This is a genomic window from Alloiococcus otitis ATCC 51267 (assembly GCF_000315445.1).
Classification (GTDB): Bacteria; Bacillota; Bacilli; order Lactobacillales; family Carnobacteriaceae_A; genus Alloiococcus; species Alloiococcus otitis.
In genome coordinates this window covers 381675-439345 of record NZ_JH992957.1, presented here as the reverse complement: position 1 = coordinate 439345, position 57671 = coordinate 381675, and the positions used below count along the sequence as shown (strand labels likewise).

The following is a 57671-nucleotide window of genomic DNA, read 5'->3' as shown; positions in this document are numbered from 1 at the left end:
CTTGTTTGTACTGGTTAAGGACCGGCCGAAAAGCCGTCTTTCCCCTCTCTTCATGGCAATAGCCAGGTTTTCAGCGATAGTCATCCTTGGGGCAGTCCCCAAACTTGGGTTTTGAAAGACCCGGGCAATGTCTTTGGCCCGGTTAACCTCCCCCGTCCGAGTGATATCTTTTCCCTCCATTTGAATCTGGCCTGAATCAGGCTTAGTAGCTCCCGAAATAACATTGAGTAAGGTAGACTTGCCTGCCCCATTGCCCCCAATGACACTGATGAAATCCCCCTTGTGAATGGTTAAGTTTAAGCCTTTCAGGACTTGTTTTTCATCAAGGGTACCAGGGTTAAAGGTCTTTTTAATATTGGATAAGTGGAGTAATCGCTCAGTCATTGTCTCCCTCCTTCATGGCTTTTAAATTGGATTGGTAATGCTTGAAAAAATGTGGCAAGGCGATGACAAGTGCCAATAAGATTGCCGAGACCAGTTTTAAGTCGTTGGGCTGGAGCCCCAAGGATAGGGCCAGGGAAATGAGGAGCCGGTAGATAATCGACCCCACGGCCAAGGAAGTGAGCCGGACCCCTAGCGAGACATTGGCATAAATCACTTCAGCCAGCATCAAGGAGGCCAGTCCAATGACAATGGTCCCAATCCCCATGCTGATATCAGCGTAACCGTTATTTTGGGCAATTAAGGACCCAGACAAGGCCACAAAGCCATTGGACAACATAAGGGCTAAAATTTTCATTTGTTGGATCTTGACCCCCATGGAAGCCGCCATACGCTCATTATCCCCTGTAGCAATTAAGGCTTGTCCGAGGTCAGTTTTAAAAAAGAGGTGTAAGCCAGCAACAATGACAGTCAAAATCAAGCTGGCTAGGAGGATTAGGTTGGTTTGGCTAGGAAGGTTAAAGACCTTGTCTAAGATTTGGGTAAACCGGTCTTGGTTGAGTAAACTGATATTGGCCTGGCCCATAATCCGTAAGTTTATGGAGTAAAGGCCCGTCATGGTCAAGATACCGGCTAGGAGGGTTGGAATGTTTAACTTATTAATTAAAAGACCAGTCACCAAACCAGCCAGCATACCAGCTACAAATCCCATAAGGGTAGCTAGGAGTGGGTTAAACCCGCTTGCAATCATGGCAGCAGAAACAGCTGCCCCTAAGGGAAAGGCTCCTTCAATGGTCAAGTCGGCTATTTGTAGGATACGGAAAGAAAGGAAAATCCCGATAGCCATGACGGCCCATAATAACCCTTCCGCTATGGAAACAATGATTAAGTTCATTCTTGACCTCCCTCTATTAGGATGTCTGCTTCTTCTAGGATTTCAGACGGGATGGTCAAGCCTAAGCGATCGGCCTGGTCAGGGTTAACCACGAGTTCTGTCTCTGTAGGATCTTGGACAGGAAGATTAGCAATGTCTGCTCCAGCTAAAACTTCCAAGGCCATTTGCCCGCTCAACCGTCCGATTTGATACTGGCTCAGTCCCCGGGTTGCTAGTCCCCCACTTGCCACCATTTCATAAACTGCTGGGAAGATGGGAACCTGGTTGTCGTTAGCCACTTCGACCAGGCTGGGAAAGGCAGAAGCAATATTATTGTCCGTTCCCACCCAGATAGCCTCCACTTCCTGGCATAATTGGGCAGCTACTTGGATGAGGTCATTTGGCGAAGAAATAGTCGCTTCCTTGACCTCCATACCAAGGGACTGGGCATAGTCTTTTGCGGCTTGACTTTGCTTGGCTGAATTAACCTCACCACTGGAGTAAATAATCCCCAAGCTTGACAAGTCTGGTAGGATGGTTTGGATAAGGTCGATTTGGTCCTGGTAGGGGGTTAGGTCTCTCACCCCACTAATATTTCTACCCGGTTGATTTAAGTCTTTCATTAAGCCAGCTTCGATTGGATCGGTGACACCAGCCATGATAATGGGAATATCTGAGCTTGCATTAGCCAAGGCCTGGACAGCTGGGGTGGCAATTCCAATCATCAGATCTGCCTCTTGGTAAACAAATCGTTGGGACATGGTATTAAGGTTGTTTTGGTCCCCCTGGGCATTTTGCAGGTCAATTTCGACTTGGCTGCCATCTTCTTCAAAGCTATCTTGGATGCCTTGTTGGATTTCATCCAGGGATGGGTGGCTGACCAATTGTAGGATGCCAACACTCACTTCTTGGTCTAGGCTAGCCTGACCTTGTTCTGGATCCTGGTAGGAAACCGTGTAATAGGAAACAATGGCAATGAGGACCGCAATGGTGGCAAGTAATTTTTTCAATCTTTTCCCTCCTAATTAAAAATTAGTTTAAAATAAAAAACAACCGTAGTTGACTACGGTTGTGAAAAACCGCACAGACTTATCCGATCTATGCGGTTTTTGCTCTATAAACGCATAGATACAGGTCAATCGAGTTGATCAGCTGTATCTAGGCTTACTTGATTTTAGTTAAGCAGACACAGCTACTATGCGATTTTGCCACAAAAAACCTGAAACAGGATTTAAAATTTGATTCGCTTGTTGCATGGGTCTACCTCCCTAGTTTTCATCAGTTTTAAACTACTTATCTCAAGCGATTAAGTCAACTTATTCATACTCAGCCCGTTCGCCACCGATGTTTTTAGGTCGAGACCGAAGGGCAGTTAAATGGGCTTGTCCAATTTGGTCAATATCAAAACGGACAGGAACCTGGACAAATTTCACCTGCATCCCAATAAAGGTGTCCCCAATGTCCAAACCAGCATCAGCTGTGATGTGTTCCACCATAACCGGGTCGTCTAAGAGGTCATAGGCGGCAACTGTGCCTGATCCACCCGCATGAAGGGCTGGTTTGACATTAACAATTTCTAAATTGTGGCTTTTAGCGTATTCCCGGTCCACCACTAAGGCCCGGTTAATGTGCTCACAACCCTGGGTAGCCAGGTAAATCCCCTTATCATCTAAGATGGATTTGATTTTGGAGACAATTGCCTTACCGATTTCAGCATTGGAATTTTTCCCAATTTGCCCACCGACAACTTCACTGGTACTCAAGCCTAAAACGAGGGCCTGGCCAGCTTCCAGTTTTGCTTCTTCAAGCAAGTCATAGGTTACTTTCTCTACCTGGTCTAACAACTGCTTTTCATCGTAATCTTGTGCCAATCTAAACACTCCTATTATATATTTTTGTTACTCCCAATATTAGTTTTGTCAGATCGGACCTGGTAGGCAAATTGATTATAAATTAGTTAGCTTGGTTGGATTGGCTTAGGTCTAAGCCAGAAATTTGGTCTAGTTCTTGGTAAAGGGCGCGCAAGATGCGGGCACCGAAGACAAAAGTATTGATAAGGGGTCTAACGTCTTCACCTGTAATACCTAAGTTACGCATAATTAATTCGCCATCTTTGGAAATGGCAAAGTGATAGTAGCCACTTCGCACCCGGTTGAGTTCATTTAATTCTTCAAGGACAGACCCTATCTTGTTGCGGTCAGTAACGTAACCAATTCTATTGTAGGTAATTTGGTAGTTAACCCGGTCGCTAGGTGATTCTTGAATAATAACAGAGCAGGGAACAACCTTGTCTTTGTTAACTTGTAGGCCGGTTTGGAAGGCGTGTTGCTTTTGGGTCACTTCTTCCCCATCTTTGTTTTTAATCGGTTGTTCAACAACCCGGTCTTTAAACTTCACATTCTGATCATCGGCAAGTTGCTTGAATTTTTCGGTAATCAAACTCATAATATTCCTCCAAAAGTCTATGTATACATTCAGTATAACTTATTTTGACAAATAAACAAATTATTTTACTATCTTGCCCTAGCCTAGGATCTTAACGAGTCAATATGAATGATTTTTAACATAAAAAATGACCAAACCTATCGAAAGTAGGTTTGGTCATTTGTGGCCACTTAACGGCGCATTTGTTCACGGATTCGGGTTGCCTTACCAGTCCGTTTGCGTAAGTAGAATAATTTAGCTCTACGAACGCGACCACGGCGGGTAACTTCGATCTTAGCAACACGTGGGGAGTGAACTGGGAAAGTCCGTTCTACCCCAACTCCGCTAGAAATTTTACGAACAGTGTACATTTCACTGATTCCTTGTCCTCGGCGACTGATAACAACGCCTTCGAACAATTGGATACGTTCACGGCTCCCTTCGACAATGCGGGCGTGAACGCGGACAGTATCACCAGGTCTAAAGTCTGGAATATCATCTCGTAACTGCTCTTTGGTAATTTCTTCGATCAATGGGTTCATTTTTCTACTCCTCTCGCGCAACCATCTTGGGTGCTTGGTCCTAGCGGATGACTGCATGATATGGTGCTACCACCAATTAAACATACTAGCATAAAGGCTTCAAGCTTGCAAACTTTATTTGTATTTTAAGTCTAATTCTTTTAAGGTTTGCTGAAAAACTTGCGGCAAGTCGCTAGTAAAGGATAGGCGCTGGCCAGTTCTGGGATGGTCAAAGCCTAAAGTCTTAGCGTGTAAGTATTGGCCTGGTCCCTCAAGGGTCTTCTTCGGACCGTATAGGGGGTCTCCGGCTAAAGGAAAGCCAATATAGGCTAGGTGGACCCTGATTTGGTGGGTCCGGCCGGTCTCCAGTTGGCACTGGATGAGACTATAGTCTTGGCCAAAGTAGCGGATAAGGTCAAAATGGGTGATGGCCTCTTTCCCATTCTCAGTGACGGCATATTTCTTCCGGTCTTTTGAGTCGCGTCCGATTGGAGCATCGATAGTCCCTTTTGGATGAGGGACGTGGCCATGAACCAAGGCTAGGTAGTGACGGTCAACCGTCTTGTCTTTTAACTGCTTGGATAAGGACTGGTGGGCCAGGTCATTTTTAGCTACGACCAAAAGACCCGATGTGTCCTTGTCTATCCGGTGGACAATACCTGGCCGCAATTCTCCGTTGATACCAGACAAGTTGTCCAGTTGGTATAAAAGGGCATTGACCAAGGTATGGTCTGGGTGACCTAGGCTGGGGTGGACGACCATGTTTTGGGGTTTATTCACCACAGCTAGGTCTGAGTCTTGGTAGACAATAGGGACTGGAATAGCTTCAGCTTCTAAGTTAACTTCTTGAACTGGCGGGATGGTAAGGACTACCTTGTCCCCTTTGGCGACTTGGTAGTTGGCTTTTACAGCCTGGCCATTGACGGTCACCTGGTCTGTTTGAATCAAGTCTTGAATTTTAGACCGGGATAAATCATTGAGTTGATCACTTAAGACCTTGTCCAGACGCCCCTTTTCTTGGTCTATCCGGACTTCTCTTCTTTCAGTCATCCTTCCTCCCCTCCTTTCATCATGTATTCGTCGTAAAGGACTGCTACAAGCATCAAAATAACCCCAGTTGTTAGGGCTATATCAGCAATATTAAAGATTGGAAAGGACATAAAGTCAACTTGGATCATATCGATAACGTACTGGTGGAATAGGCGGTCAATAAAGTTACCCAGGGCGCCACCAATCATAAAAGCAATAGCCGTTGCCAGGAGGGCTGACTTCTTACCTTCCTTGTGGAGAAGGTAGATTAAAAAGGCCACGACTAAGATGGTGACAAGGTAAAAAAAGACCATCTGTCCTTCAAATATACTCCAAGCTGCCCCAGTGTTTTGGACATGGGTCAAAGACAAGACATTGGGAATCAAGTTTATAGTCTGGCCTAAGTCTAGATTGCTGGCTGTTAAATACTTGGTTAATTGGTCAAGAATGATAATGACCAAGCTGATAAAATAATATTGGATCATGCTTTAATAGCTCCTTTTGTGAAATTAATGGCCACAAGTGGTCAATATTAGGGGAATATGATTAACATCCTAACTTATTTACTGTAGAATGGAAATACCAATCTTACATTACGAAGGAGTTTGAACTTGAATAAATTAGTCAAGACACTGGTTAGTTCTTCCAGCCTTTTTCTACTTGCTGGATGCACTAATTATAGTATATCAAGCGTCAGTGATACAACAAGTAATCTTCAAGAAGATAGTCAGGCCATGGTAGACCAATTTAATGAGCTCTACGATACAGAGGCTGACTTAATGGATACTTTTGAAGAAGACCTTGGATCTGAAGAAGGTTTAGATCGTTTCACAAGTGAAGATGCTGAAGTTTTTGAAAATGTCAACCAACGGCGCGAACAAGTGGAAAGTATTTTGGACCTCAACCAAAGCATCACTGACCAGGCTGATTATTTAGCAGATTATGACGGTGAGGAACTGAACCAAGAAGAAGTCCAAGCCTTGGCTGACAACTTACATAATTTTACTGACCAAGTTGAAGCCTATACCGACCAATACCAAACTAGTTTAGATAACCAGGAAACTTTCTTCCAAGATATTGGCTCCGATGAAGTCTCGGGGGAAGAATTTCTCCAAGGTCTAGAAGATATTGAAGCAGAGGATGAAGACTTGAAGAACCAAGCCTCCGATTTAAATGCAGAATTTGATCAAATTTTGGACCAAATCGATGACTTTGCCCAAAGTGTTAACGAGGAAGAAAACAATCAGGAAGGTGAAAACGAATGAAAAATAAAATGAAAGGCTTCTTACCCCTCCTAGTCGCTCCCCTCATCTTGGTAGCTTGCTCAGGTGACCAAGAAGACCAAGAAAATGAAGCCCAAGAGGAAAACACTGAAGAAGTAGAAGACCAACAAGGTCAAGATGGCCAAGAAGCTAGCAATGAAAGCGACCAGGCTGAAGCGGACCAAGAAGCACAGTACACATTAAATGAAGAAAGCTTTCGGATTGAACCGATTGAAGGAAGCGGAGCGGACAGTCAGGTGGTCCTGATGACCTTTGATGATGCGCCTGACAATTATGCCTTAGAGATAGCAGAGATTTTGCATGACCACGACGTTCCTGCTATTTTCTTCGTCAATGCTATGTACTTGGATGACCAAGAAGGCCAAGACCAACTCCAAGCCATCCACGACATGGGCTTTGAAATTGGCAACCACACCTATAACCACCCCAACCTGCAAGAAATATCTGAAGAAGCCCAAAGAGCTGAGATCGTTGATACCAACGACCGAGTTGAAGAACTCATTGGGGTTAGACCTCGCTTTTTCCGCCCACCCTTTGGGGCTCAGACCGACTACTCCTACCAGGTGGCTGAAGAAGAAGGCATGCAGTCTATGAACTGGTCTTATGGCTACGACTGGGAGAGCCAGTACCAAGACCCCGATGCCCTAGCAGACATTATGGTGAATAGTGAATTCTTATCCGATGGTGCTAACTTGCTCATGCACGACCGAGAGTGGACCAAGGATGCTGTTGAAGATATTATCCTCGGTTTTGAAGAAAAAGGATATGGGTTTGTCGACCCTAGTTTAATTGAAAGTGGGAATAAAGATGCCGCATAAAAAATTAATCGGCTCGCTGGTCAGTTTCCTAATCTTGTCTTCAGCTAGCCTCCCTGCCCTAGCCCAAGAAGAAAGTGACCAAGCTGACGAAAATACAGAAGCTGTCCAAGACCAAGAAACAGACGGTCAGGAAGACCAAGAGGACCAAGCAGGTTCAGAAAATGAAGAAGATGGTGGTGAAGAAGCTGGCGATGATCAAGACCAGGAAGTGGAATTGGATGGCCCCCTCCGCATTAATGAAGATCCTATCCTAGCCATCCCCAAAAACTTCCCTCCCGAATTGTCTTACGGTCCCGATGAAGTTGTAGCCTACCCTGAAGATGGGGTTAAGGGGATTTACGTAACCGGCCCAACGACAGCAGAAGCTAACTTCCAAAACTTAATCAACATGGTGAATTCCACTGACTTGAACTCCATGGTGATCGATGTCAAGGAAGATTACGGGCAAGTCGTTTTGGATTTTGACAGCGATAGCCAGGCCATCCAAAATGCCAGCAACCCCTTTTCTGATGCTGAGGAAGTTGTTGAGACCCTTAAGGAAAATGACATCTACCCTATCGCCCGGATTGTTGTCTTTAAAGATACAGTCCTAGCTGAAGAAAGACCGGACTTATCCTTTACCCAGGCGGATGGAACGCTTTGGAAAAATGGCCGGGGCGAAGCCTTCGTTAACCCTTACGAGCAGGAAGTTTGGGACTACAACATTGAAATCGCCAAGGCAGCCGCTGAAGTTGGCTTCCGCGATATCCAATTTGACTATGTCCGCTTCCCAGAAGGTTTTGAAACTCGGGACGAAGAACTCCAATACAGTCGGGGCAAATATGATGACTCCACTACAAATTCTGAACAAAGGATTGACACCGTTAAGAGCTTTGTCGAACATGCCAGAAATGAACTCATCCCTTATAATGTGGACGTTTCCGTTGATATTTTTGGCTATGCAGCAGCTATCCAAGAAGCACCTGGTATCGGACAAAGCTTCCAAGGTATTTCTGAACATGTGGATGCCATTTCGGCCATGGTCTACCCTAGCCACTGGGGGCCAGGTAACTTTGGCATTGAAAAGCCCGACCTAGAACCTTACAGCACTGTCGATGAATACATGAAGTTAGAAAATGTCCTCCTCGATGAACTGGGCAGTGATGCACCCCAATCCAGACCTTGGATCCAAGACTTTACAGCTAGCTACCTTGGAGCAGGAAACTACAAGGAATATGGTGCGCAAGAAGTCACCGACCAAGTCAAGGCCCTCCATGATAATGGGGTTGATGAGTTCCTCCTTTGGGATGCTAGCAACAACTACTCCCAGGGTGCTACCTACTCCTTTGAGGGACAAACAGAAAATGAAAGCGAAGCAGAATAGAAATGAAAAGCCTAGCTGGAAGTTAGCTTCCAACTAGGCTTTTTGCTTACCTGCTAAATGGCTTTGCTGAAGCCAATACAGTATCATTTTTAAAACGGCCAGTCAGATGCCACCTTCTGGAGTAAATGACCTGGATTTTAAAATTCTCGTATAACTAATGTTGTTTGAGAAAAAAGTTGAGAGATTCTCGAATAACAATAGTTGTTTGAGAAAAGTCCGCCAAATTTCTCAAATAATGGTTGTTATTTTAGAAAACCGGTGAAAAATTCTCAAACTAGACCCTCAGTTTGAGAATAACAAATTTTATAATTCTATCAAAAGCAAATAACCCAAGCTGGAAGCAGAAACTTCCAACTTGAGTATTTATAATACAAGTTAAACTTCAATGGCCCGGTTCAGGTCTGTTGAGACCAGGTAGGCATGACTGACCCGACTATCAGGATAAATAGTCTCTAAGGCTCGTTTATAAAGGGCTATTTGCCCCTTGTAGCGCTCTCTTAAGACTTGGTCGGGATCTTGATAGTGGCCTAGCTGGTCGGTCTTGTAGTCAAAGAGGGTAATCTCCTTACCAACTTGAACAAAACCATCAATAACCCCGTGGATTAATACACTGTCCTCTTCCTGGGTATCCAAGTGGAAAAGGTCGCCTGCTTCCAACAAGAGAGAAAAAGGCTGTTCGCGTTTGACCTGACTGGCATGGTCTTGCAAGAAATGGCCAAATTCTCCTGCGAATAACTTAACCAGGGAGTTTTGGTCGATGTAATTCGCCAAGTTTTGGTCGATCACTTCCTGGTTAACCAGCTGGTCTATGACGGCTTGGATGGCCTGGGCTGTCACTGGCTGGCTGAGATCGCATTTTTGTAGGACTAAGTGGGTAGCTGACCCGATATCCTTGGAAGAAGGTTTAGCCTGGCTTCCCTTTTGGATAAATTGGGGGTCTGCTAAGTCTTGGCTGACATAACGGTTGGGTTTGCTCCCTTGACCGGTGAAGTCCATCTTTTCCAATCCTTCATCTACTTCAAAAAAGCGTTTAATTTCAGAAACAGATTGGTAGCTGGTGGTATTAACAGCAAGCTGGTGGGGGTAATGATAGGAAAGATAGGCCTTGGCTTGGTCCAGTTCTTGCTTAAGGTCTTCTTCATCCTGGCCCCAGTCTTGGCTAGGATTTAACTTAGCTGTTTGAGTGTTAATATCTTGACTATCCCCCTCCCCTGGTCCTTGGTCAGGGTTAGAACTAGATTTGACCAAGTCGGCTTCATTGAAGAAGTGAATTTGAAAGGAAATATCTTGGAAAGCCAGGAGCGGACTGTCCTTTTGGTCCCTTAAATCTTGGCTCAAGGGGTGGCGGATAATCCCCTTACCCAGCCAATTGAGGAAGCCGTCATCGGGCTTGAGCCTTTCTTTAATGGACAAGGTGGTATTCGTCTGACTTTGGACCGTCTTCCACTTCTTAAGGAGGTCTTCTTTAGTCTTTGTCGTACCGGTGATAAAAAGCTTCTGTTCAGCCCGGGTCAATGCAACATAGAGGACCCGCATTTGTTCTGAAATCAACTGCCGCATTCGTTTAGCTTGGATACCCTTGTTGAGCCAGGTGGGGTATTTAAGCTGTTGGTCAGTATCAATATAGTTGAGCCCCAAACCTTGGTGGCTGTCGACAGCATAGTCTCCCTGGGCATCACTGACATTAAATTTCTTAGAGCTATCGGTCAAAAAGACGATGGGAAATTCTAAGCCCTTGCTAGCATGGATGGTCATAACACGGACAGCATCCTCATCTTCCGTCACACTGACAGGTTCAGCCAGGTCCTTGTCTTTTTTCTGCATGCTTTCAATAAATTTAATGAATTGGAAAAGACCCTTGAAGGAAGAAGCTTCATAGGCCCCTGCTCGTTCATACAGGGCATGGAGGTTGTTTTGCCTTTGTTGGCCTGACTGTAAACCAGCCACATACTCTAGGTAGTTGGTGTCTTGGTAAACCTTCCAGATCAAGTCCACCAGGGAATGAAATTTAGCATAGTCCCGCCATTCTTCCAACTGGCTTAAAAAGCCTTGAACCTTGACCTGCAAGTTAGGGTCAACCTTGTTCTTCTTGGCCTTGGCATAGTCTTCTAAGGCATGGAAGTAGAGGCCCTGGCGGTTGATGAGACGGATTTTGGCTAATTCGGGTTCGGTTAAACCCAGGACCATGGACCGTAAGACGGCGACCAGGGGAATATCTTGCAAGGGGTTGTCAATAATCTTCAAGATAGACATCATGGTCTTGATCTCGGTCCGCTGGAAGTAATTTTCAGTATTGTTAATAGCCACTGGGATGCCCAATGCCTTAAATTCTTCACTAATCACCAAGTTGTTATTCTTGGTTGGGGTTAAAATAGCAATATCTCGGTATTGGAGGGGGCGGTTTCGGTCTGCTTTTTTGTCGTAAATCAAAAAGCCAGAATCCACCAGGTCCTTAATTTTTTGGGCCACCATCCGGTACTGACCTTGGTTACTTTCGCGGATCCCATCTTGGGGGGGTATCTCCCCTTCCCTATCTGAATCTTCCCCCTTGCTTTGGTAGATGAGGAATTCAGTTTGCTTGGAATCCAAGTCATCCGTCTCATTGGGAAAGTTTGGGTTACCCACATTTAACTGGGCGGCTTGATCGTAAACTACGTCGCCCAGGTCCCGGTCCATGATTTGGTGAAAGATATAGTTGATAAAGTCCAAGACTGTATTACGGGACCGGAAGTTTTCCTGTAAGATAATCCGCTCCTTGACCGGGTCGTGGCCAAAGCGGTCATACTTGTCAATAAAGAGCTTGGGTTCAGCCAGGCGGAAGCCATAAATGGACTGCTTGACATCCCCCACCATAAAGCGGTTACCCGCTCCTGGCTTAGCCAGGCTGGATAAAATAGCTTCCTGGAGGACATTGATGTCTTGGTATTCATCAATTAAGATTTCTTGGAAAAGATCTTGGTAATAAGCCTGGGCCACCCCTGATTCATGGCTTAAGATATCGAGTGTCTTGTGCTCCAGGTCATTAAAGTCTAAGGCCCGCATCTTTTCTTTTTCAGCTGAAAAAGACTGGTGGAATTCTAAAAGGAGTTCAACCAAGGACTCCACCAAGGGTCTTAACTTGTTAATCTTATCCACTTGGTCACTGGGCTTGATGGTGAAATAGTCTTCAATGAGGCTGTTAAAAGCTTTTTTACCACTATTATTTAAAGCCTTGACCTCTTCATCCAGGGCCTGGTAATGGGGGTCTTCCTTGTAGTCTTTGGGCAGTGCCGGTTTTTTAGGAAATTTCATGGCTTGACCTTGTAGGTAAAAGTCATCCAATTGGTCTTTTTGGACTAGGTCTTGAAAACTGACTAGTTTTTGGCGAACTTCCCCAAATTTGTCCTGGAATTTTTCAAGGCCAGCCTCCCCTTGGACCAGGTTTAAGATCTGGTCGTAATGGTCGATAGCCAGGTCTAAACTAGAGCGGATGTCTCCTTTAATTTCATCCTGGTAGATGGAAAGGTCCTTGAGGTCATCTACTTGGTAGGTCTGGCCCAGCTCACTCAACCATTTGATACTGTCGGGTCTGGCCAGGGCAGATTGATAGATAGACCGAACCATGTCTTTAAAAGGGTCCAAGTTACTAGGGCCAGCAAACATCTCTAGCAGGCGGTAAAAGCTAGGGTTTTGGTCTTCTAACTTCAAATTGATGCAGTCATCTAATATACGCTCTTGGACCAGGTCGATTTCGGTTTGGTCTGTCAACATGCGGAAGACTGGATCCATATCAATCAAATAGTAATATTTTTGGATAACCTTAGAACAAAAGGAGTGGATGGTGGAAATATTGGCTTGGTTGATCAAGGGTAATTGCTTAATTAGGTGGTTTTTAAGGTTACTGCCAGATGGGGCCTGGCTAATTTGGTCTTGGATCTTGGCCTGGATCCGTTCTTTCATTTCCTGGGCCGCCGCCTTGGTAAAGGTCACTACCAATAAGTCGGTAATATCGGCTCCTTGGCTGACTAAGTTAAGGATGCGTTCAACCAAGACCATGGTTTTTCCCGAACCAGCCGAGGCCGAAACTAGAATATCATGGCCAGTATGGTAGATGGCTTCTTTTTGTTCAGGTGTATAATTAGGTTTAGTGTCTTGGGTCATGGTCTCCTCCATCTTTTTGGTAGAGTTTTTGCAAATGGGCTAGATAGTCTTCCATCGAATCAAAGGTTGTTAAGTATTGGTACTGGTTTTCTGCTAGCAAAACATCAAATTGGGAAATAGCGTGGTAGGGCCCTGAAACAGTATCAATATGGTCCACTCCATAATAAGGTTTCATCACTAACTTGCCAGAGAGGATGTCTTGGCCAGCTTTAGCGATTAATTGCCGGTTGTGGTGGAGCAACAATTCCAAGTCTGCTGGTTTAATCAATTGGTTGGGTCTTCGGATTGAAAAACTACCATCTTTCTTTTTCATGTAGGGATAGTAGTCAGAATAACCATTAGTGTCTTGTAGGTTCACATCTAGTAGGTCTAATGCTTTGGGTTCATCCAGCAAGAGGCCCTGGTATTTTAATTCCTTATTGATTTTTTGGTTTAGGTCGGCTTCATTTAAAAGCTTGTCTACCATGATTTTAGGCATATGGATCTGAGAATAAAGGGCAGCCAGGGGTTTTAGGCCTGCTAAGTTTAAGTCTAGCTGGTCATAATATTTTAAGACTGTATCAAAGTAGGTCAAGAGTTGCAAGGACAGACCGGCATTTAATTCACTTGCCTTAAGGCTTTTTTTGCTGGACTTGTAGTCGACAATTTGCAAATACTTGTGGTCTTCTCCCCGATTTGGGTCAGACATCAAGTCCACCCGGTCGATTTTACCCCGCAAGTAAACAGTGGACTGGTCACTTAAAGGAATTTCATAGGCTGGCAGGCTGGTGTCAGACGAGCCCAGGCCAAAGTTTAATTCAGTCAGGTAGGGCCGCATATGGGAGGACTGAAAGTGCTTGTGGGTGGATTTAAGACGGCGGTTAACATTTTTAAGGAGTTGGTCTCTTATGAAAGCCATCTGATTGGAAGCTGATAGAACCTTGTAGCGGGGGTCTTCTAACAAGTTTCTGGCTCGGTCTTGGGCCAAGTCTTCTAGGTCGGCCGGGTCTATGTCTGCCAGATCTTGCTTGGAGGCGATAACTTCACTGATGACCTGGTCTAAGATGTCATGGTAGTAAGAACCGGACTCTGCCGGAGTCAATTCTAATTGGTCTCGGTCTTTTAATTTCAAGCCGTACTGCAAGAAGTGATTGTAGGGGTCCTTATAGTAGGTCTCAAGCTGGGAGACAGACAAGTAAAGGTCCTTACCGTACAAGTCTTGGGCCAGTTTTTCCCCTAATGGGACTGGGATATTTTTAAAGTCCAAGGATGAAAAAATCCTTCTTAATTGCCCCTGGTCTTGGGCAGCCAAGTAAGTTGCCAGCTTGGCCCATAGGGGGTGGAGAGGAATTTGCTTTTCCCTGTCTAAGCGGAAAGCCAAGAGGGTTAGGTTGGCCAATTGGTACTTGGAAGCCAGGACTTGGTCTAAATCTTTCGGATGGGGGTCCTGGATTAAGTCTCCTAACCTTCCCTGCTGGTATATCTCAAGGTCAAAGGCCTGCTGAACTTGTTTGAGATAGGGACTGAGACTATGGTCTGAAGCCCCATCTTGTTTTTGACTATAGCTAAAGAAAAGGTACTGGCTGGCTAGGTTAAAAGCCTTGTAAGCTGTATAAGCTTCGTCAGCCAACCTTTCCTCACTACTAGACCGCAAATTTTTTAAAGGATTCTCTTGGAGGTAGTCCTGGAAGACTTGCCGGTCTTGGTCGTCTAAAATACTTTGGTTGTCAATAGCTTGGGGAAAGTTACTTTCGTTCATGCCAAGGTAAAAGACGATGGGATGACGGCTGGTCCGGTCCCAGTCCAGTCGACTAGTCACCGTAACCTGGTCCAGCCTTGGTGGAACGTTAGAAAATTCCGTGCTTTCAAAGGCAAGCTCAATCATGGCAAGAAATTCTTCCCCGTCCCATGGGTAGTCCCCCATTACTTCAATATATTCATCAAAAAGGGAGATAAGACTATGCCAGGCCTGCTCGTGACGCTTAGACTGGTCTAGATCTTGGGCTTCTAAGGCCTGGTCCCGCCAGGCTAAAATTCGGTCCTTCACCTGACATTTTTCCATAAAATCATAAATAGCTAGCATTGCCTGTCGGTTGGTTATGTGGTCTTGGTTTAAGCTTTTGATCAAGGGGTCAAACAAGCGGTGGAGTTGACTTCTGACCTGGTTACTGGTTTCTTGGATTCGTTTTTCTTCTAGACTTTGCTCCTGGTCTTCCCTTCCCCTACTGATCCGGTCATAAACCCAATCCTCACCCCTGGTCCAGGCCGGTCCTTGGTAACCATAGGCTAAGAGGACGTTTTCAGTTTGGTCTACCTTGGCCCGCCAAGCCTTTGGACTGGTGGTTTTTTCTTGGTCATTTGGCAAGTATAACTCTGACCGTAAAAAACGCATGACATCTGGGTACTGGAAGTTGTAGAGGACGATTCGGATGGCAGCTAGCAAAAATTCCACGAGGGGGTGCTGGCTCATGGAATCTGTTAGGTCAAAGAAGACGGGTATCCCTTCTTGGTTAAAGATAGGAACCAAGCTATTTTTGTAATCAGAGAGATCCCGACCCACTACCAAAATATCCTTGTAACGGTAGGAAGCAGAAGCGACAAATTGCTTGATTTTATTGGCTAGGTAGTGGACTTCATCTTGGATAGTTAAAACTTCAGTAATCTGAACCCGGTCTTTCAATTGGCTGGACTGGACTGGACTACCCTTCTGGTTTTGACTATAAGTTCGATACCAATAGTCTTCCAAGTCTAAAATGCCGGGCTTAATCCCTACTTGGTAGCCGGATGGGTCAATATAGTCTGTTTGGATAGCTAGGTCTGGGATGGTCTGGGCTAGTTGAAAGACCTGCTGGTAGGTCTTGCCCGACTGGTAAAAAATATCTAGGAGGGGGGGATAGTTATTAGGGTAAGCCTTGTCCAGGTTTAAGTAGAGGTAGACGTCTTTGGCATTTTCTAAGAGGGCTTTTATCAAGTCCATCTCCTGGCTAGAAAAACTGTCGTAATGGTCAATGACAAAAACAGTTTGGGAAAAGTCATGACCTTTAATATAATCGACTAGGGTCTTTAAAATATCTTCTTGGTCTAAGTATTTTTGACTCAATTCCTCTAAAAATTTGGGGTAGATTTTTTCTAAGTCAGCCAGTTTCCGAAAGCTTTGCCCCTCTTGATCCAACTGATCCTTTATTTGGGTCAGGTCCTCAGCTTCGATCAAACCCGAACGAAATTCCAAGAGGAGGTCGGTCAACTTACTGATAAAGCCCGGATAGGCCTCTTGTCCTTGGTAAACTAGGAGGTCTACCTTGTCTTGCTTTAACTCCAGCATTATTTTTTTGACCATGACCGCTAGACCTGTTTGGGATAGGCGAGTCCGGTTAACCATGGCCGAATCCGACAGCAAGGCCCAAGCAAGCCGGGTAAAACTGTAAACCTGGACTTTGATCATGCCAGCTGCTTTGGCCTGGCTTTTCTCTTTGAAAAAGTCTAATATATTGACTTCTGATTCAAATTTGAGGTGGTCGGGGATCAGGTAATAAACCTGGTCTAAATCTTCTTGCTGAACCAGGTCAAATAGTTGCTGGGCCCTGACCTGGTCCTGGTTGAGCCGGTTCCGCCCTAGCTTGAAGTGTAGTCCCATCTTGAGCCTTCTTTCTCTTAGTTTTCATTTTTACCAGACACAGCCAACTGGGCAATTTTTAAGATGACTTGGCAGGCTTTTTCCATGCTTTCTAAGGCAACAAATTCATAACGACCGTGGAAGTTTTCTCCTCCTGCAAACAAGTTGGGACAAGGCAAACCTCTAAAGGAAAGCTTAGACCCATCTGTTCCTCCACGAATAGGCTCGATGATGGGGTCAATATCCAAGGCTTCCATGGCTTTTTGAGCTAAGTCTACTGGGGTGAGGTCTTTTTTGATAATGTCAGCCATATTGTAATACTGGTCCTCCATGTCGACAAAGACCCGGTCCTTGTCTAGTGTTTTATTCAATTCCTGGGCAACTTTTTCAATATAGGCCTTTTTCTCCTTGAAGAGTTTGTTGTCATGGTCCCGGATAATATAGACTAACTCGGCTTCTTCTACCCGGCCATTGAGATTGGTTAAGTGGTAGAAGCCTTCCCGGCCATTGGTTTTTTCAGGGACCTGGTCGTCAGGCAACTTGTTCTGGAAGGCCCGGGCTAACTCAAGAGCGTTAACCATAGAGTCTTTGGCCTTGCCGGGGTGGACATTTTTACCCTTAATAGTAATTTTAGCCTGGGCAGCATTGAAACTTTCGTATTGCAATTCACCCACTGGTCCCCCATCAACGGTGTAGGCAAAGTCACAAGGGAAGTTGGCTAAGTCAAACAAGTCAGCTCCACGCCCAATTTCTTCATCTGGGCCAAAAGCTAGCCGGATTTCCCCGTGTTTAATATCTGGGTTATCAAGCAAACGAGCCCCGGCAGTGACAATCTCCGCCACACCTGACTTGTCATCAGACCCTAAGAGGGTGGTTCCATCTGTGGTAATCAAGGTTTGGCCCACATAGTTTTTCAAGTTAGGGAATTCACTTGGGTCCAGGGTGATGTCCTCTTCTTGGTTAAGGATAATGGGGTGGCCATCGTAATTTACGTGTTTTTGCGGTTGGATGTTTTCGGACTCGAAGTCGGCCGTGTCCACATGGGAGATAAAGCCAATCGTTGGGGCTGGCTGGTCTGTATTGGCCGGAATTCTAGCAGTTAAATAAGAGTCTTTGGGGTTTAACCTGACATCGGCAAAGCCCAAGTCTTTTAGCTCAAGTTCCAAGTCTTTTAAAAAATCGGTTTGAATAGAAGTCGATGGAACACTAGTGCTGGCTTCATTTGACCGGGTATTCTTTTTAACGTAGGAAAGGAATCTTTCTTCTAATTGCTTTGACATAGTATAACCTGCTTTCTTTACTTGGTATAGAATTCGAAGGGTTCGGTATTGACCTGAGATTGGACCACCTGGATGGGCCACTTGTATGCTTGGATCCATTCTTGGACTTTTTGGGCCAGTTTGGGGATGCAGATGGCCTCGATATGGTGGCCGGGGTCAATCACGGTTAGACCGGCAGCCTGGAGGTCATGGGCTGTGTGGTAATAAACATCACCAGTGATATAGGCATCAGCTCCCGAATTGATGGCATCTTGGATAAAGGAAGACCCATCTCCACCACAGATGGCTATTTTTTGGAAGGTTTTTTGCTTGGTATTGGGAACTTGGACATATCTCAAGCCTTGGAGGTCAAAACTTTTTTTGATATGGGCCAGGAGGTCTTCCAGGGTCATAACTTGGCTTAGGTCTCCAACCCGGCCAATTCCCTGACTTTTACAATTCCCTTCCAGCTTAAAGACATCGTAAACGGGTTCTTCGTAAGGATGGGCTTCAAGTAGGGCCAAAATGACCTGGTCCAAATCGTCTTCGTCTACCAAGACTTCAAGCCGGTCTTCCTGGACTTCTTCTGCCTGATCAACCTGGCCAATAGCTGGTTTGGCACCAGCTTTAGGGGTAAAGCGACCTAAAGCAGGGATAGAAGTAGAAACATCCTGGTAGAAGTCTCCCACCTGTCCTGCTCCCTTGTCATGGCAGGCCGATAAGACTTGGTCGCTCGCTTCTTGGGGGACATAAACCACTAATTTGTACTGGTCTGCCTGGTAGGTCGGGCTTAAAATTTGGAGATTGGTCAGGTCTAAGGCGTCTGCTAGCCAATCGTTCATTCCACCAGCCACGACATCCAAATTGGTATGGGAAGCATATACCCCAATATTGTGGCGGATCAGCTGGGCGTACATATGATTTTGAGGATCATCTTCCACCAGGGTTTTGGCAGGCTTAAAGATAGGAGGGTGGTGGGCCAAGATAAAGTCGACCCCCCTAGCCACAGCTTCATCGACCACTTCAGGTCTAACATCTAAAGTAGTCATGACTTTAGTGATTTCTTGGTCAGGGTGGCCAAAGTGAAGGCCGGTTGGGTCCCCTCCCATGATTAATTTTTTAGGGGCAAATTTTTCGTAAACTGAGACAAATTCCTTAATGCTGGTCATGGTTGAGTAATTCCTCCAATTGCTTGACCTTTTCTTTGACTTCTTTCACCCGGTCTGCCTGGTCCCCTTTGCTTTGTTGGACCTGGGCCAGGATTTTTGACCACTTATCAAATTCTTTTTGCCACTTTTCTATGGCTAGTTGGGGTGGCTTAGTGTGGTCGAAGAAACCATACTCCAAGTCGATTTGGCTATAATTAAAAGCTTCCTGGGCCTTACTAGCTAAAATAATGGAGTAAATAATCCCCTTGTCTTTTACTAAAAGCTCGCAGTCAATCTCGTAGTGGTGGTCAACTAGCCATTTTCTTAAGCCAGGCTCCCCATTGTTGGCTTGAAGGATTAGCTTGGCCTGGGCCGGTAACTTGCCCAAGTCTAGTCCCTGGTCCAAAATTCGGGTGATTAAATTCCCCCCCATGCCACAGATGGTGATCAAGTCCACCGGGTCCTCATCTTGTAAAATACTTAAACCGTCCCCCATCCGGACCTCCATGACCTGGCTTAACCCAGCCTGGGCCACTTCTTTTTGGGAGTTTTGTAAGGGTCCGGGGGCCACTTCGCCAGCTATAGCCTTACCCACCCGATTATTTTGGATTAAGTAAATTGGTAGGTAGGCGTGGTCCGAACCAATATCAGCCAGGCAAGCGGTGTCTAGGGGGACCAGGTCAGCTATAACTTGCAAACGGTTTGATAATTCCATAAGGTCATCCTTTAATTTTATATTTTAATGATAGCAAAATGTCAATACAAATGACAATATCCCACCTGTCAGAGTTGGGAATTTAAGTACAAAAAAAGGAGGGGACCACCCTCCTCTTGTTCGTGTGACTTATTAGGCCATTACTCTTCTGAGTCTTCCTCTTCATCTTCTTTTTCAGTAATTACTTCAGGTTCAGGCATATCTGCTTCTGTTTCACCTTCATCACTTTGTTCAAGGTCATCAGAAACATCATCTGGTGCTGAGATGGACAAGACGGTTGCTTCTAATTCGTCTAAGATCTCAGCATCTTCAGGAACGTCGATGTCTGCAACCGTTAGGGAATCCCCAATTTCCATCCCTTTGACATCAACAGTCAATTCAGATGGGGCCTTAGCAGGGGCAATTTCCATTTCAATCTCAGAGATAGATTGGGAAACATAACCCACTTCGATTGACTCTTCACCTTCAACATAAACAGGGATAGACATAGCAACTTTTTCCCCTGAAGTAAAGGCAAGCAAGTCAATGTGACGCAATTGAGGTCTAAAGGTTTCATAAACAGCATCTTTAACAAAGACCTGTAGTTTGTCCCCGTCTAAGTCAATTTCAAAGACACCGTTTGACCCAACTTCTCTCAGAGTATCTTCTACATCTTTTAATTTTAATAAAATTGGGGTTGAATCCACTTTCGAACCGTAGACAACAGCTGGTAGGTAACCTTCTTGACGTGCTTTTTTGGAGGCACTAGTACCAGTTTGTGTACGTTTTTGTGCACTTATTTTCATACATTTCACCTTCCAAATCATCAAAATAACTGATTAGTCGTTAAATTTCAGTGTGTTTTACAAGCCAAGAGCCATTATAGCAAATTATAGCTAGCATTGTAAAGCATTTTCTGGTTTGGATCAACTATTCTAAAAAGTCTTTTAATTGTTTGGACCGGCTAGGGTGGCGGAGTTTGCGGAGGGCCTTCGCTTCAATTTGACGGATCCGCTCCCGGGTGACCCCAAAGACCTTACCGACATCTTCTAAAGTACGTTGACGGCCATCATCTAGGCCAAAACGGAGGCGCAAGACATTTTCTTCCCGGTCAGTTAGGGTGTCTAAGACTCCTTTGAGTTCCCCTTTCAACAGCTCATAAGCTGCATTATCAGATGGCGACAAGGCCCCATCATCTTCAATAAAGTCTCCCAGGTGGGAATCTTCTTCTTCCCCAATTGGGGTTTCAAGGGAGACGGGTTCTTGGGAAATTTTCAAAATATCTCTGACTTTTTCGGTTGGCAAATCCATCTCTGCCCCAATTTCTTCTGGGGTTGGTTCCCGGCCTAGTTCTTGTAGGAGCTGCCGCTGGATTCGGACCAGCTTGTTAATAGTTTCGACCATGTGGACCGGAATCCGGATGGTTCGGGCTTGGTCGGCAATGGCCCGAGTGATGGCTTGACGGATCCACCAGGTGGCATAGGTTGAAAATTTGAAACCTTTTTCGTAGTCAAATTTTTCAACTGCCTTCATTAGCCCCATATTCCCTTCCTGGATCAAGTCCAAAAAGCTCATGCCCCGGCCAACGTACCGTTTAGCAATAGAGACAACCAGTCTCAAGTTAGCCTCAGCTAGTTCTTGTTTAGCGATTTCATCGCCTTCTTCAATCCGCTTGGCTAGGGCCACTTCTTCTTCAGCATCTAAAAGATCTACCCGGCCAATTTCTTTTAGGTACATCCGGACAGGGTCGTTAATTTTAACCCCAGGTGGGGCTATCATTTCTTCATCCTTGGCTTTTTCTGCTTCTTCTTCCTGCTTGGCTAGTTGCTTGGCCAAGGGATTACCGTCTTGGTCAACTACACCAATCCCATCATCTTCTAATTGCTGGATTAACTTGTCCATGGCTTCACTTTCAAGTTCGAAGGGTTCAGCAATTTTGTTGCTGAGGTCAATATAAGAAATGGTCGACTCTTTTTTATTTTTCAAGTCTTTAATGAGGGTGTTTACTGCATTTTCTAGTTTTGATTTTGTCTCAACCACTAATTATTCAGCCTCCAATTATTGTTTTAGCATACGGTTTATTTCAATTAATTGATTGGTTAATTCCAGCTCTCGCTTCTTATTACCGGACTGTTTAGCTGCTTTGACTTCCTCCAAGCAGTCTTGGCGTTTTTGCTCCAGGGGGTAGGTTTGGTCAATGTAGTCCAAGTAGTCTAGGATTTCTTCATCTGAGGGTTCGACCTCAATGGATGTCCACATTATATCAGATATGACCTCTTTCGTCTCCTTGTCTTTGACAAAATCGATGAAAGAATCAATGCTATCATTTTCCTGGCTGTATTCTAAAAACAAGAGGTAAATCCGCTGGTGGACTTCCGTTTTAAATTCAAAGTCCGGATTATAAGCATCGATGATCTCTTGAACTTGGGGATAGTAAAAGAGTCGGTTTAAAAGTTTTTCCTGGGCCCGGTCAATCTTAGTCTTTTGACTACTTGGGGCTTTGACTTCCACTCTTGCTTGAGAAAATTCCTTATGCCGGTCCTTTTTCAAAGCCTCTTGCTGGTTTAGAGTGGCTTCACTTTGAACTTGGCTTATAATCGTATCATAAGACAGGTTAAATTCTTCTGCCAAATCCTTGGCATAGACTTCCCTTTCCAAGGGGGAAGCTAGCTTGCCAATTTTATTGGTCATGGTTTGGATAAATTTCAACCGGTCCGAGTCGTTATCTAGATTGTAGGATTTTTTAAAGTATTCTTTTAAGAATTGGTAGACAGTCATCCTACCATGTTGGATGAGATTTTGAAAGGCTTCTGGTCCATTTTCTCTAATATATTCATCCGGGTCCATTTTTTTAGGGAAAATGACCACTTCAATTTGAAGCTTGCTGGTCAAGCTTAAGTCATCCAGGATCTTTTTGCTGGATTCAAGGCCAGCTTCATCCCCGTCAAAGGCCAAGACTAAGGTGTCAGCAATCCTTTGCATGGTCTGGACTTGGTCAGCTGTTAAACTGGTCCCCATGGAAGCTAAGCCATTTTTGACCCCCGCTTGCCAAGCAGCAATCACATCCATGTAACCTTCGAATAAGACAACTTCCTTGGCCCGACGAATGTAGGCCTTGGCCTGGTGGTAGTTAAAGAGGGTCCGCCGTTTATTGAATATTTTGGTTTCTGGACTGTTTAAATACTTGGCATGATGGAAGTCCTGGTTAGGCTCATCTTGGAAATACCGGCCCGAAAAGCCCACCGTCTGCCCTTGTAAGTTCTTTAAGGGGAAGATGATCCGCTTGGCAAAGCGGTCTTTAAAACTATCACTTTCCACTTCTCTTTTGGAAAAAAGGCCGGTTTCTTCCAGTAAGTCATCTGTCAAGTCCGCCTGGTCTTGGGACTGCAAATAAAGGTGGAGCGACTCCCTTTGGCTGGGAGAATAACCCAGTTCGAACTCTTCCATCACCTCTCTGGAAATCCCACGATTCTGGAGATAGTCGTAAGCAACTTCTCCCACCTGGGCCTTTAAGAGGATATACTGGTAGTAGTCCTTGGCCTGGTCATGGATGGTATAGAGGTCTCGGTAGGGAGAATCGGCTTTGTCAGGTTGGCCTTGGACAGCTTCTTTTAAGGCCGGATCAAGGTCCACATTAGCTAAGTCTGCCACTTTAAGAACCGATTCTGGGAAGGAAAGTCCCTCCTTCTCTTGTATAAAGCTAAAGACACTGCCACCTCGTTTGCAAGAAAAGCACTTATAAATTTGCTTGTCTCTGTTGACCGAAAAAGAAGGCGTGCTGTCTTCATGGAAGGGGCAGTGGGCAAAGTAATTGGCCCCAGACTTGTTTAAGTCCAAGTATTGGCCAATGACATCGACAATATCTGCCTGGCTTCGTATTTGATTAATGGTCTCTTCAGGTATTCTAACCATTTAAAACTCCTTTTAGCCAAAACAACATTACACAGATGCAGAAACATCTAAAAGTTGCAAGATTTCATCTTTGGAGAGACTGGTAATGGCCTGGTTGCCTTTGGAATCGATGACGGAGTCTACCAAGTCCCTTTTCTTTTCTTGGAGTTCGTTGATCCGCTCTTCGATGGTTCCTCGGGCAATTAAACGCAAGACTTGGACGTGTTTTTTCTGACCAAAGCGGTGGACCCGGTCAGCTGCCTGGTCTTCAATGGCCGGATTCCACCACGAGTCATAGAGGATAACTGTGTCGCCTCCCGTCAAGTTGATCCCGGTCCCCCCTGCTTTCAGGGAAATAAGGAAGAGGTCCTTCTCTCCTTTATTAAAGCGATGGGTGAGGTCGAGCCGGTCTTCTTTCTTGGTTTGGCCATCCAGGTAAAAGTAGTCATAGTCATTTTCAGCAAGCCGGTCCCTGATTATATCTAACATCTTGGTAAATTGGGAAAAGAGGACGATTCGCTTGCCATTTTGCTTAGCTTCAGCTAGGTATTCCATCAAGCGGTCGAGCTTGGCTGAATCTCCATCATATTGCTTAGTCACCAGGTTAGGGTCACAACAGATCTGCCGCAATCTTGTCATACCAGCCAGGACTTGAACACTATTGCGTTCAAATTCATTGTTATCCAACAGTTCTTGGACCTGGGACTGGATCATGGCCTGTTGGGTCTGGTAAATTTGTTTTTGCTTTTTGCTGAGTTCGATATATTCTGTTGTCTCCGTTTTTTCAGGCAAGTCATCTAAGACCTGACCTTTGAGCCGGCGGAGGATAAAGGGCTTGATCTTTTTAGCGATGACGGACTGGTCCATCTGCTTAAAGTTCTTCTTATCTTGGAACATGCCCGGTTGGATAATGGAAAAGAGGGTCCAGAGTTCATTTAAATTGTTTTCAATTGGGGTTCCCGACAAGGCGAACTTGTTCTTAGCCTGCAGGCGGGCGACAGCCCGGGTTGTCTTGGCCGAATCATTTTTCACCGCTTGGGATTCATCCAGGATGATGGTTTCAAAGTGGATACCCTGGTAAAAGTCACTGTCTCGTTGAATCAAGGGGTAGGATGAGATCCAAACACCATTTTTCTTGTCTTTGACCTGGTCGATGACCTCTTCCCGTTCTTGGGCCGTCCCGGCAATAACAGTTGGTTGAATTTCCGGTGTGAACTGGTTGAACTCGTACTGCCAGTTGTATAAGACACTGGATGGGCAGACAATCAGATACTTGCCCCCTAACTCGTTTAGCTTGGACTGGATAAAAGTAATGGACTGCAGGGTTTTACCCAAGCCCATGTCGTCAGCTAAAACCCCACCAAATTTGTAGGCATCCAAGGCCTTCAGCCAGTTGTAGCCAGTCTTTTGATAGGGTCTTAAATCAGCCTGGACTTGGTCTGGGACCTCATAGGAAATTGATTTGGGTTCCAGAAGGGACTTGGCCAGGCTCATAAACTGGTCACTTTTGTCGACATTATTGTTTTCAAGTAGCGACAAGCCTTGGTAGAGGGGGATATTAAAGGAGTTTGAGATGTCATCTTGGTCCGGGTCAAGCGATAAGTCGTCTGCCACTTCCTTCAATTCTTTAAACTCATCTCGCTCCAAGTCTAAAATAGCACCAGACGACAACTTGTAAAAACGGTCATTGCCTGCCTTCAACTGGGTAAGAATTTGTTTAATATCATCGCTAGCCATGTCTTCCATTTCAAAATCAACTTGGAGGAGGTTGGCATCATAGTCCACATCGATGGAAACCGGCTTATGGTTGGGTCTTTGGTAGTAAAGCTTGCGGACAGCATCGGTTAAATAGAGGTCAAAGGACTCAAAGAGCTGGCCCATACCGTCATATATGGCCTTACTAACTGCTTGGAAGTCACTGATAGCAAAATGGTCCTCTTCTTCTTCTAAGCCGTCCAAGACCTGGTAAAGCAAGTCAAGGAGGCTGGCTTCTTCTACCGTATCTCGGATTAAGACTTGTCCCTCCCCAGCCTGGTCAGTCTGGTTTACTATGGGGTTGACGGTCACTTGGCCGTAGTTAAAACGGGGTTCTAAGCTTAGGACCTTATTTTTATAATCGATATACAAGGCAGCAGTTAGTTCTTTTTGGTAGATGGTTTTTTCAATATCAGGATCAAGTGCTAGGTCAAAGTACCGGCTAAGAGTAGGATAAATCGTGGACATGAAGTGGCTTAAGTCATCTTGCTTCATGGGAATTTCATTGGTGTGCAAGCCATGGAAGAATTTAACCAAACTATAGAGAACTTGGTAATCTTCCTGTGACAGGTCATAAAAGACGTGGTCATAAACCACCAAGCGACTTTCAGGAAAGAAGGAAATGGGTTGGGTATTCATCTTGATACCGTCCATATTGAAATAGTAATGGCTCCCTTCCCTTGTCAAACTGAAGTCAAGCGGGAAATCAGCTAGGCTGTTAGAATATTGTATGGGCTCCAAGTCTCTGATAGCAGTGATGGAAGTCGGTGAACTGCCAAAGTGGGCAGAAGCATGGTCAACCTGTCTCAGTCGACGCAAGAGCCGACCCACCATTTGGTTAGGTATCATCAATTCATTTTTATTTGTGAGCGACTGGTAGCTAGAAGCTTTAACTTGTTCCATATTGGCATGGATATCGGCTAATTCCTGCAAAACAGCCCGGTCTTCTGGGGCAATGAAGTGGTCTTTATAGTGGTAGGTTAAGTTTTTACCAAAAACATAGTCATCGTTATTGAGAAGGGTATGGACCAAGTCTGGCACATTTTTAATAACGTACATATGGTCAATCCCCACCTTCATATAAATTTCAAAGGCATTCTCATAATAATAGGGACTGACATTGAGGATAAAGTCAAAAAAGAGCCGGTTACGACTTCTAGAGGAATACTTATTAATTTGTAGTTTTTGAAAATCTTCCTCCAGGTCAGCTAAGTAGGAATCGAGCTGACTTTTCTTACCTGCTCTTGGGTCTTCTTTGGCCGGCTGGTCTTGGTCTGAAAGATCGATTTGGTTTAAATTCAACATACTGGCAATGACATGCTTGCAAGCACCAGCATATTGTTCAAAGGCTGGACAGGTACAGTGGTAACGTCTGGCTACCCCATTTTTTAAAAAACTGATCTGGGTAGTGTAATCGTCTTGGTTGCCATTTACATCTGATATAGCTAAGTGGTTGTCCTCATCGAGTTCACAAGATTCCACTCGACCTTCTTCAAAGAGTCTGACGCCCCGGTCATAGACAGTCGAGTTGGTTGCCAAAGATCTTAGAGTTGCCTCAGGAAAAAACTGTTTTTTAAACACTCGCTTCAGTCCTTATCTCTTATTCTCATCCATTAATTATAGCAAGGAATGGCTTGAAAGCCAATCATATGGTTTAAAATCAACCTGTAGTCATGACTTAAATTTTCAAAACCTAACTAAGGCAAACAGACAGGCAAAACCACCCCGGCTCTTAAAAAGCACAAAAGCTAGGATGGTCTTTTCAATCGTCATGGAACACTTACTTGGTCAATAATTGGTTAAAGTCGGCAAAGCTGTGCGAAGCTTGGGTGATCTGATCCAAGATCGCATAGCGGTTAGCCCGGACCTGGTCGTCTTCAGTGTTAACCATATTGTTGTCAAAAAAGGCTTCGATTTTCGGACTGATCTCCTTGAGGGCTTCATACTGGGCAGTGATATCATCTGATTCTTGGAACAAGCCCAAGAGGAAGACGGAAGCCTTGATTAAGTCTTCTTCTGACTGGCTTTGGGCCAGGTCAGGGTCAACTTCTGCATGGCTGGTTTCTTGCTGCGTCATATTGGCTACCCGGGACAGGGATTCCACCATAAATTTATAGTCTTGGCTTCCCCGGTCTTCTGCCAGTTTTTGCCCGACCTTAATGGCCTTGACTGGGTTTAAGTGGAGGCCACTAATGGCAGCCTGACGAATATCGTGGGGGATTTGGTATTGGGCTTCAAGATACTTATCAACCCGCTCCTTGATAAACTGGTCAAGCTTTTCGATAAAGTGAGTGTCTTCTATCCCAAGGTCTTGGGCCAGCTGGTAGAAAAAGTCCGTTAAATCAAGTGATAAGTCCTGGTCATCCAAGATCCGGATCAAACCGTATGCTGCCCGTCTTAGAGCGTAAGGGTCATTTGACCCACTTGGAATTAAGTTAATGCTAAAGAACATCAAGAGGGATTCCAACTTGTCGGCCATGGCCAAGATGGAACCGAGCTTGGACTCTGGCAAGTCGCCCCTTGAACTGGTTGGCAAATACTGTTCCCCAATGGCCTGGGCAACCGCCTGAGACTCGCCAAATTCTTGGGCATAGACCCCGCCGATATAGCCTTGAAGGGAAGAAAATTCATCGACCACAGCGGTAACCAGGTCAAATTTATAGATGGCTGCTGCCCGGCTGAGGTCATCTCTTTCAGCTTGGGTCAAGGAGACATAGTCTAGGAGGTCCAAGCAAATCTGACCTACCCGGTCCTGTTTATCCTGCATAGACCCCAACTTGTCGTGGTAGGTGACCTGGTCTAGCTGGTTTAGGAAGTAGTCAATGGAGTGGTCCTTATCCTCCTGGTAGAAAAACTTGGCATCTTCTAACCGGGCCACTAAAACTTTTTCATTGCCGGCAACAACATTTTCTAAACCAGCCTCATTCCCATTCCGGACCCCGATAAAGTAGGGAAGGAAGTCGCCTAATTTGGACCGGACAGGGAAGTAACGCTGGTGGTCAGCCATGGAAGTCTCTAAAATCCGCTCCGGTACACTTAAGAAGGAGGAGTCAAATTCCCCGAAAAAGACGGTTGGGTATTCAACCAGGTCTGTGACTTCATCCAAGAGGGCCTGGTTGTAGAGGGGACTTTGCCAGTTTTTGTCTTGGCACAAGGCTTCAATTTGTCTAGCAATATCTTCTTGCCGATCCTGTCTGTCGGCGATAACATATTGGTTCTTTAAGGCTTTTTCATAGTTCTCGGCTGAAGCCAGCTCAAGAGTTTCCCCTAGAAAACGGTGGCCATCAGTCTTCCGGCCGCTGGACACGTTAAATAAGGAGCTGTCGATAACCTGGTCGTCTAAAAGACAGACTAGCTGGTGGACGGGTCTGACAAAGCGGAAGTGGTTATCGCCCCACTTCATGCTGACAGGGGCCGTCAATCCTGAAACTACTTGAGAAATATCTTCTAAGACCTGGTCAGCCTTTTGACCTGGTCGGAATTTTTCAATAAAGGCATAGTCTTGGCCCTTGTCTTCTTTAAAGACAATATCGTCGGCACTCATCCCCTGCCCCTTAGCAAAACCAAGGGCAGCCTTGGTCCACTGGCCGTCTTGGTCTAGGGCAATCTTCTTGGCCGGTCCTCTGAAGCTTTCTGTTTTGTCCTCTTGGCTGTCAGCTAAATCCCAAACTTGAACTGCTAGCCTTCTGGGAGTGGAATAGGACTTGATTTTGCTGTAAGCCAAGCCTTGGTCATTTAAAAATTGACTGACCAAATTCTTTAATTGGGCTTCTAAGTCAGTGATGAAACGGGCTGGCAACTCTTCTAGGCCAATTTCATATAAAAACTGGTGACTCATCTTATTCAAACCTTCCTTCATACTTGTCTAACCACTCTTGTCGCTTGTCATCTTCTATTAAAGGAAAAGAGAGCTTGTAGCGTTCGGCCACAAATTGTTTGGCGATGCTCCGAGCCATATTCCGAATTCGTTTCAGGTAGTCAGCCCGCTCAATGGCTGATACCACCCCTCTGGCATCCAAAAGGTTGAAAGTGTGGCTAGCCTTTAAGACATAGTCGTATGCGGGGTGGACTAGGCCAGCATCAATTAAGCGGAGGGCCTGGTTCTCATTAACCTTGAATTCCTGGATCAAGACTTGGGGGTCTGACTGGTCAAAGGAATAGGTTGAGTGTTCAAATTCAGCCTGTTTAAAAATATCCCCGTATAAAACGCCCTGGGTCCATTCCAGGTCATAGACGCTGGCCACTTCCTGGATATAAGAAGCCAGGCGCTCCAGGCCATAAGTCAATTCGACAGTCACCCGGTCCACTTCCATCCCCCCAACTTGCTGGAAGTAGGTAAATTGGGTGACTTCCATGCCATCCAGCCAAACTTCCCAGCCCAAACCAGCACAGCCTAGGGAAGGGTTTTCCCAGTTGTCTTCTACAAAGCGGATGTCATGGGCCAAGGGGTCAATCCCCAGAGCTTCTAAACTTTTTAGGTAGAGGTCTTGGATATTGCTAGGAGACGGTTTCATGACCACCTGGAATTGGTGGTGTTGGAAGAGACGGTTGGGGTTTTGCCCGTAACGTCCATCATCGGGCCTTCTGGAAGGCTCCACATAAGCGGCATTCCATGGCTCCGGTCCATTACTCCGTAAAAAAGTGTAAGGACTCATGGTCCCTGCCCCTTTTTCGGTATCATAGGCATTTAAAATAATGCAACCTTGATCAGACCAATAATTCTGCAGTGATAAAATAATTCCCTGTAAGGATAAAGCTTTTGTCTGCTCCATAATCCTATCCTTTCTAATAAAAAAGCCCCTATACCAACTCTTGGAGTCAGTATAGGGACGATTATTCGCGGTTCCACCCTACTTCTAGCAACAGTCGTTACTAGCCCTTGATTAGTACTCGAGAGGCCTTTCGATATAACAAGCTTTGCCTAGCTTCCACTCATCCAGGCTCGCTTTGAAAGCTCATTAGTCTACTTCTTCTGTCATCGTACTTGCTTATTGAATTAACTTCATTGTACTAAATCACAAGAAAAAGTCAATCACCATCTAGCATTGACCCCCATTTTTTCATCTGCTTGATAAATTTTTTGCTCTTTAAGCGGACTCCAACCAAGTCCTCATAGATGGTGTCAGTCAATTTCTCCAATGAGGCCTTAATCTCTGGGGCAATTGTGATGCTTTCAATATTTTTTAAGTTGACTTGCAAAAAGTTTTGGACATGGTAGATGGTTTTAGGGTGGAGTTGCAACCTGTGGGCATCTTGGTCCAGGTGGTTTGGACAAAGCAGGCCAGCATAGGCCCCAGAATAATCAAAGGGGCCTTGGCTTTTGCCACATACTTGACAAGTGAAAAAGTCAGGCATTACCCCAAAATAGTAGAGAAGTTTGATTTCAAAGATAAACATAATGACTTCTGGGTCTATGTCAGCTTCGATCTTACTTAAGCCGTAGTAAAGCTGGCGGAAGAGACCGTCTGCTGGTTGCCGGTCTCCCATACAGGCATCCACCAAACCACAAATATAGGTGGCATAAGCATTTTTAAAAATATCTTGTTGGATTAAGCTAAAAGCTTGAACAGACTTGGCATCCCGGATAAAAGACAGTCCTGTCTTTCTAATATCAACAATGTAGCGCCCGGCTGTAAAAGGTTGGATCAGGCTAGCCATGGACCGGTTGGGGTTTTTGGACCCCCGAACGTAAAACATCATCTTGCCGTAATGGTTTAAGAAGATTTTAACCAGGTAGTCTCTTTCCTTGTACTTGCGCTTGGATAAGACAAGCGCCTGGACTTCTTTTAATTCTGCCATAAAATCCCCTAATAGTTGTCTTCATTGTAGCCAAAGTCTTCTAAGCGACTGGGCTTGTCCCGCCAGTCTCTTTGGACTTTAACCCAGAGTTCCAAGTAAATCTTATCTCCCAGTAGTTTCTCAATATCTCGCCGAGCTAGGCTACCAATTTTTTTAATCATGGACCCTTGCTTGCCGATAATAATCCCCTTTTGGCTCTTGCGTTCGACAATAATGGTGGCATAGGTTTGGACTTTACCATCTTGGTTTCGGTCTACCTTCTCAGTTACTACTGCTACTGAATGAGGAATCTCTTCTCTAGCCAAGTCTAAAACCTTCTCCCGGATGAGTTCTGAAATAATAAAGTATTCGGGGTGGTCCGAGACCTGGTCGTCCGGGTAAAATTGGGGTCCAACAGGTAGGTAAGACTTGATGGTTTGAATGAGCTCCTGGATATTTTCCCCTTCCAAGCCTGAAGTTGGAACCACTTCGGCAAAGTCGAATTCCTCTTGGTAGTCGCTAATAACCGGTAGGAGGTCTGTTGGATCGACCTGGTCAATCTGGTTAATAATTAAAAAAACTGGCGTATCGATGGTTCGCAACTTGTCGATAATGAACCGGTCCCCCGGGCCAATCTTTTCCCTGACATTGACCACAAATAAGACCAGGTCCACCTCATTGATGGTCGACATAGCCGAATCCACCATAAACCGGCCCAGGCGGTGCTTGGGTTTATGTATACCAGGTGTGTCGATAAAGACAATTTGCCCCGCTTGGTCGGTGTAAATACCCTGGATTTTATTCCGGGTTGTTTGGGGTTTGTCACTGATAATGGTAATCTTCTGGCCTAATATTTGGTTGAGCAGGGTTGACTTGCCCACATTGGGCCGGCCAAGAAGGGTGACAAAACCTGATTTAAATGTTTTGCTATCTTTGTTTTCATTGTTTTCATTGTTTTCCATATTCCATGTCCCCTGGCTTAAAGTTGTCCGGTAATAGTTGTCCGATTGTCTGGCTTACCCAATCGCCCTTGCTGTTGACCATTAAAACAGGCATATCCGACTGGCAAAATTCGCTCATCACCTGGCGACAAGCCCCGCAAGGTGTAATGGGCTGGTCGGTTTGGCCAATGACGACCAAGTAGTCAAATTGGCGGTAGCCACTGGAGATAGCCTTAAAGATAGCCGTTCGTTCAGCACAGTTGCTGAGGCCATAGGAGGCATTTTCAATATTGCATCCAGCAAAAATCTTTCCCTCTCGGGTCAAAATGGCTGCTCCAACTGGAAAATGAGAGTAAGGTACATAGGCCTGGTCCAACATGACAGTTGCCTGTTTAATCATTTCTTTTACTTTGTCTCCATCTATCATAATGGGTCATCCTTTTAAAAAACTAGGGCGATCAACTTGGGTAAAAAGAGAAAGAGGCCAATAAAAACGGCAAAACCTGCTGCAAGCAGAGCCAAACCTGCTGCCAAATCCTTGATCTTTTTGGCCTGGGGATGGTAGTTGGGCATGACCAAGTCCACGATATTCTCAACAATGGTGTTGGTCGTCTCAGCCGAGATCACGCTAAAACAGGCAAGGCCCAACCACAAAAATTCAGGCCCTGAAAAAGAGAAAAGAAAAGCTAGGATAAAAACCACTAAACTAGCCAAGAGATGGAAGCGAAAGTTTCGCTCCTCCTTAAAGGCTGTGACTAAGCCCTGCCAGGCATAGTTAAATGACTGGCGAAAACTATTGTTCTTATTCGGTCCGGCCATTAGCGCCCAACCCCAAATTCAGCCAAGATGTTTTCTTGGAGTTGAAACATTTCCTCTTCTTCAGCCTGGCTGTGGTGGTCATAGCCATTCAAGTGTAAGAAGCCATGGACGACCAAGAAGGCCAATTCTCTTCTTTGGGAGTGACCGTACTCCTTGGCTTGAGACTTAACCTTGTCTATGGAAATAATTAAATCCCCCAACATAAGGTCAAAGGCTTGTAAAGGGGCCATATCCATTTGGCATAAGGGGTCGTCTTCGATAACATCCCGCATGGCAAAGGAGATAACGTCAGTCGCATAGTCCTTGCCCCGGTAGTCCCGGTTAATTTGCCGAATCTCCTCATTATCTACGATGGTAACCGACACCTCAACCTGGTCACTTAAGTTAAGATACTGGGCCGAAAAAACCAGCAAATCATGAACCAAGTCTCGAAAATTTGAGGATAGGGCATCGTTTTTATCGATAATTTCAATCTCCATTTCCTAGTCCTCTTCTTTCTCCTGGCTTTCTTCATCGGTTACTTGACCTTTTTTATGGCGGTCATAAGCTTCAATAACCCGAGTAACCAATTGGTGTCTAACCACATCAGCTGTTTCAAATTTAACGTGGCCAATACCCTGTGTCTGCTTGAGTATTTTATCCGCGTGAACCAAACCTGAAGTTACTCCTCTCGGCAAGTCGATCTGGCTGACATCCCCGTTGATAATCATCTTGGACCCAAAACCCAGCCGGGTTAAGAACATTTTCATCTGGGGAATGGTGGTATTTTGAGCTTCATCTAAGATCACAAAGGCATCATCCAGGGTTCGGCCCCGCATATAAGCTAGGGGGGCAATTTCAATGGTTTCCCTTTCCATCAAGCGATTGGTATGGCTCACCCCAAAGATAGCAAAAAGGGCATCATACAAGGGTCTGAGGTAGGGGTCGACCTTTTCTTTCAAGTCCCCTGGCAAAAAACCCAGGCTTTCTCCGGCTTCTACTGCTGGACGGGTTAAGATGATTCGCTTAACCTGGTTACGTCTGAGGGCTTCGACTGCCAAGGCGACAGCCAAAAAAGTCTTCCCAGTTCCGGCAGGTCCCAGGCCAAAGACAATGTCGTTGCGACTCACCGTATCTACATACCGCTGTTGGCCAACATTTCTCACCCGGATAGGCTTGCCGTCTACGTCTCGACCAATAATATTTTCGTACATTTTAATGAATTGGTTAATCTGCCCACTTTTAGCCAAACGAATTGCGCTTAGGACATCGGACTCGGTAATTTGACTGTTCTTTTCATACAAAAATTCCAATTGGGAAATGATCTCACCTGCCAAGGTGACCCGGTCTTCCTCACCCTTGAGGATCATCTTATTACCCCTAGTGGAGAGGGTAATGTCCAGCTCTTCTTCCACCAAGGCTAGGTAGCTATTTTGGGATCCAAAGATGGCGATAGCCGCCTCGGGATCCTCAAATGTCCTTACCGATTGAAATGTTTGGTCTGTCAAAAATGATTCGCTCCTTTTATCAATATTCCCCCCTATAATAGCATACAAAAGGGGGCCTTGCCATTTTGGTGGTGATAAAAAGGAAAATTATTTAAAAATCTTGGGATAGGAAAAGGACCAGGTTAGCCTGGTCCTTTCGATCTATGATAAGTATTGTTTGACAATTGAATTGACCTGGCCACCATCTGCCCTACCTTTAACCTTGGGCATGATGGCTCCCATAACCTTGCCCATGTCTTGCATGGACTTGGCTCCAGTTTCCTGGATGGTTTCTTGGACAAGTTGGTCGACTTCTTCATCTGTTAACTGCTCTGGTAGGTAGCGGTCAACAACTTCCAGTTCTCCTTTAACTTGGTCCACCAAATCATCCCGGCCAGCTGACTGGAATTCTTTTAAAGAATCTTGGCGCTGTTTCTTCTCGCTAGAGATAACAGCGATCTCATCGTCTTCAGACAAGTCAGCCTGCTTGTTCAATTGTTCTTTTTGTAGCGATGATTTGAGCATCCGAATGGTCTTCAAGGATTCTTTATCCTTAGCCTTCATCGCCTTTTTCATATCATCGTTTAATTGTTCTAGAATGGTCAAGACGATCTCCCTCGCTACTTATTCACTTAACGTCTTCTGCGGTTACGTTTTCTAGCCTCTTCAGATTTTTTCTTTCGTCGAACACTTGGTTTTTCGTAGTGTTCACGTTTACGTGCTTCTCTTAACGTACCACTTTTAGAAACAGAACGTTTGAAACGACGAAGAGCGTCATCAATGGACTCACCTTTTTTGACATTTGTTTTAGTCAATGCAGTTCCCCTCCCCTCGTTCGTTCAGGTAGTTCCGTTTGCAGATGAAAACACATTTCATTACGAACTTCCTTACCTTGGGCAAAAGCCTAAAAACAATATTAATTGAATGATTATTCAATTCAAGTTTCATTATATAAAACATGACCAAATCAGTCAATAACGGCTTCACTTATTTTTTACATTTTTCACAAAAAAGATACGCCTAAGCTAGCTATTGATGGGCTTAAGCCGGACTAAGATGCCTGATGGTTGAGTTTTTGATTACATTTTTCACACAGGCCGTAGACTTCAAAACGGTGGGACTGGATCTCACATCCTGGGAGTTGGACCTGGAAGTAGTCTAGGGGGCAGGCATCAATTTCCCTGGTCTGGCCACAGTTTTTGCAAATAAAATGGTGGTGGTGGTCATGGACATCACAGTGAGACCGAAAGACTTTTTCTCCTTTTAACTCGGTCTTCTCGATAATACCGAGGTCATAAAAGGTATAAAGGTTACGATAGATGGTGTCTGGGCTGATCCCCTGGTAGTCTTGGCTCATCTTGGCCTGGACGTCACTAGCTGACAGGTACTTATCTTCATCATAGAGAATTTCAACCATCCTTTTTCGTTTGGAGGTTAGTTTTAACTTGTTGTCTTTTAAGATGTCAAGTGCTTCTTCATAAGTTGTCAACTTCTCCACCCCTTCTAGCTCATGTATTCAGCTACTACTTATTGTATAATTATACTAGGTTCAAGACAGAAAAACAAAGGAGGATGATTCAATGAACCCTGGTCTTATCATCTATACCCTTTCCGATTCAGTCGGCAATACGGCCATCAATGTAGCCAAAAGTGCTCTAGCCCAGTTCCCTAGCCACAAGGTCCCCATTAAAAACTTTCCTTTTATCAAAGACGACCAAGAACTCTTGGCTATCCTAACCCGGGCCAAAGACAGGGAAGCTATGGTTATCTATAACTTTGCCAAGCTAGACCATGTCAGCTTGGTGGAGAGCTTTCAAGAGGAACATGACCTCTTTGCCTTTAACCTCCTGACCCCCTTGACCGAATACCTAGCAGACCGGATTGGGCATGCCCCTAGCCAAGAAGCTGGGGCCAACCACCAACTAAACCAAGCCTACTTCGACCGGATCAATGCCATGGAATTTGCCGTCCAATATGATGACGGCCAAGACCCCAATGGTTTTTTGCAGGCGGATATTATCTTATTGGGAGTTTCCCGAACTTCCAAGACCCCTCTTTCTATTTACCTGGCCAATGAAGGCTTTAAGGTAGCCAACCTCCCTGTTATGCCGGAATCCACCATTCCCAACCAAATCTATCAGGTTGACCCAAGGAAGATTATTGGCCTCACCAACAGCAAAGACCTTTTACTGGCCATTCGCAAGGAACGGATGCGGGCATATGGCTTGGATGACAACATGCTTTACTCTACCCAAGAGCGAATAGAGGCTGAACTGGACTTTGCCAACCAGCTCTACCAAGACCTGGGTTGCTTCACCATCAACGTCTCCAACAAGTCCATAGAAGAAACAACGGCCATCATCAAGGACTACTTAAGCCAGGAAGAGTAAAGGGACAGGAGTAAAGTTGTACAGGCAATTAGGTCTAGCAAACCATTAAAATAAGGCACAGGACTTGTGCCTTATTAAAGTCTATTGGTCTGGTTTTTCTTTAGGGTCTTTTAAAAAGAAGATCAAGATCATGGCTAGGATTGAAAATATAGCCACCAAGATAAAGGCGCCTCGGACTCCTGCCATATTTAAGTCTGTCGGACCGCCATCTTGGAAAACCCCCACCGATTGGCCGGAAGTGGCAATAGTCACCAGGGTCATGATGATAAAGGAGAGGGAAACGGCAAAACTTGAAGAGATTTGCCGGACCGTTTGCCGGGCTGAAGTCGCATGTCCCATATCTTCCTTGGCCATAATATTCATGCCAGCAGTGGTAATAGGGATATTAAACAAGCCAAAACCGGCTGATAAGATGCCGTAGTAAATCATCAGTAAGTAAAGGGAGCTAGCTTCATTGAGGGTAACTAGTAATAAGGACCCAACTAAAAGTAAGATACCACCGATAAGGCCAATCCGAGCCACTCCAACCTTGTCATAAAGTTTGCCTGAGATAGGAGCTAAGATGGTTTTGATGATACCAGCTGGCATTAAGATTAAGCCTGCTATGGAAGCCCCCAAGCCCCTAACAGTTTGAACATAAATAGGGATAACATTGGATAGGCAAGAAATAATGACAATCCCCAAGGTGGCTACCAAGACAGCCCGACGGTAATAGGTTTTTTTAAAGAGTCTAAGATTTAAGATTGGTTGGTCTGCCTTGAGGTTGAAGTGGATAAACTTGGCGACAAAGACTAAACCGATAAGCAAGCTGACCCAGGCAATGACCGAAGAAAAACCGGAAGAACCAAAGACTGACAAGCTAAAGAGGAGGAGGCCAAAACCAATGAGGGAGTCCCGGATATTGGCCCAATTAATGGTTAAATCTGCATTTGGCAATACATCGGGTAAGACCAGCCAAGTTAAAGGAACCAATAAAAGGGTGATTAAGGCCCAGATGTAGAATAAAATTTCCCAGGTGAAAGCATCAACAATGACCCCACCGACAAGGGGACCCAGTGCTGGACCAATACCAATAACCCCACTCATTACCCCCATAGCAGTGCCTCGGCTTTCAACCGGCATCAAGGTCAAGAGGACGGTCTGCATCAAGGGGATGATCATCCCAGCCGCTATACCCTGGATGACTGTCCCCATGACCACAACCGGAAAATTAAAGCCCAGACCAGTCAAAAAACTACCGGTACAGAAGAGGGCCAACATTAAAATAAAAAAGTTCCGTGTCCGGTACTTGGTCATGGCAAAGGCGGTTATGGGGACCATAATCCCTTTGACCAAGGTATAACCCGAGACAATCCACTGGCCTAGGCTAGGGTCAATGCCCAAACTTTCAATCATATTAGGCAAGGCGGTAGACATGGCCGTTTGGTTGAGAACCACAATCACGGCTCCTGTAAATAAAACGGCAAAAATTTGCCAACGGGGGATTTGTAAATTGTCCCTTTTGGTCAACTGGTTTGCAAGGAAGTGTTTGAAGGTTAATTTATTTTCACTACTCAATCTCAAGACTCCTACTAAATAGAAAGAGGAAATCACAATGATCTCCTCTTGTTTTCCACTGATTAAAGTAACATAGACATGTTACTGAATCGAGTCTTAATTGTCAAGCCTGTCACTTTTTGTCCGGCCATCCCAATTGGAAAAGCCATCTTTTAAGTAATAGATATCTTCAAAGCCGTTTTCCTTTAATTTCAAGCCTGCCCGCAAGCTCAGCATCTTGTTTTCTTCATATAAATAAATGGGTTGGTCCTTACGTAATTCATTCATTCTTTGTTTAAACTGGGAATAAGGGAGGCTCCTTGCCCCTAAAATATGCTTGCGTTTAAATTCATCCTTCTCCCGGACGTCGATGACTTGGGCCTTGCGGATGTCCTCTTTAAATTCCTCATTGGTCAAAGGAGTCGCAGCCTTCCTGCGCCGGACAAATTGGACAATCTCATAAATTGCCCAGCCCAAGCCAACTACAATGATTAACAATCGTAAAGCATTATTTATATCCAATCCAATCATCCTTTAAGCTAATTTTTCTTTTAAAACTAAAGATCCTGCCCCGATCACCCCGGCATCACTTTCCAGTTGAGCAATCTTGACCCTGGTCTTATCCCTTAGGGGCGGAAACAAGTAGTCGGCCAGGTGTTTTTCCACGGTTTCCTTTAAAATAGCTCCTGCCTGAGATACCCCGCCACCAATCACAATAACAGACGGATTGACAATATTGGCAATATTGCCGGCGGCGAAGGCTAGGTAATCACAAACAATGTCGACGATCAATAAAGCTAAGTCGTCCCCTTGCTTAGCCAGGTCAAAAATGACCTTGGCCTCCAAATCTCCCCGGTCAGCCACTTGGTAGAGCTGACTTTGACCCTTATTTTCAGCCAACATTTGTTGGGCCACCTTAACAATACCACTGGCACTGGCGATGGATTCCAGGCAGCCAGACTTGCCACAAGTACAAGGGAAGTCAAATCGGTCATTGGATACAGTTAAGTGGCCGATTTCACCAGCTGTATCATGGGCGCCGTGGACCAGCTGGTTGTCCAAGATGATCCCCCCGCCTACTCCTGTTCCAAGGGTCATAAAGACCAGGTTGGGGTCTTGGTCTCCAGCCCCCTGCCATTGTTCACCTAAGGCGGCCACATTGGCATCATTGTCCAGGTAAAAGTCTAGGCCTAACTCTTCTTCCATGGTTGCTTTAACTGCTTGGACCTCCTGCCAGTTCAAGTTATAGGCCCCCACAACTGTCCCTGCCTTGCGGTCAACAGAGCCAGGAGATCCCATGCCAATGCCTAAGATGTCTTGGCTAGTCAACTTCCATTCCTCTAACTTGGCCTGAATCGAAGCAATCATATTCGGCAGGATCTGACTCCCATGGTCTTCTGTCTGGGTCTTAATCGACCATTTGTCCACTATCTTGCCAGTTTGTGTGAGTAGGGCAAACTTAGTCGTGGTCCCACCCAGGTCAATTCCGATTAGCTTGTCTTGTGCCATAAGTACGTAACTCCTCGTTAAAAGTTGATATAGAAAATTTCATTATAGCCCCAAAAAATACCCAATAAGGCTATTGCAATATAAATTAAGGTGTATTTCAATTGACTACCAGGATTGTGAGTTTTGGTAATCATATAAGTTGCCAAGTATCCTCCGACTAAACCACCCAAGTGGCCCATATTGTCAATGCCTGTTGACAATATCCCAATAAAAATATTAAGTCCAATTAATAGACCATACTGGCTGGCAATATTTTGGATTTGAATCCGGTTAGGGTAGATGCGAGACAGGGCTATGGTAGACATAAATAAGCCAAAAATCGCAGTTGAAGCCCCAGCTGAAATGGAAATGTTGAAGGCAAATGAGAAGATATTCCCCATTATACCTCCTAGCAGGTAAAGTAAGGCATATTTAAAGTGGCCGAAGAAATACTCCAAATTTGATCCTAAGTAATAAACAATCAATAGATTAAAGAGGATGTGGGCCAGGCCAATGTGGAGAAACATTGGGGTGATTAGCCGCCACCACTGGTTAAAATAAATAATAGCAAAGTTGAACTTGGCCCCATACTGGATTAAAACCTCTGTATTTTGCGACCCACCACTCAGTGTCATCATAATATAGACTATAACAGTTATAATGATGATGGCATAGGTAACATAAGGCTTGTTTTGAATGCTAGCTAGTTTTCGATTTTGCACCATATCATCTTCCTCAATTTTACATAAGCTATCATAAAGTATAACATACCTGGCTCCTAATAAGGAAAAAATTCCGGGCCCTTTGGTTAATTTTCATTGGATTTTTCATGAAAAACATGGTATCCTAGTCGGGTGTAAGAGTAATTAAGAAAGATTTAGGAGGTTGAAACATGCGCGTTAAGGTTACTTTAGAATGTACTGAATGTGGCGACCGTAACTACATTACAACTAAAAACAAACGTAACGATGAACAAAGACTTGAATTAAGAAAATACTGCCCTCGTTTGCGTAAAATGACTTTACACCGAGAAACAAAGGGTAAAAACTAAAGTAAAAAAGTGTTGGTGGGATGCTCCCACCAACACTAAATATTATAGAATCAAAAAAGAGTAGCTGAAAAGCCAGCTACTCTTTTTTATTGGCCAAATACCTAGGCCGCCTGGTCAGCTTGGTCTTCCTCTTCCTGAACGACTTCTTCCTGGGCTTCTTCTTCATCGCCTTCATCTTCTTGGTCGTCTGCATCCTCAGCAAATTCGCCAACGCCAAAGTAGGCATCCATCACTCGTTTGCTGGCATTCATGTTTTCAATATTATTGATATTGTCTGGCAGGTAAGGCACCACAGCAGCGACGGCAATTTCAGGATTGTCGTAAGGGGCAAAACCAGTAAAGTTCATGTTAATGACACTGGTTCCGCGGAGGTCCGGGTCATTACTCCAGTAAGAGGCTTGGGCAGTCCCTGTTTTACCGGCTGCCACATATTCCGCATCACCAAAGACTTTAGGCAAGGTCCCATAGTCTCCATTGACTGCTAGGTACATCCCTTCCTTGACCCGGTCCATCTGTTCGGGTGTTACATCGATTTGGTTCAAAATTTTTGGTTCAATCTTGGTTTTCAACTGACCCACTTCCCCTGTTTCAGGATGAGTTCCCCGGATTTCGGAGACGAAGCGTGGTGCATACCGAGTACCTCCGTTGGCAATAGTAGCAATATATTGGGCCAATTGGAGGGGGGTGTAGGTATCAAACTGGCCAAAAGACTGGTAGAGAGCTGAGCCAGGGCTTTCAACCGGACTTTGCTGGCCAATCATTTCATTTGGTAACTCTACCCCAGTGGGTACCCCTAAACCAAATTGGGAGAAGTAGTAGCGCATCTTGTCGATGGACTTTTGATAGTCCATATTCAACTGCTCACCTGGTTCATAGTCCCATTTGTCTCCCATCCGCATGGCTAGCCTGGACATGTAGATATTGGAGGAATATTGGATGGCCTGAGTTTCATTGAGGGGAACCGACCCACTTTGGTTAAAGACGGATGAAATACTGCTAGTTCCAGTGAAATTCATGGGGGCATCGACAATGATATTGTTGGAATCATCTAAGACCCCATCCATGTAAGCTGATAGGACGGTCGCCCCTTTGACACTGGACCCCATTTCAAAGAATTTAGTTAAGTTTCCCATGGCGTCATCGACAATTTCTCCGTCACTGTTCACCCGCTTTCCGGTAAAGCCAAGGATTCCCCCATCCCTTGGGTCAATGGCTATCAGGTAGATAGAATCATTGAGGCCCCGTCTCTTGTTGAGGGAGTCAATGGCGATGCCTTCCATTTTTTCCTGGAAATCAATATCGATATTTAAAACCAGGTTGTCCCCCTTGCTACCCGCATAGCGGACATTTTGGGAAATAATCTCTCCCAGCTTGTTGGTTTCCGTTTCGACTTTAGACTTGCTACCACTCAAGACATCTTCAAATTGGTATTCCAAATAGGAAATCCCAACCCGGTCATTACGGGAATAACCCTTAGCTAGGTATTCACCAATCCGCTCTTCTGGGATACCCGTTTCCTCGCTGGAGACCTGGCCGAGAATGGACTTGAGCATATTGCCTTCAGGATAAACCCGTTGCCAGTCCACTCCAGTATCGACCCCTGGTAGGTCATCCAAGTTTTCGCTGACCTGGGCTAGCTCTTGGGAAGACACGTCTTGGTTTTTGATATTAACCGTACTCAGGGCATAGGCTGAAGTCATGGTCGAAAAAATTGAAGTAGCGGTTTTTTCCTCATCCGAAAAAGACTTAAGTTGGTCTTCATCGATAAAATCCAAGCGGTCACTGCTTTCCATTTCTTCAATGTCATTGGCTTCCATGTAAGCTTCAACTTGATCATCAATTTCGTCCCGGTGAATAGCGTAGTAGTAGTCCTTCATTTCCCTTTCGGTAATATCTGGGTCATCAGATTCAAATGGGTCGGCATTTGGCAAGTCGATAATATTAGCCAATCGGTTGGCAACATTGGCCATGGCTTGGTTGGAGACGTTCTGCCCCCGTGTATAGGTAATAGTATTGTGGGCTTCATTGCCCACTAATTTGTTGAGCTGGTTATCGTATATTTCACCCCGGGCTACCGGGCCACTGATAACCGTGCTTTCCGTCCGGTCAACTTCAGCTTGGTATTCTTCCTCTTTAATGATTTGCATATAAGCCAGACGCAGGATAAAAGTTGCAAATAAAATAAAGACAACAAAAAACAGCAAATTTAATCGAAATGGAATTTGCGATTTTAACTTTTCTCTTCTTCGCTTGTTAGGCAATTTCAAGCCTACCCCTCCGTTAAATAATCTACTCCTAATTTTATCAAATCCGACCAGGAAATGCATGGGGTTTTCCCTAAACTTTTCTAAAGATTGTCTCGCGACCAAATTAAAAAACCAGTTGCCAAACGAGTCAATCGTCTAGCAACTGGTTTTAAGGTCAGGGCTATATTTTAACTAGATAGAGCCTGGTCAAAATTATTTAGCTTCTTGGTATCTTCTTGCAACTTCATCCCAGTTTACGACACTCCAGAAAGCATCCACGTAGTCAGGTCGTCTGTTTTGGTAGTTAAGGTAGTAAGCGTGTTCCCAAACGTCTAGACCCAAGATAGGTGTTTTGCCTGAAGTAAGTGGGGATTCCTGGTTAGGAGTGGCATCAATTTCCAATGTGCCATTGTTAACAACCAACCAAGCCCAGCCTGACCCAAATTGACCAGTCGCTGCAGCTTTAAATTCTTCTTGGAATTTTTCGAAGCTACCGAATTTTTCCTCAATAGCTTGACCTAAATCGCCTTCTGGCTGGCCTCCACCATTTGGCGAAAGAACGGTCCAGAAAAGTTTATGGTTGGCATGGCCCCCACCATTTTTTAAGACTGGTGCTTGAAGTTCTTCTGGCAACGAGTTTAATTGAGCAACTAAGTCTTCAATCGACAGGTCAGCATATTTTTCCTGACCTTCGAGAGCTACATTGGTCTTGTCCACATAAGTTTGGTGGTGTTTGTCATGGTGAAGTTTCATGGTTTCTTCATCAATATAAGGTTCCAATGCGTCATATGCGTATGGTAAGTCTTCTAATTGGTAAGTCATAAGTTACTCCTCCTAATATTTCGAATCTAAACTTATTTTAACATCTGATTAAAAAAAGTCCATAGAAGTGCTTATATAGATTTTTTATCTGACTTTTTAATTGTAAAATATTATTAAAATTAGGTAGAATGATTTCATGTCTACTAGTAGATGAAAGGACCGATTAACTTGTTTGACTTTTTAAAACTCAGCCTAAGTTCTCCCTTGGAAATCCACCAAGGCAGAAAAATGACTAAAAATACCTTTTTTGCCCTTTTTATTGCTTTAGTCATCATCTCACTCATCCCTCCCCTCTTCACCCTAGTCCCAGAATACCAGCAATTTAGGTCTGATGTGAGTGAAGTGGAAGGTCAATTGCCGGATTTTGCCATCGAAGACGACCAGATAAAAACAGACCAAGAAGACTACATTCATTTTACAGATACAATTTCCCTATATTTTGACCCTGACAACCAAATGACGGAAGATGAGACCATTGACCGGAATGTGGAGTTGAACTTCTCCCCAATCAATATTGCTTTAAGCCAGGACCAAATGACCCTCTACGTCTATGGCAGTGGCCAGTCAATTTCTTATGCCAACTTGCCTGACTTTAACCAGGACCAATTTTCTTTTCTTTTAAATTCCATGACCCAAATCAACCTACCCGTCATCTTACTTGCCTTCTTTGTTCTTTTCGGGGTTGGAGCCATCATTCTAATCTACCAATACATTTTAGTTGCCCTAACCAATTATTTTATCAGTATCTTTTATTTACAAGGGTTGGGTTTTAAAGCTGTCTTTAAAATTTCCCTCCTAGCTATTGCCCTCCCCACCCTAGCCTTATCCATTGCTAGTGCGGTCGGTTTACAAACCAGTTTGAGCGGTCCTCTCTTTACCATCTTTTCCATCCTCATCTTCTTCCTATCCATCCGCCGTCTTAAAAAAGCCAAGAAAGCCAATTAGCCGTATAGATTTTTCCAGTCAATTTCGGTAGAATTGTAAAGTATAGTATTTAGGAGGTTACTTATGGATTATAAATTAAAGATAGCTGAAAGTATCCACCAGGTCTTACAAGAGGATCTTACCAAAGAAGATATCTACTCCCTCTTGGAACGGCCTAAGTTGGAAGAACACGGGGATCTCGCCTTCCCGACTTTTCAGCTGGCCCGTATTTTTAAAAAGAACCCCAAGGAAATTGCCAGTGACCTAGCAGGTAAAATCTCTTCTGACTTGGTTGACCAAGTCGAAGCAGTTGGGCCCTACCTCAACTTTCATTTAAACCGAAAAACGGTCTCGTCTGCCATCATTCAAGAAATTTTAGACCAAGACGAAAACTACGGCGATCAGAGTGTCGGACAAGGACAAAATGTTCCTATTGACATGTCCTCCCCTAATATAGCCAAACCCATGTCCATGGGCCACTTACGGTCGACTGTTATCGGCAATGCCCTAGCGAATATAATGGAAAAGATGGGTTTCAACCCGATCAAAATCAACCACCTGGGTGATTGGGGTACCCAGTTTGGGAAGTTGATTTATGCTTATAAAACTTGGGGCGATCCCCAGGCAATCGAAGAGGACCCTATTCCGGAATTATTGCGGATTTACGTCAAATTCCATGAAGAGGCTGAAGACAATCCTGAATTAGAAGACCAAGGCAGGTTGTGGTTTGCTAAGCTAGAACAAGGTGATTCTGAAGCCCTAGAACTTTGGAAAAAATTTAGGGCCCTTTCCCTGGAAGAATTCAACAAAATCTACCAACGCTTAAATGTCGAATTTGATTCTTACAATGGGGAAGCCTTTTACAACGACAAGATGGACCAAACCCTCGAGCTGATTGAAAATTCCGGTAAGCTGGTTGAAGACCAAGGGGCCCAGATTATTAAACTGGACAAATACGACTTAAACCCAGCCTTGATCAAGAAAAAAGACGGGTCCACCCTCTACATTACCCGAGATATTGCAGCAGCCATTTACCGTAAAAAGGAATACGACTTTGCCCAAGCCCTTTATGTGGTAGGCCAAGAACAGGCTAACCACTTTAAACAACTCAAGGGAGTCTTGCAAGAACTTGGCTTTGACTGGGCCCAAGACATCCACCACATTCCCTTTGGCTTGATTACCAAGGACGGACAAAAATTATCCACTCGTAAAGGTAAGTTGGTCTTACTGGAAGATGTTTTAGACGAGGCTAGCAAGCGGGCCTTGGAACAAATTGAAGATAAAAACCCAGACCTAGCTAACAAGGAAGAAATTGCAGACCAGGTTGGGGTTGGGGCTGTAGTCTTCCATGACTTAAAAAATGACCGAATGAATAACTTTGACTTCACGATTGAAGAAGTGGTCCAATTTGAAGGAGAAACTGGTCCCTATGTCCAATATTCCCGGGTCCGAGCCCTCAGCATTTTAGAGAATAGCCAAGCTGACCTCAATCCTAACCAAGTTCAAGGCTTAGAAGATGACCATGCCTGGTCAGTTGTAAAATTACTGGAACAATTTCCAAATACATTATCCAGAGCTTGCAAAAACTATGATCCATCCCTAATTGCCAAGTATGTAATCGACCTGTCTCAAGCCTTTAACAAGTATTATGCCAATGTCCGGGTCCTGGATGAAGATGGAGACTTGACCAGCAGATTAGCCTTGGTCAAGGCAGTTGAAATTTTAATTAAAATCAACCTCAACCTCCTAGGCCTGTCTTCCCCAAGTGAAATGTAGCCTCCTTATCTTAGTTAAATATAAACTAAAACCAGCTAGCCATATGGCTAGCTGGTTTTAGACTTCGTTTTTAGTCCTCAGATTCACCCTAAAAGCCCACTAGAATGCTCAACCTAGCAGGTTGTGATAAACTTTAAAGCAATTAGTTGGTGTTTGCAAATACATAATTGTATTACACAATACAATAAGCAATCTTTTAGACTACCCTTCCAACAAGTGGTTGAAATAATCAGTGTCTAAAATTTTAATTTCCTTGCGACTGTACTCCAGTCGTTTGTTTTGGGTCAGTTCCTTGACCACTTTGCCCGCCGTCTCCCGGCTAGTACCGGCCACTTCCGACAATTGGATGATGGTCAAGGGATACGGGATTAGTACGGCCTCTCCCTGCCGGGTTCCCAGGTCAAGCATCCACAAGGCAAGCATCAATTCAACCCTTTCTTTGGCACTGGAGACGGCAGCTAGTTGGATCCTCTTTTCTTGGAAAAACAAGTCATCCGACAAGCTACGGTAAAATTCGATCAGCAAGTCACTATTTTGGCTAATGATGCTTTCAAATAAGTCGGTGGGGATCATGAGCAGGCGAGTTGGTGTTTCAGCTATAATATTGTAACTATAGTAATCATTATTGAAAAGATCTCCGTAAGCCACAAAGCGGTTTTCAATTACAAAATCCACATAACTATAATTGCCGTTATAGGTTGTCCGCTCAAGTTTAATTAAGCCTTGCAGGACAAAATAATAGTAGTGCTTGTGGTCTCCTTCATAGCTGACCACTTGGTTTTTATTATAGTTTCGCAGAATGGACTGGTCCTTTATTTGCTTAATATCTTGGCTGTCAAAGACTTGGAAAAAGGGTCTTTGGGCCAAATCTTTAATGTACTTTTGCTTGTCTTGCCTAACCATTTAGCCAACTCCAATTGTTCTCAACTTGATACATGACAATCACTTCTTTATTTCCTATAAGTTCTCTCGAAAGAGAGGCATAGACATGCAACGTGGGCCTCCCCGTCCTCGGACCAGTTCACTGGCCATGATTTTATGGAGTTTAAGTCCAGCTTCTTCTAACAAGGCATTGGTCACCCGGTTGCGGTCATAAACCACTACTTCACCCGGGGCGATGGCTAGGGTATTGGATCCATCATTCCACTGCTCTCTAGCCCCAGCCACAGGGTCATTTCCCCCACAAGGGATCAGGGTGACTTCATCTAAACCGAGAGCTTCGGCCAAAACCCTGTCCAATTGCTGGCTGTTTTTTTTCTTCCATTTGAATCTGGCCATTTTTACCTGGTTTTAAAGAGACGACCCGGAGACCAGATTGGATTTCGGAGTGGATAGTAAACTTGTCATAATCGACCATGGTGAAGACAGTATCCAGGTGCATAAACTTGCGGTAGTTACCGATTAAAAAGGCCAAAACTTCTTTAAAGACACCAGCTTGAAAGAGCTTTTTAGCCAGTTTTTCAATAGACCGGGAATCAGTGCGTTGCGATATGCCGACAGCTAAGACGTCTTTGGATAAAACGAGCTCATCCCCACCTTCTAAGCGACTTTCTTCAAATCGATTGTAAAAATGGTCCACCTTGTCGCCACCATATTCCGGGTGGTAGTCAAAAATATACTGGCCGTATAGGGTTTCCCGGTTTCGGGTGTCAGAATACATGTGGTTGACAGACACCCCATTTGCCATGCTAGCAAAAGGATCCCGGGTAAAGTAGAGGTTCGGCATGGGGTCCACCAAGAAAGGGTAGTCAGTCTCGATCAAGTCGGCCAAAGACTGGTAAGAGCCTTGGTCAATTTCCGCCTTTTTAAAGCCTTCCATGCTTTTCAGGACCATGTCAAATGTATCAAGGCCATGTAAAATTTCTTTGACCTGGTTTTTTGCATTGTCAGAAGCAATACCAGCCTCCGCAAGCCAGTCTTGGATAAATTTTTCTCTTACTCCAGCGTGGTCAATGGCTTCAGCCACCAATTTTTCTAGGTAAAGAACTTGGACACCATTTTGTCGCAAGACTTTAGCAAATTGGTCGTGTTCGGCTTGGGCATTTTGTAAATCGGGGATATCATCAAAGAGTAAGCGGTCGAGATAGTCTGGCATCAGATTCTCCAATTCCTTGCCTGGTCGGTGGAGCAAGACCTTTTTTAACCTTCCAATTTCTGACTGGACTTGAATTGCTTTCTGACTCATGGTCAAGTCTTCCTTTCTACTTAAAAATCATTTTATGCCATTATAACAGCTTTTGGGGGGCGCGATAGAAATTTATTTTAACTAGCTAACTTAAATTGGCCCTCATGGTTAAAAAACCTGGAGAAATAGCTTACTTGCGCCGGCGGTTTTTTCTTTGCTTGTAGCGGTTAATTTTTTTCTTGTAATTGGGCTTAACTTTCTTCTTAGCCTTCTCCACCATGCCAGCGATCTCAGGGTCATAGGTCTTTTTCTTCCCTACTTGCTTTCTGGCCTGGCGGTGGTCGTGTTTTTTATCATCCACCACTTCATGGTTCTTGATGGTTTTGGCTACAAAGTTTATCCCCCGGTCTTCTAGGTATTGGACGGCTTCAATTTCGTCAGGACCATAGAAGGTAACAGCCAGTCCTGCTAGGCCATTACGACCAGTCCGGCCCACCCGATGGATAAAGTAGTCCAGGTCATTTGGGATTTCGGCATTAATGACATGGGAAACCCCTTCAATATCGATCCCTCTGGCAGCCAAGTCGGTGGCTACGACATATTGGTAGTCTAAATTGCGGATTTGTCGCATGACCCGCTTTCTCTCTCGGGCTTCTAATCCACCGTGGAGTGTGGCACAGTCCAGTCCCCTCTCTTCCAAAGCCTGGGCAATGGCTTCTACCTGGTCCTGGGTATTGGCAAAGATTAAGGCTAAATAGGCTTGGCCTAGGGTGAGGAGGTCATAGATTAAATCAACCCGGTCCTTACTTTTTGTTGCGATCAGCCAATTTTCGACCTGGTCGGGAATCAAAGATTGGCTTTCAGTATAAATAAATTTAGGATGGTTGAGGTATTTTTTAAAGAAGGGCTTGAGCTTGTCAGGGATGGTAGCAGAAAAGACTAATAGTTGACTGCTTTGACCTACCCGACTGGCCAGTTGGTCCACTTCCCTAAGAAATCCCAGGTCCAAGGTCATGTCTGCCTCATCCACTACCAGGTATTGGGCTGTATAAATATTAAGACCGTGGTTGCTGACCATGTCTAGCATCCGGCCAGGTGTCCCGATGGCTAGGTGGGGTTGTTTTTGTTCTAACTTTTGAACCTGTTTTTCCTTGTTAGACCCACCAACATAATTTTCAATCCGGATCGCTTCACCAGCAGGCTTGATAAGGTCCTGGCTAAATTGGTAGAGCTGGTCAGCCAACTCCCGACTGGGGGCTGTGATGACCACCTGTACTTCATCCTTGTCTGGCTGAATAGCATTAATCAAGGGCAAGAGAAAGGCGTGGCTTTTGCCTGAACCAGTTTGGGCTTTAACTACCAGGTCTCTCCCAGCTTTGATTTCCGGTATTACCTTGGCTTGAACTTCCCTGGTATGGACAAAGCCCATATCTGCCAGGGCATGATTAATAAAGGGCTTAAAATGATAATCTGTAAATTGATTGGGCATGGTTGGCCTCAACTTTCTATTCGAATCTTTTTTAAAACTTCAAGAACTAACCTGTCTGATCCTAGACCATAGTATAAAGGACTTGCCACTTATAAACCAGTTATTTTATGGTATAATTCATCATGTGACTGACTAGAATGGAGTGGAGAGATAGATGACATTAAACACCAAGGTCCTGGTAATCCTTTTCGGTGCAACAGGTGACTTAGCTGCTAGAAAACTTTACCCTGCCCTTTACCAGTTATACAAGAAAAACTACCTATCTAAGCATTTCGCCTTGATCGGGACAGGTCGAAGGGTCTGGTCAGACGACTACTTTCGGTCTGTTATTAAAGATTCCATCAAAGATATGGACCAAAATACCAGCTTGCAAACTGACTTTGCCAAACACTTTTACTACCGGTCCCATGATGTGACCAAATTGGACCAGTACCCAGATTTTAAGGCCTATTCAGACCAAATAGCCGCCAAACACAAGATCGGTGGCAACCGCCTCTATTACCTATCCATGTCTCCTCGCTTTTACAAGGTGATTGTTGAAAACCTCAACCAACACGCTTTTTTTGATTGTGGTGGCTTTAGCCGGATCATTGTCGAAAAACCCTTCGGCGATGACCAATCCAGTGCGGCCCAATTAAAAGCCGACCTGGGCCAGGTAGTCGACTTAAATGATATTTTCTTTATCGACCACTACCTAGGCAAGCCTCTCGTCCAAAACATTCTCACCATGCGTTTTGCCAACCCCCTCTTCAAGGGAATTTGGAACAAGGACCATATTGACAATATCCAAATTACCCTGGCCGAAAAAGTCGGTGTAGAAGAGCGGGGCAGCTTTTATGACAAGACTGGCGCCTTAAAAGACATGGTCCAAAACCATATCCTCCAATGCTTTAGCCTCCTCACCATGGACCAGCCAGAAGCTCTCACTACTAAGGCCATTTTAGAGGCCAAGGTAGAAGCCCTAGACCGGATCGACCTTAGAGACGACCACTTGACTAAGTCAACTGTCCGGGCCCAATACGCTGCTCATTCCATGCCTGGTGAAGAATCCTACACACAAAATGACAAGGTGGCAGATGACTCCACTACTGAAACCTATGTCGCCGGCCGAATCAATATCCTAGAAGGAGACCTAGCTGGCATCCCGGTCTTCTACCGGACTGGTAAAAAATTAGCTAGTAAAAAGACCCGCTTAGACATTGTCTTTAAAGACCAAGGCCCCTCACTCTTTGATAACAACCAAAACGTTTTAACGGTCTACCTAGACCCTAGCCGGACCATACAGCTCTTAATCAACGGCAAGGAGCGGGGGAATCCCAAAGCTTTTGCCAGACAACAATTAGCCATTGTTGCCACAGATGGGTCCCTGGCTTGGCCTAGCGACTATGAAAGCCTCATCTATGATGCTTTGCATGGAGACCAGGTGAACTTTGCCCAGTATGAGGAAATCGAAGCATCTTGGAAATATGTAGATAAAATCCAAAAGATTTGGCGGGACCAAGATGAAGCCCTCTATAGCTATGAAGTCTACTCTGATGGTCCCAAAGAAGCCCAGGAACTCCTGGAGCAAGACGGTCACTACTGGATCTTTTAAATACAAAGCAATAGCCTACTAGCCAAGGCTTGGCCTTTCCAAGACCGCCTGTCCCAGCAACTAGTAGGCTTTTTTTATTTTAACTTGTCATGGGGGTAGGCATGCACTTTCTCCAGTCCAGCAAAGTCTTGCTGTCTCAAGGCTTCAAATAAAACAATATTGGCTGAATTCGACAGGTTGAAGGACCGGACATGGCTATCGTCCATTGGGATCCGGATACACTTGTCAGCATAATCGTGCATAAATTTTTCCGGCAGGCCAGTGGTTTCTTTCCCAAAAATGAAATAATAGTCCTTGTCTGTGTCCCTATAGTCAATATCAGCATAAGTATGGTAGGCGAACTTAGAGACTAGGTACAAGTGGCGGGTATCAATCGCCTGCAAAAAAGACCGGAGATTACGGTGGTAGGTTAAGTCTAACTCATGCCAATAGTCCAGGCCAGCCCGCTTAAGTGCCTTGTCTGTCGTTTTAAATCCTAAGGGTTCAATCAAGTGGAGCTTGGTATTGGTCCCTGCACATGTCCTGGCAATATTGCCGGTGTTAGGTGGGATAAGGGGTTTGTATAAAACTATATGATTAGTCATGATTTATGCAACATCCTTTGTCTGTCTTGGCCATTTTATTAAGTCTGGTAAAATAGAAAAACGTATCATTTCGGTCATGCAACAGCGAAATGATACGTTATTAAGTCATCCATATTCATTTACTTATATCAGTATCTGATGGCTAACTGATATAAACCAATGAACTTAATGAACTTATGAAAACTATTGTACGCCATTTTTCTTTTCTTTGCAAGTTCTCTTTTAACAAAATATTTTTACAGAAAAAATTTTGCTAGAGGCTAGCATAAGACGGGGCTCCAGCTTTTCCTTAATCGGTTAAATCCGAATCTTCCAACTGAATAATGGGTTCATCCCCATAACCAGCACCAATTGCCACATCTGTTTGGTCACTAGCCTGGTCAATATCTCGTCTGAGGTCATTTAATCGTCTGGCCTCTTCCTTGCTTACCTGCCGTCCGATGGCATAATTCAGACGCTTAATTAAATCGTCAGCCTTGAGTAAGGCTCGACGTTTTAATTTTTTACCTTCTAGGTCCAACTTGGCTTGAAATTCCTCTCCTGGCATGGGGGCTAGGAGGTGAGCTAGGACATAGCCGGCTCCAGCACCAAAGGCAATACCAATACTAGCAGTTACTTTATTCATTTTCATTCTTCCTTTCCTTACTTAAACTTACTAATTCAACACAGAGGATAATAGCATCCATGGCCTTGACTAAATCTTCTAGGGAAGCAAAGGTTGGGGCGAGCCGAATACTATTGTCTTTGGGGTTGTCCCCCTTAGGATAAGTAGCATTGGCCTGGGTCACAGCCAGGCCAATATCCGCCAGCTTTTGGACAATTTCTTGGGCACAGCCCTCCTGGGTGGTTAAGTGGATAAAATACCCTCCCTTGGGCTTAGTCCAGTCAAGGAGCTTACGGTCTGGGAAGGCTTCTTCCAAGCGGTTTAGAATATAGTCGAATTTGGGTTTCAAGATAGCCGCATGTTTGGCCATATGGTCTAAGATATTGGCCTTGTTTTTCAAAAACAGGGTCTGCCTTTTTTGGTTCAACTTGTCAAAGCTAGTCAGTTGCTTGGACAGGAAGTTCTGAAAGGCTTGGAGGTTGTTCCTTGAAGCTGCTATGGCTGCTATTCCTGCTCCTGGCAGAGTCATTTTAGAGGTCGAAGTATAGATAAAAGGGCGGTCAGCCACCTGGTTTTCCTTGGCTAGGTCTAGGATGTTGGGGATTTCCACCTGGTCTTCAGTCAAGTGGTGGACGATGTAGGCATTGTCCCACAAAATCTTGAAATCGGAAGCAGCTGTCTCCATTTTGACTAGGCGGTGAATCGTCTCATCCGAATAAACCTCACCGGTTGGATTGCTATACTTAGGGACACAGAAGATCCCCTTGATACTAGGGTCATCCTTGACCAGGTCTTCTACCACATCCATGTCTGGCCCTGACCCAGTCAAAGGCACGGGCACCATGTCATAGCCCAAATAATCTAGCATGGCAAAATGGCGGTCATAGCCTGGTACTGGGCATAAAAACTTGACCGGACCTTGCTGGGACCAAGGATGGTCTTGGTGGTTCATAAAGTAGTCCAGGCTTAAGTACATCACTTGCAAGCTGGCATTACCGACCACCATAACTTCTTCTATCTCCGTCTCCAAAAGTTCAGCAAATAAGGTTCGGGCTTCTAAAACTCCGTCAATTCCACCATAGCTTCTAAGGTCGACTTGATCTTGGGACATATAGTCCTGGCTTAAGTCTAGGCTAAGCAAGTCTTGAGACAGGTCGAGCTGGTCCTTGGATGGAATCCCCCTGGCAATATTTAAGTTGACCGGATCTTTTAAGTATGCTTGGTATTCATTTTTTAACTTTTGGAGATATTCAATCTCTTGGTCCATGGTCACCATAACCTCCTAAATTTATTGAAATTAACATTAATTTGGTTTCATTATACAGTATTTACCCTTATAATAAAATCTATGTGAAAGAGATAAATGGGACTTATACCTAAGGAAGATGACATTTTATGAAAATCGGTGCCCGTACCTTTAAAACTGCTATTGCTATCTTTATCGCTGTCTACATTCCAGTCGCCATTAACTTACCAGAATTAACCGTTTTGTCCGGATTGGCTGTTGTAGCATCGATCCAACCCTCCGTCAAGCGATCTTACATTACCCTAAGGGACCGGGTCCTCTCCAATGCCATTGGGGGTCTAGTTGCTTACATAACTGCTACCCAAATTGGAGTCTCTCCTTTCTTGATCGGCCTGGCTTCCTTGTTCTTAATTGCCCTCCTCCACCAATTCAAGTTAGATGGGGTGATTTCCCTGGCTGTCATGACCTTGATCATTGTTATGGTGGAATCCGGCCAGGCCCCCTTGTATACTGCTGTCACCCGGGTTTCCGCTACCGTCTTGGGGGTTATCATCGCCTTTGTCATCAATACCTTTGTCTGGCCTCCCAAGTATGACCACAAGTTGTTTGAATTAACCAACCATGTCAGCGATAATATCATGCGAAATATCCGGATCGCCTTACGAAAAAACACCCAATACGGGGTTATGAAAAAAGACCTGAAAACTATTGACCAAGACATCGATACCATGGAATTATTCTTTAAATATATTAAAGAAGGTCACATCAACCCCTTCCGCATCCAAAGCAAGTATTCTATTTCAAGACTCTTGGTTGTCTACCGGCAGTTTATCAAGGTAACCCGGTCAGCCTTGAAACTAGCCCTCACCCTCCAGCGGTCAGAAAATATTTTTAACCACTTTGATGAAGACTTGAGACTATCAGTCAGGGAAAGGATTGAAGTCCTGATGTCTGCCCACGAACAAATCTTACAAAAATGGAACGGCCGAGTCTTACCAGAAGAAGTTAAGTTTATGAAGCACAAACGAAGTCTACGCAAGGAATTTATGGACAGCTTCTATCATGAAGCTAGCATCGACAACAAGCTAGGTGAAGATTACATCGATAGCAACACCGTCTTTAAAATCATGTCGTCTATTTTGGAATACGAAGAAAGCCTGATCCACCTCAACACCCTAGTTTCTGTTTATGTTAAAAATCACGCCAATGAAAGTGACATTTTAGAAACCAACTTTAACAAACCCATCTAAGTTAGACACAAGATTTGCTTCAAAGTATGCTAGGCAATCAAAAGTATAAAAGACTACAAGCTTTTTAGCTTGTAGTCTTTTTATCAGCATTCCTGCTTTTTAAACTGATTTCATCACAAGTTTACTATGGTTTGCCACTAAGCTTAGTACTTACCGGTTAATTGCTTGTAACGATTAAACCAAAGGTCAACATAGCCTTCTGAAAAGGGACCTCTTTCATTTTTGATCCAAGAAACTAGAATTTTAACATGCTCCTTGAGGATGTAGTCAATTTCGTCTGGATAGTCCCACTTCTTACCGTGGTCTTCGTATTCATCGACATCCAACAGACGCTTTTCCCCATCTGGGAAAATCTTGACATCCAGGTCATAATCAATATATTTCAGACCTTCTTCATCGATCAAAAAAGGCGAAGCTAGGTTGCAATAGTAAGAAATGCCCTTTTGTCTAATCATGGTCACAATATTAAACCAATAATTTTTATGGAAGTAGACTAGGGCAGGCTCTCTGGTCCGCCACTTTCGGCCGTCTGATTCAATCACTAGGGTATGGTCATTGCAACCAATTAAGGAATGGTCGCTGGTTTTTAAGACCATGGTATCCCGCCATATCCGGTGGAGTGACCCATCATGCTTGTAACTTTTGATTGTGATGAAATCTCCTTCTCTTGGAAATTGCATCAGTATCCTTCCTTTTATTCTGTAAGTTTTACAGTCGCACAATAAACATTATATCATAAAATAGCTTATCTTATAGGGACAATTTGCCTAACTTAAAATAAGGAAGGGTTAAAATAGGTCTCCCAGATCTTCTCCTGGACTTTCGGGAAGGCATAGGCCTCTCTTTGGTCAGGGCTCAGCCATTCACACTGGTCGGGGATGGCTTGGCCAGATTCAACCTGGCCTTCCAACAAGTAAATGGACCAATTGAGATGGCTAAAGGCGTGGCTTACCTGGCCTTGGACTTGCTGGTTAAATTGACTGGGCAAGTGGTAGTAGTCCGGGAGTTTGACAGTTTTAAAAGGCAAAAAGTGCCACAAAGCCTATCAGGGCTTTATTTTTTTGCCAAAATTTTATTAAATAACATTGCGTACTATTACGTACCGTGATATAATAAAGCTATCCTATCCCTGAGGTGATGAGCTTTGCGTATCAAAAAAAGTCGTTCAAAAAATTCGGTTTCCTATGCCGTTATTAAAGATATTACTCGAAATGGTAAGCGCACCACTAAAATTGTCGAAACACTAGGCAATCACGAAGAAATCAAACAAAAACATCCCGAAATGGACCCAGAAGAATGGGCTAAACAACGAGCCGCCGAATTAACGGAACAAGAAAAACAGAAAAAGCAAAAGATCGCCATTCACTACGATCCAACCAAGAAAATAAAAAAAGATAAACAACAACTTTTTAATGTTGGTTACCTCTTTTTACAATCCATTTTAGCTCAGTTGAAACTCCCCACCATGACGAAAAAAATCGCCAAGCAGCATCAATTTAACTATCCGTTGGATCAAATTCTATCGTGTCTCATTTACAATCGGATTTTGAGTCCTGCTTCCAAAAAAAGTGCTTTTGAGTTTGCCCAAACCCTATTAGAACCCCCTCAATTTCAGTTACAAGCTATTTACCGCAGTCTTGATGTCTTAGCTGAACATACCCATGATATTCAAGAACATTTTTATCGATTAAGTCAAAAAGTAGCGAACCGGGAAACCGCCGTTCTTTACTATGACTGCACCAATTTTTTCTTTGAAATCGAAGAAGCCGAAGGCCTGAAACAATACGGTCGTTCCAAGGAAAATCGGCCGAACCCCATTGTGCAAATGGGATTATTTATGGACGGCTCGGGCATTCCACTTGCTTTTAATATCACAAGCGGCAACACCAATGAACAAACCACCCTGAAACCTTTAGAGAAAAGAATCCTTAAGGATTTTCGCTTATCAAAATTTGTCGTCTGTACCGATGCCGGTCTCTCTTCAACAGCCAATCGCAAATACAACACCTTAGGGGAGCGTGCCTTCATTACCACTCAATCGGTCAAAAAAACGAAAAAACATTTGAAAGACTGGCTTTTAGATAAAAGCGGTTGGCGACTTAGTCATGGCAAGGAAAGCTATCACTTAGACGACATTGATGAAACCGCTCATTTTTCAGATATCTTTTATAAAGAAAGATGGATTCATGAAAATGGACTCGAGCAACGTTTCATCGTGAGTTATTCCCCAAAATATCGCCAATATCAAGCTTCTGTTCGACAAGGGCAAATTGATCGAGCTCTCAAAAAAGTTCAGGAGCCTTCCCGGCTCCACCAAAAAGGAGCGAATGATGTTAATCGCTTCATCAAATCAACTCATGTCACTCAAGA

51 protein-coding genes and 1 pseudogene (1 of these 52 only partly in view) are annotated in these 57671 nt (G+C 44.5%); 10 read left to right on the top strand and 42 right to left on the bottom strand.

The window, feature by feature from the left end; all coding sequences use genetic code 11:
- The 8 genes from HMPREF9698_RS02055 to lspA form a co-directional block, all read right to left on the bottom strand.
- A protein-coding gene (locus HMPREF9698_RS02055) for an ABC transporter ATP-binding protein (RefSeq protein ID WP_003776822.1) crosses the window boundary here: on the bottom strand, nucleotides 1–384 show its beginning. The gene continues 426 nt to the left of window position 1, outside the view; the window shows 384 of its 810 coding nt (coding positions 1–384); it begins with the start codon at nucleotides 382–384; its stop codon lies off the left edge, out of view.
- On the bottom strand, nucleotides 377–1276 hold the full coding sequence (locus HMPREF9698_RS02050) for an ABC transporter permease (protein ID WP_003776820.1): 900 nt from the start codon (nucleotides 1274–1276) through the stop codon (nucleotides 377–379). The genes HMPREF9698_RS02055 and HMPREF9698_RS02050 overlap by 8 nt, the downstream gene beginning before the upstream one ends.
- Complete coding sequence (trpX, locus tag HMPREF9698_RS02045) at nucleotides 1273–2265, bottom strand: tryptophan ABC transporter substrate-binding protein (protein WP_003776818.1); 993 nt, start codon at nucleotides 2263–2265, stop codon at nucleotides 1273–1275. Before trpX ends, HMPREF9698_RS02050 begins: the two co-directional genes overlap by 4 nt.
- A 306-nt stretch (nucleotides 2266–2571) precedes the next feature.
- Entirely contained in the window at nucleotides 2572–3126 is a 555-nt protein-coding gene (locus HMPREF9698_RS02040; RefSeq protein ID WP_003776817.1) for a TIGR01440 family protein, read from the bottom strand.
- An 82-nt stretch (nucleotides 3127–3208) separates the two neighbouring features.
- The gene (locus tag HMPREF9698_RS02035; protein ID WP_003776815.1) at nucleotides 3209–3700 is read right to left on the bottom strand and encodes a hypothetical protein; all 492 of its coding nucleotides are present in this window, start codon (nucleotides 3698–3700) and stop codon (nucleotides 3209–3211) included.
- A gap of 170 nt (nucleotides 3701–3870) precedes the next feature.
- Nucleotides 3871–4221 carry a 50S ribosomal protein L19 gene (gene rplS, locus HMPREF9698_RS02030; protein ID WP_003776814.1) on the bottom strand — a complete coding sequence of 117 codons (351 nt, stop codon included), beginning with the start codon at nucleotides 4219–4221 and terminating at the stop codon, nucleotides 3871–3873.
- Nucleotides 4222–4335: 114 nt separating this feature from the next.
- Nucleotides 4336–5250 (bottom strand): RluA family pseudouridine synthase, encoded by a 915-nt coding sequence (locus HMPREF9698_RS02025; RefSeq protein WP_003776811.1) that lies wholly within the window; start codon nucleotides 5248–5250, stop codon nucleotides 4336–4338.
- Nucleotides 5247–5714 carry a signal peptidase II gene (gene lspA, locus HMPREF9698_RS02020; protein WP_003776809.1) on the bottom strand — a complete coding sequence of 156 codons (468 nt, stop codon included), beginning with the start codon at nucleotides 5712–5714 and terminating at the stop codon, nucleotides 5247–5249. Before lspA ends, HMPREF9698_RS02025 begins: the two co-directional genes overlap by 4 nt.
- 126 nt (nucleotides 5715–5840) lie before the next feature.
- Between lspA and HMPREF9698_RS02015 the strand changes: the two genes are divergently transcribed.
- Genes HMPREF9698_RS02015 through HMPREF9698_RS02005 form a run of 3 tightly spaced genes read left to right on the top strand, consistent with a single transcriptional unit; the run spans nucleotide 5841 to nucleotide 8693 of the window.
- The gene (locus HMPREF9698_RS02015; RefSeq protein ID WP_003776807.1) at nucleotides 5841–6494 is read left to right on the top strand and encodes a YkyA family protein; all 654 of its coding nucleotides are present in this window, start codon (nucleotides 5841–5843) and stop codon (nucleotides 6492–6494) included.
- Entirely contained in the window at nucleotides 6491–7330 is an 840-nt protein-coding gene (locus tag HMPREF9698_RS02010; protein WP_003776804.1) for a polysaccharide deacetylase family protein, read from the top strand. Before HMPREF9698_RS02015 ends, HMPREF9698_RS02010 begins: the two co-directional genes overlap by 4 nt.
- On the top strand, nucleotides 7320–8693 hold the full coding sequence (locus HMPREF9698_RS02005) for a putative glycoside hydrolase (RefSeq protein ID WP_003776802.1): 1374 nt from the start codon (nucleotides 7320–7322) through the stop codon (nucleotides 8691–8693). Before HMPREF9698_RS02010 ends, HMPREF9698_RS02005 begins: the two co-directional genes overlap by 11 nt.
- A 375-nt stretch (nucleotides 8694–9068) precedes the next feature.
- On the opposite strand, the gene addA is transcribed toward HMPREF9698_RS02005, so the two are convergent.
- The 20 genes from addA to HMPREF9698_RS01910 form a co-directional block, all read right to left on the bottom strand.
- Entirely contained in the window at nucleotides 9069–12833 is a 3765-nt protein-coding gene (addA, locus tag HMPREF9698_RS02000) for a helicase-exonuclease AddAB subunit AddA (protein ID WP_003776800.1), read from the bottom strand.
- Entirely contained in the window at nucleotides 12817–16446 is a 3630-nt protein-coding gene (locus HMPREF9698_RS01995) for a PD-(D/E)XK nuclease family protein (RefSeq protein ID WP_003776799.1), read from the bottom strand. Before HMPREF9698_RS01995 ends, addA begins: the two co-directional genes overlap by 17 nt.
- 17 nt (nucleotides 16447–16463) lie before the next feature.
- Nucleotides 16464–17705, bottom strand: coding sequence for a peptidase T (pepT, locus tag HMPREF9698_RS01990; RefSeq protein ID WP_003776798.1), 1242 nt, complete (start codon nucleotides 17703–17705; stop codon nucleotides 16464–16466).
- Nucleotides 17706–17722: 17 nt separating this feature from the next.
- Nucleotides 17723–18853: a Nif3-like dinuclear metal center hexameric protein gene (locus HMPREF9698_RS01985; protein ID WP_003776794.1), complete on the bottom strand. Its 1131-nt coding sequence runs from the start codon at nucleotides 18851–18853 to the stop codon at nucleotides 17723–17725.
- Nucleotides 18840–19547, bottom strand: coding sequence for a tRNA (adenine(22)-N(1))-methyltransferase (locus HMPREF9698_RS01980; RefSeq protein ID WP_003776792.1), 708 nt, complete (start codon nucleotides 19545–19547; stop codon nucleotides 18840–18842). The genes HMPREF9698_RS01985 and HMPREF9698_RS01980 overlap by 14 nt, the downstream gene beginning before the upstream one ends.
- A 140-nt stretch (nucleotides 19548–19687) precedes the next feature.
- Nucleotides 19688–20332 carry a 50S ribosomal protein L25 gene (locus HMPREF9698_RS01975; RefSeq protein ID WP_003776790.1) on the bottom strand — a complete coding sequence of 215 codons (645 nt, stop codon included), beginning with the start codon at nucleotides 20330–20332 and terminating at the stop codon, nucleotides 19688–19690.
- 124 nt (nucleotides 20333–20456) lie between these two features.
- Nucleotides 20457–21566, bottom strand: coding sequence for an RNA polymerase sigma factor RpoD (gene rpoD, locus HMPREF9698_RS01970; RefSeq protein WP_003776789.1), 1110 nt, complete (start codon nucleotides 21564–21566; stop codon nucleotides 20457–20459).
- 18 nt (nucleotides 21567–21584) lie between these two features.
- Complete coding sequence (gene dnaG / locus HMPREF9698_RS01965) at nucleotides 21585–23438, bottom strand: DNA primase (RefSeq protein WP_003776788.1); 1854 nt, start codon at nucleotides 23436–23438, stop codon at nucleotides 21585–21587.
- Between the two features lie 27 nt (nucleotides 23439–23465).
- Nucleotides 23466–26753: a DEAD/DEAH box helicase gene (locus HMPREF9698_RS01960; protein WP_003776786.1), complete on the bottom strand. Its 3288-nt coding sequence runs from the start codon at nucleotides 26751–26753 to the stop codon at nucleotides 23466–23468.
- A gap of 199 nt (nucleotides 26754–26952) precedes the next feature.
- Nucleotides 26953–29010, bottom strand: a complete 2058-nt coding sequence (glyS, locus tag HMPREF9698_RS01955; RefSeq protein ID WP_003776784.1) for a glycine--tRNA ligase subunit beta — start codon at nucleotides 29008–29010, stop codon at nucleotides 26953–26955.
- 1 nt (nucleotide 29011) lies between these two features.
- Nucleotides 29012–29944 (bottom strand): glycine--tRNA ligase subunit alpha, encoded by a 933-nt coding sequence (gene glyQ, locus HMPREF9698_RS01950; RefSeq protein ID WP_003776782.1) that lies wholly within the window; start codon nucleotides 29942–29944, stop codon nucleotides 29012–29014.
- Between the two features lie 256 nt (nucleotides 29945–30200).
- A complete protein-coding gene (gene recO / locus HMPREF9698_RS01945) occupies nucleotides 30201–30971 on the bottom strand; it encodes a DNA repair protein RecO (RefSeq protein WP_003776781.1) in 771 nt (256 codons plus the stop codon).
- An 8-nt stretch (nucleotides 30972–30979) separates the two neighbouring features.
- Nucleotides 30980–31912: a GTPase Era gene (gene era, locus HMPREF9698_RS01940; RefSeq protein WP_003776779.1), complete on the bottom strand. Its 933-nt coding sequence runs from the start codon at nucleotides 31910–31912 to the stop codon at nucleotides 30980–30982.
- Nucleotides 31899–32318: a cytidine deaminase gene (locus HMPREF9698_RS01935; RefSeq protein ID WP_003776777.1), complete on the bottom strand. Its 420-nt coding sequence runs from the start codon at nucleotides 32316–32318 to the stop codon at nucleotides 31899–31901. Before HMPREF9698_RS01935 ends, era begins: the two co-directional genes overlap by 14 nt.
- Nucleotides 32319–32332: 14 nt before the next feature.
- Nucleotides 32333–32710: a diacylglycerol kinase family protein gene (locus tag HMPREF9698_RS01930; RefSeq protein WP_003776775.1), complete on the bottom strand. Its 378-nt coding sequence runs from the start codon at nucleotides 32708–32710 to the stop codon at nucleotides 32333–32335.
- On the bottom strand, nucleotides 32710–33189 hold the full coding sequence (ybeY, locus tag HMPREF9698_RS01925; RefSeq protein WP_003776772.1) for an rRNA maturation RNase YbeY: 480 nt from the start codon (nucleotides 33187–33189) through the stop codon (nucleotides 32710–32712). The genes HMPREF9698_RS01930 and ybeY overlap by 1 nt, the downstream gene beginning before the upstream one ends.
- Nucleotides 33190–33192: 3 nt before the next feature.
- Complete coding sequence (locus HMPREF9698_RS01920; protein WP_003776771.1) at nucleotides 33193–34197, bottom strand: PhoH family protein; 1005 nt, start codon at nucleotides 34195–34197, stop codon at nucleotides 33193–33195.
- Between the two features lie 141 nt (nucleotides 34198–34338).
- Nucleotides 34339–34782: a GatB/YqeY domain-containing protein gene (locus HMPREF9698_RS01915; protein WP_003776770.1), complete on the bottom strand. Its 444-nt coding sequence runs from the start codon at nucleotides 34780–34782 to the stop codon at nucleotides 34339–34341.
- 26 nt (nucleotides 34783–34808) lie between these two features.
- Nucleotides 34809–34991, bottom strand: coding sequence for a 30S ribosomal protein S21 (gene rpsU / locus HMPREF9698_RS08625; RefSeq protein WP_003776768.1), 183 nt, complete (start codon nucleotides 34989–34991; stop codon nucleotides 34809–34811).
- A 236-nt stretch (nucleotides 34992–35227) separates the two neighbouring features.
- Nucleotides 35228–35674, bottom strand: a complete 447-nt coding sequence (locus HMPREF9698_RS01910; protein WP_309544215.1) for a Fur family transcriptional regulator — start codon at nucleotides 35672–35674, stop codon at nucleotides 35228–35230.
- 82 nt (nucleotides 35675–35756) lie between these two features.
- On the opposite strand from HMPREF9698_RS01910, the gene HMPREF9698_RS01905 reads away from it, so the two are divergent.
- On the top strand, nucleotides 35757–36566 hold the full coding sequence (locus HMPREF9698_RS01905; protein ID WP_003776763.1) for a pyruvate, water dikinase regulatory protein: 810 nt from the start codon (nucleotides 35757–35759) through the stop codon (nucleotides 36564–36566).
- Nucleotides 36567–36647: 81 nt separating this feature from the next.
- Here HMPREF9698_RS01905 and HMPREF9698_RS01900 read toward each other — a convergent pair whose 3' ends face one another.
- From HMPREF9698_RS01900 to HMPREF9698_RS01885, 4 genes are all read right to left on the bottom strand, one after another.
- Nucleotides 36648–38123 carry an MFS transporter gene (locus HMPREF9698_RS01900; protein ID WP_040292337.1) on the bottom strand — a complete coding sequence of 492 codons (1476 nt, stop codon included), beginning with the start codon at nucleotides 38121–38123 and terminating at the stop codon, nucleotides 36648–36650.
- A 96-nt stretch (nucleotides 38124–38219) separates the two neighbouring features.
- Entirely contained in the window at nucleotides 38220–38633 is a 414-nt protein-coding gene (locus HMPREF9698_RS01895) for a rhodanese-like domain-containing protein (RefSeq protein ID WP_051011768.1), read from the bottom strand.
- Nucleotides 38634–38636: 3 nt separating this feature from the next.
- Nucleotides 38637–39611, bottom strand: coding sequence for an ROK family glucokinase (locus HMPREF9698_RS01890; protein WP_003776755.1), 975 nt, complete (start codon nucleotides 39609–39611; stop codon nucleotides 38637–38639).
- Nucleotides 39612–39628: 17 nt separating this feature from the next.
- Complete coding sequence (locus HMPREF9698_RS01885; protein WP_003776753.1) at nucleotides 39629–40315, bottom strand: rhomboid family intramembrane serine protease; 687 nt, start codon at nucleotides 40313–40315, stop codon at nucleotides 39629–39631.
- A 167-nt stretch (nucleotides 40316–40482) separates the two neighbouring features.
- On the opposite strand from HMPREF9698_RS01885, the gene rpmG reads away from it, so the two are divergent.
- The gene (gene rpmG / locus HMPREF9698_RS01880) at nucleotides 40483–40641 is read left to right on the top strand and encodes a 50S ribosomal protein L33 (RefSeq protein WP_003776750.1); all 159 of its coding nucleotides are present in this window, start codon (nucleotides 40483–40485) and stop codon (nucleotides 40639–40641) included.
- 101 nt (nucleotides 40642–40742) lie between these two features.
- On the opposite strand, the gene HMPREF9698_RS01875 is transcribed toward rpmG, so the two are convergent.
- Both HMPREF9698_RS01875 and HMPREF9698_RS01870 read right to left on the bottom strand, forming a co-directional pair.
- The gene (locus HMPREF9698_RS01875) at nucleotides 40743–42908 is read right to left on the bottom strand and encodes a peptidoglycan D,D-transpeptidase FtsI family protein (protein ID WP_003776748.1); all 2166 of its coding nucleotides are present in this window, start codon (nucleotides 42906–42908) and stop codon (nucleotides 40743–40745) included.
- Between the two features lie 192 nt (nucleotides 42909–43100).
- Nucleotides 43101–43709 carry a superoxide dismutase gene (locus HMPREF9698_RS01870; RefSeq protein ID WP_003776746.1) on the bottom strand — a complete coding sequence of 203 codons (609 nt, stop codon included), beginning with the start codon at nucleotides 43707–43709 and terminating at the stop codon, nucleotides 43101–43103.
- Between the two features lie 168 nt (nucleotides 43710–43877).
- Here HMPREF9698_RS01870 and HMPREF9698_RS01865 point away from each other — a divergent pair, with 168 nt between their 5' ends.
- Both HMPREF9698_RS01865 and argS read left to right on the top strand, forming a co-directional pair.
- Nucleotides 43878–44654, top strand: a complete 777-nt coding sequence (locus HMPREF9698_RS01865) for a DUF1189 family protein (protein ID WP_003776744.1) — start codon at nucleotides 43878–43880, stop codon at nucleotides 44652–44654.
- Nucleotides 44655–44717: 63 nt separating this feature from the next.
- Nucleotides 44718–46409 carry an arginine--tRNA ligase gene (argS, locus tag HMPREF9698_RS01860; RefSeq protein WP_003776742.1) on the top strand — a complete coding sequence of 564 codons (1692 nt, stop codon included), beginning with the start codon at nucleotides 44718–44720 and terminating at the stop codon, nucleotides 46407–46409.
- Between the two features lie 201 nt (nucleotides 46410–46610).
- Here the strand turns inward: argS and HMPREF9698_RS01855 are convergent, their stop codons facing one another.
- From HMPREF9698_RS01855 to HMPREF9698_RS01845, 3 genes and pseudogenes are all read right to left on the bottom strand, one after another.
- Nucleotides 46611–47312 carry a Crp/Fnr family transcriptional regulator gene (locus tag HMPREF9698_RS01855; RefSeq protein WP_003776741.1) on the bottom strand — a complete coding sequence of 234 codons (702 nt, stop codon included), beginning with the start codon at nucleotides 47310–47312 and terminating at the stop codon, nucleotides 46611–46613.
- A 54-nt stretch (nucleotides 47313–47366) separates the two neighbouring features.
- Nucleotides 47367–48594, bottom strand: a pseudogene (gene arcA / locus HMPREF9698_RS01850) (arginine deiminase).
- Between the two features lie 130 nt (nucleotides 48595–48724).
- Nucleotides 48725–50023 carry a DEAD/DEAH box helicase gene (locus HMPREF9698_RS01845; protein ID WP_003776737.1) on the bottom strand — a complete coding sequence of 433 codons (1299 nt, stop codon included), beginning with the start codon at nucleotides 50021–50023 and terminating at the stop codon, nucleotides 48725–48727.
- 154 nt (nucleotides 50024–50177) lie between these two features.
- On the opposite strand from HMPREF9698_RS01845, the gene zwf reads away from it, so the two are divergent.
- Nucleotides 50178–51617 carry a glucose-6-phosphate dehydrogenase gene (zwf, locus tag HMPREF9698_RS01840; RefSeq protein ID WP_003776734.1) on the top strand — a complete coding sequence of 480 codons (1440 nt, stop codon included), beginning with the start codon at nucleotides 50178–50180 and terminating at the stop codon, nucleotides 51615–51617.
- 74 nt (nucleotides 51618–51691) lie between these two features.
- On the opposite strand, the gene trmL is transcribed toward zwf, so the two are convergent.
- The 3 genes from trmL to HMPREF9698_RS01825 all read right to left on the bottom strand — a co-directional run bounded on the left by trmL (nucleotide 51692) and on the right by HMPREF9698_RS01825 (nucleotide 54072).
- Nucleotides 51692–52201, bottom strand: coding sequence for a tRNA (uridine(34)/cytosine(34)/5-carboxymethylaminomethyluridine(34)-2'-O)-methyltransferase TrmL (trmL, locus tag HMPREF9698_RS01835; RefSeq protein WP_003776731.1), 510 nt, complete (start codon nucleotides 52199–52201; stop codon nucleotides 51692–51694).
- 289 nt (nucleotides 52202–52490) lie between these two features.
- Nucleotides 52491–52826, bottom strand: coding sequence for a hypothetical protein (locus tag HMPREF9698_RS01830; protein ID WP_003776730.1), 336 nt, complete (start codon nucleotides 52824–52826; stop codon nucleotides 52491–52493).
- Entirely contained in the window at nucleotides 52819–54072 is a 1254-nt protein-coding gene (locus HMPREF9698_RS01825) for an aspartate aminotransferase type Ic (RefSeq protein WP_003776727.1), read from the bottom strand. Before HMPREF9698_RS01825 ends, HMPREF9698_RS01830 begins: the two co-directional genes overlap by 8 nt.
- Nucleotides 54073–54200: 128 nt before the next feature.
- Between HMPREF9698_RS01825 and HMPREF9698_RS01820 the strand changes: the two genes are divergently transcribed.
- Nucleotides 54201–55301 carry an FUSC family protein gene (locus HMPREF9698_RS01820; protein ID WP_003776724.1) on the top strand — a complete coding sequence of 367 codons (1101 nt, stop codon included), beginning with the start codon at nucleotides 54201–54203 and terminating at the stop codon, nucleotides 55299–55301.
- A 143-nt stretch (nucleotides 55302–55444) separates the two neighbouring features.
- Here the strand turns inward: HMPREF9698_RS01820 and ntdP are convergent, their stop codons facing one another.
- A complete protein-coding gene (gene ntdP, locus HMPREF9698_RS01815) occupies nucleotides 55445–55981 on the bottom strand; it encodes a nucleoside tri-diphosphate phosphatase (protein ID WP_003776721.1) in 537 nt (178 codons plus the stop codon).
- Nucleotides 55982–56073: 92 nt separating this feature from the next.
- Nucleotides 56074–56328 carry an NUDIX domain-containing protein gene (locus HMPREF9698_RS01810; protein ID WP_040292334.1) on the bottom strand — a complete coding sequence of 85 codons (255 nt, stop codon included), beginning with the start codon at nucleotides 56326–56328 and terminating at the stop codon, nucleotides 56074–56076.
- A gap of 117 nt (nucleotides 56329–56445) precedes the next feature.
- Between HMPREF9698_RS01810 and HMPREF9698_RS01805 the strand changes: the two genes are divergently transcribed.
- Nucleotides 56446–57671, top strand: a 1226-nt coding sequence (locus HMPREF9698_RS01805) for an IS1634 family transposase (RefSeq protein WP_003776717.1), incomplete at its 3' end; no start/stop codon positions are given.

Bases quoted from the DNA above. Each gene is read 5' to 3' on its own strand.
- rplS (WP_003776814.1), bottom strand. From the start codon at position 4,221: ATGAACCCATTGATCGAAGAAATTACCAAAGAGCAGTTACGAGATGAT.
- pepT (WP_003776798.1), bottom strand. From the start codon at position 17,705: ATGTCAAAGCAATTAGAAGAAAGATTCCTTTCCTACGTTAAAAAGAAT.
- HMPREF9698_RS01985 (WP_003776794.1), bottom strand. From the start codon at position 18,853: ATGACCAGCATTAAGGAATTTGTCTCAGTTTACGAAAAATTTGCCCCT.
- HMPREF9698_RS02035 (WP_003776815.1), bottom strand. From the start codon at position 3,700: ATGAGTTTGATTACCGAAAAATTCAAGCAACTTGCCGATGATCAGAAT.
- era (WP_003776779.1), bottom strand. From the start codon at position 31,912: ATGGAAAACAATGAAAACAATGAAAACAAAGATAGCAAAACATTTAAA.
- HMPREF9698_RS01830 (WP_003776730.1), bottom strand. From the start codon at position 52,826: ATGAATAAAGTAACTGCTAGTATTGGTATTGCCTTTGGTGCTGGAGCC.
- addA (WP_003776800.1), bottom strand. From the start codon at position 12,833: ATGACCCAAGACACTAAACCTAATTATACACCTGAACAAAAAGAAGCC.
- ntdP (WP_003776721.1), bottom strand. From the start codon at position 55,981: ATGCAATTTCCAAGAGAAGGAGATTTCATCACAATCAAAAGTTACAAG.
- HMPREF9698_RS02025 (WP_003776811.1), bottom strand. From the start codon at position 5,250: ATGACTGAAAGAAGAGAAGTCCGGATAGACCAAGAAAAGGGGCGTCTG.
- HMPREF9698_RS01930 (WP_003776775.1), bottom strand. From the start codon at position 32,710: ATGGCCGGACCGAATAAGAACAATAGTTTTCGCCAGTCATTTAACTAT.
- HMPREF9698_RS01870 (WP_003776746.1), bottom strand. From the start codon at position 43,709: ATGACTTACCAATTAGAAGACTTACCATACGCATATGACGCATTGGAA.
- HMPREF9698_RS02050 (WP_003776820.1), bottom strand. From the start codon at position 1,276: ATGAACTTAATCATTGTTTCCATAGCGGAAGGGTTATTATGGGCCGTC.
- argS (WP_003776742.1), top strand. From the start codon at position 44,718: ATGGATTATAAATTAAAGATAGCTGAAAGTATCCACCAGGTCTTACAA.
- HMPREF9698_RS01845 (WP_003776737.1), bottom strand. From the start codon at position 50,023: ATGCCCAATCAATTTACAGATTATCATTTTAAGCCCTTTATTAATCAT.
- HMPREF9698_RS01935 (WP_003776777.1), bottom strand. From the start codon at position 32,318: ATGATAGATGGAGACAAAGTAAAAGAAATGATTAAACAGGCAACTGTC.
- dnaG (WP_003776788.1), bottom strand. From the start codon at position 23,438: ATGGTTAGAATACCTGAAGAGACCATTAATCAAATACGAAGCCAGGCA.
- rpmG (WP_003776750.1), top strand. From the start codon at position 40,483: ATGCGCGTTAAGGTTACTTTAGAATGTACTGAATGTGGCGACCGTAAC.
- HMPREF9698_RS01890 (WP_003776755.1), bottom strand. From the start codon at position 39,611: ATGGCACAAGACAAGCTAATCGGAATTGACCTGGGTGGGACCACGACT.
- glyS (WP_003776784.1), bottom strand. From the start codon at position 29,010: ATGAGTCACCAGTTTTTATATGAAATTGGCCTAGAAGAGTTGCCAGCC.
- trmL (WP_003776731.1), bottom strand. From the start codon at position 52,201: ATGACTAATCATATAGTTTTATACAAACCCCTTATCCCACCTAACACC.
- HMPREF9698_RS01855 (WP_003776741.1), bottom strand. From the start codon at position 47,312: ATGGTTAGGCAAGACAAGCAAAAGTACATTAAAGATTTGGCCCAAAGA.
- HMPREF9698_RS01825 (WP_003776727.1), bottom strand. From the start codon at position 54,072: ATGGACCAAGAGATTGAATATCTCCAAAAGTTAAAAAATGAATACCAA.
- HMPREF9698_RS01975 (WP_003776790.1), bottom strand. From the start codon at position 20,332: ATGAAAATAAGTGCACAAAAACGTACACAAACTGGTACTAGTGCCTCC.
- lspA (WP_003776809.1), bottom strand. From the start codon at position 5,714: ATGATCCAATATTATTTTATCAGCTTGGTCATTATCATTCTTGACCAA.
- HMPREF9698_RS01885 (WP_003776753.1), bottom strand. From the start codon at position 40,315: ATGGTGCAAAATCGAAAACTAGCTAGCATTCAAAACAAGCCTTATGTT.
- HMPREF9698_RS02010 (WP_003776804.1), top strand. From the start codon at position 6,491: ATGAAAAATAAAATGAAAGGCTTCTTACCCCTCCTAGTCGCTCCCCTC.
- HMPREF9698_RS01895 (WP_051011768.1), bottom strand. From the start codon at position 38,633: ATGATTGGATTGGATATAAATAATGCTTTACGATTGTTAATCATTGTA.
- HMPREF9698_RS01980 (WP_003776792.1), bottom strand. From the start codon at position 19,547: ATGGAATTATCAAACCGTTTGCAAGTTATAGCTGACCTGGTCCCCCTA.
- HMPREF9698_RS01820 (WP_003776724.1), top strand. From the start codon at position 54,201: ATGAAAATCGGTGCCCGTACCTTTAAAACTGCTATTGCTATCTTTATC.
- zwf (WP_003776734.1), top strand. From the start codon at position 50,178: ATGACATTAAACACCAAGGTCCTGGTAATCCTTTTCGGTGCAACAGGT.
- HMPREF9698_RS02005 (WP_003776802.1), top strand. From the start codon at position 7,320: ATGCCGCATAAAAAATTAATCGGCTCGCTGGTCAGTTTCCTAATCTTG.
- glyQ (WP_003776782.1), bottom strand. From the start codon at position 29,944: ATGGAGCAGACAAAAGCTTTATCCTTACAGGGAATTATTTTATCACTG.
- HMPREF9698_RS01905 (WP_003776763.1), top strand. From the start codon at position 35,757: ATGAACCCTGGTCTTATCATCTATACCCTTTCCGATTCAGTCGGCAAT.
- HMPREF9698_RS01995 (WP_003776799.1), bottom strand. From the start codon at position 16,446: ATGGGACTACACTTCAAGCTAGGGCGGAACCGGCTCAACCAGGACCAG.
- recO (WP_003776781.1), bottom strand. From the start codon at position 30,971: ATGGCAGAATTAAAAGAAGTCCAGGCGCTTGTCTTATCCAAGCGCAAG.
- ybeY (WP_003776772.1), bottom strand. From the start codon at position 33,189: ATGGAGATTGAAATTATCGATAAAAACGATGCCCTATCCTCAAATTTT.